This is a genomic window from Deltaproteobacteria bacterium (assembly GCA_019308905.1).
In the GTDB taxonomy this organism is placed as follows: domain Bacteria; phylum Desulfobacterota; class BSN033; order WVXP01; family WVXP01; genus JAFDHF01.
Genome location: JAFDHF010000023.1, coordinates 1 through 57,671, shown reverse-complemented (window position 1 = coordinate 57,671; position 57,671 = coordinate 1). Strand labels below are relative to the sequence as shown.

The following is a 57,671-nucleotide window of genomic DNA, read 5'->3' as shown; positions in this document are numbered from 1 at the left end:
CAAATCCATGCGGTCGATCGAAGCCAAATACAGGAAGATCCTCACCCGGCAGCAGCAGGAGATCCATCGGATCCAGCAGAAGGCCCAGGAGATCATCTTCTACTACCGGAAGATCAACCAGAGGGTTCGCCCGGATCACGAAAAACCCAAGTCATTTGAGAGGGAACACGAGCTGGGTGTCGATTTTGCACAGGAAGAACAGGGCAGGCAGATGGAGACCCTTACCACAAGGCTGCAGGCAGCGGCCAACTGATCCCTTTCATTCCTTCTCAGGAGGAAGATCCAAATGGAGAGGTCGAGACTTAGGTTATCATGGATTCTTCTTTTGTGCTTTCTCCTCTTGGTGACCGTGGGGGCCGGGAGTTCTAAAGCCTTTTTGAATTCCCACGAAGACGAAAAGGAACCCCGAGTGATTGTCGTTCTGGTCGATATGTCAGGCAGTACCAACAGTGCCAGGCGGACGGTCTACCGAGAGGCCTTTGAGAAGATCTTTCAGGACCTCAGGCAGGGGGACCGGATAATGGTCGGCACCATAACCGGCCGTTCCTTCATCGACTTCAAACCGGTGGTGGACAGTGAAATCCCGAAAAAATCGATTTGGGTCAACCGGATTCAGTTCGAACAGAAGCTGACCAACACCAGGGAAGAGATCCGGAGGGAGGTGGAGAAGCTGCTCTCCCGCAAGAGGGGCACCCCGCGGACAGAGATCCTCAATTCCCTGAATATAGCCGACACCATTTTCCATGACGAAAAGCGCAAGAAGATCCTGGTGATTTTGTCGGACATGATTCAGGACTCCAAGGAGTACAACTTTTCCACTGTCAAGGTCACGGATGACTACATCTACCGCGTGATTCGACGCCGGCAGGAGCTGAATCTCATTCCGGATCTCTCAGGGGTCAAGGTCTACGTGGCCGGAGCGAGTGCATCCGATTCAAAGAAGTTCCGGTCTGTAGAGAGATTCTGGGCCAGATATTTTGAAAAGGCGGGTGCCGATTTTTCCCACCATCGCTACGGCCACTCTCTCATCAGCTTTGAAGGGCGGTTCTGAGCATCCCTCTCCCCCCAGTGGGCCCTTTTGCGGATCATGAGTCCGAGGAACCAGCCACGCGGGGCCCCTCTACCGCTGCCCTGCCCTTCCCCACGAACACGACTCACGAACACGAAACACGAACACGAAACACGAACACGACCTTTCCCCCCGCTTCCGCAATGTCGCTCGGAGGCAAGGGTGTTCTCCAAAAGTCAGGAACTCCGGAAAGATTTTGCTTGACATGGGGTGGAGAAGCATGATACCAAGTCTGCTTGTTACCGTTTTCACAATCTCGGTCTACTCCGCTTTTCCCCCTTCCAAAGGCCGAGAGGGATCATCCATAGGTACCCCGGCCCCAACGGTGCCTTTTCGCTTTGGTTTTCCACACTCTCTTTGAAAGGAGGTGTTTGGTTTTCTCGCTGGACAGACCGTTTCTAGACAATCCAAGAGAAAGGAAGGTGAAAACAGACGATGAAAGTGACCCGCAGGACCTTTTTGAAGATCTCCGGTGCTGCAGCAGCAGGGATGGCGGCCGGGAGCCTGGGTTTTGATCTCTCACCTATTGAGGCTTATGCTGCCACCCTCCGCAAAGATCTGAAGGCGGCAAAGGAGAGTGCAACCATCTGCTGTTACTGTGCGGTTGGGTGCGGGGCTCTCGTCAACTCCGTCAATGGGAAGGTAATCAACATCGAAGGTGATCCAGACCATCCTATCAGTGAGGGTTCCCTCTGCAGCAAGGGATCTGCCCTTATCCAGTTGTCGGCGAACAATCCGAAGCGCCTGCAAAGGCCCATGTATCGGGCCCCTTATGCCACGGAGTGGCAAGAGGTATCCTGGGACTGGGCATTGGACGAGATCGCCAAGCGGATCAAGAAGAGCCGGGACGGGAGTTTCGTGGCGAAGAATGCCAAGGGACAGGTGGTCAATAGGACCAACGGCATCGCCTCGGTGGGCAGCGCGGCTATGGATAACGAGGAATGCTATATCTACCAGAAGTTCCTCCGTGCCCTGGGCCTGGTGTATATCGAACATCAGGCACGGATCTGACACTCCGCTACGGTAGCGGCTCTGGCAGAGTCGTTCGGTAGAGGAGCTATGACGAACCACTGGACCGATATTCAGAATGCGGATGTGATTCTCGTCATGGGCAGCAACGCCGCCGAGAATCACCCTGTCTCGTTCAAGTGGGTGACGAGGGCGGTGGAGAGGGGTGCCACCCTGATAAACGTGGACCCGCGATTCACCCGGACCTCCTCAAAGGCCCACCTCTACGCGCCTATCCGGTCCGGCTCGGATATCGCCTTCCTGGGCGGGATGATAAACTACATCGTCCAGAACAGGCTTTTCAATGAGAAGTACATGGAGCTCTATACGAATGCGACCTTTCTGGTCGACCCGGCTTTTAAGACGGCCGGCGAGCTCGACGGCCTCTTTTCCGGGTACGACCCAAAGAGACGGAGGTACGACAAGAAAAGTTGGGCCTTTCAGAGGGATGCCAGGGGTATCATCAAGAAGGATCCCACCATGCAGGATCCTCACTGCGTCTTTCAACTGCTGAAGAAGCAGTACTCCCGGTATACACCGGAGCTGGTCTCTGAGATTACGGGCACCCCCAAGGAGACGATGCTCAGAATCTGGGAGACCTATGCCTCTACGGGCAGGACCGGCAGGGCGGGGACCATCATGTACGCCATGGGCTGGACTCAGCATACTGTGGGCGTGCAGAACATTCGGGCCATGGCCATCATCCAGTTGATCCTGGGCAACATGGGTGTGGCTGGCGGCGGGGTGAACGCCCTGCGAGGGGAATCAAACGTGCAGGGATCCACGGACCACTGCCTGCTTTTCCACATTCTGCCGGGATACCTGAAGACTCCCCGGGCCTCGCTGCCCACCCTGAAGGCATACAACGAAAAATTCACCCCCAAGACGTCCGATCCCAAGAGCGCCAACTGGTGGGGCAACTACCCCAAATACTCGGTCAGCCTTCTGAAGGCCTTTTTCGGGGACAACGCGACCAGGGAGAACGACTTTGGTTACTCGTGGCTTCCCAAGCTGGATGACGGGGAGAACTACTCCTGGCTGATGCTTTTCGATGAGATGTACAAGGGGAAGTTCTCGGGTTTCTTCGCCTGGGGCCAGAATCCAGCCTGCAGCGGTGCCAATGCCCAGAAGAACAGGATCGCCATGGCCAAACTCGACTGGATGGTCACCGTAAACATCTTTCCCAGCGAGACCTCTGAGTTCTGGAGGGGACCGGGTATGCGGCCGAGAAACATCAAGACCGAGGTTTTCCGGCTCCCCTGTGCGGTCTCTTTCGAGAAAGAGGGAAGCATCACCAACAGCGGCCGCTGGATGCAGTGGCGTTACAGGGGTGGTGACTCTCCGGGCAAGGCCCTCCCGGACAGCGAGATCATCAACGAGCTTTTCCACCGGGTAAGGGGACTCTACCAGAAGGAAGGCGGTGTCTTTGCCGAGCCTATCCTCAATCTCTGGTGGGACTACGGCTACCCCAAAGTGGACGTGCACAAGGTGGCAAGAGAGGTGAACGGCTACTTTTTGGAAGACACGACCGTCAAGGGTAAGACCTTCCGCAAGGGAACCCTTGTTCCGAGCTTTGCATTTCTCAAGGCAGACGGCTCCACCTGTTCAGGTAACTGGCTCTACTGCAACAGCTATACGGAAAAGGGAAATATGGCAGCCCGCCGAGGGACAAGGGACGCTCCCAACCGTATCGGCCTCTATCCCGAGTGGTCTTGGGCATGGCCGGTCAACAGACGGGTTCTTTACAACCGGGCCTCCGTCGACGAGAACGGCCAACCATGGGACAAGGACCAGTGGGTCATCAAGTGGGAGAATGGCAGGTGGATCGGCGACGTGCCCGACGGCGGCTGGCCCCCACTGTCGAACAAGGCGAAGACAAGGTATGCCTTCATCATGAAACCCGAGGGCTATGCACGGATCTTCGGTCCGGGCCGGGCGGACGGGCCATTTCCAGAGCACTACGAGCCCTACGAGTGTCCCATCGAGAAGAACCCGCTGAGCGGCCAGAAGATCAATCCGACCATAAGAATAATTTCGCCCGCGACCAACACGCCCCTCGATGTCGCCTTTTCCTGCGACCCGAGATACCCCATCGTGGCGACGACCTATCGCATGACCGAGCACTGGCAGACGGGGGTCATGACACGCCATTGCCCATGGCTTCTCGAGGCACAGCCGCAGCAGTGGGTGGAGATAAGCAAAGAACTGGCCAAGCTCAAGGGCATCCGGAACGGGGACCTGTGCGTGGTTCGTTCCGCCCGGGGCGAGGTGGAAGCCGTGGCGATTGTCACGGTGCGGTTCAAGCCCTTCAATATCGCCGGGCAGGTGATCCACCAGATCGGTCTGCCCTGGTGTTTCGGCTGGCTGACGCCGCGCAACGGAGGTGACAGCACCAACCTCCTCACGCCGTCCATCGGAGACGCGAATACCATGATCCCTGAGACAAAGGCTTTCATGGTCAATATCGTTAGGAAGGGGGTGTAGTCTGATGGGAAAATACGCTGCTCTAGTGGACACGTCCAGGTGCACAGCCTGTCGAGGGTGTCAGATCGCCTGCAAGCAGTGGAATGAAAACCCGGCTGAAAAAACCAGGCAGGTCGGCACCTACCAGAACCCCCCGGACCTCTCCAACCTGACCTATACCATCATCCGATTCAAGGAACAGGCGGCGGGTGGAAAGGTGGCGTGGAATTTCTTCAAGGATCAGTGCCGCCACTGTCTCGAGCCTCCGTGCAAGGATGTTGCGGACAGCATGGTCCGTGGGGCGATTCTCCAGGATACCAGCGGGGCCGTGATTTACACGGAGAAAACGAAAGACTGCGATTTCGGTGAGATCCGGGAGGCCTGTCCCTACGACATACCACGGCAGGACCCGGCGACGGGTGTACTATACAAGTGTACGTTCTGCAACGACCGGATCGACAACGGCATGGTTCCGGTTTGCATCAAGGCCTGTCCCACGGGGGCCCTGCAGTTCGGACTCAGGAAGGAGATCCTGAAGAGGGCAGAGACGCGGCTGAGAGAGTTGAAAAAGAGCCACCCTGCGGCGCGGATCCTCGACCGTGATGAGGTTAGCTGGATCTACATTCTCCATCAGCCTGAGGCTGAATTCCAGATGAGCCGGAAGGAGCGAAGCCCCTCTGTCCGGTATGCCCTGAGGTCGCTTTTCAAACCTCTTGGGATCCTCGCCATGGGCGCCGCCGTTGTGGGCCAGGTCTCCAGAGATAGAGAATAGGAGAGGAACCCGAAAGGGAGCAGGAGCGCTCTGCTCTTGTCTTCCCCGGGTGGATCCTGTATCATGAGGCTTGTTTCGGGAGAAGCAAGCCTCTTTTGTTGTGACCGAATCGGCCCTTCAGCGGGGTGGAACTCCTTGTTTTGGAGTTCGAGGTGAATTCAGATATAATTATGAGGCGAATCCAGAGCACGGGTGAGAATCGGAATGCCAAGGGGATCTACAGAGGATCTAACGGCCTTGGACGAAAGGGTGAAAGCCCTGGTGGCCATGAGGCCGAGCCACGCTGAACTCTTGGAGTTTTGCGGGGCATTGTTGAAGGAACAGCTCAAGGCCAGGAAGAGGCTTCACGGAGAGGCTTTCTCGGCAGACATAGAAGGGGAGTTCCAGGAGGGGGAAACCCCTCCCCTCCTCTTTGGAAAGGAGATCCCCTTGGAGCTTGAGAGCGCAAAGGGGCTCTTCCGCTCTCTCCGCGGACTCGCAAAGAAGCAGAACCGAGTCCTCCGGAAATCCGTGGATGAGATCGACAAGGCCATGAGGACCAGGAGGATCGATTTGGGCAGGCTCTTGGGAGAGATGACGCTCAGCCAAACTCCATACACCGATGAGGTCTCGTCGTCCCTTGGGTTGAGCCGGGATGTGCTTGTCTTCCTGGCGCGAGCGAGTATCCAGCCCTTCATGGAAGAGCTGGCCCTCCACCTGGCGGCCGGGCAAGACCACCGGGATTGGAGGAAGGGAATCTGCCCCATCTGCGGGTCCCCTCCTATCATGTCGGAGCTTTCCGGCGAGGAGGGCAGGAGGATGTGGATCTGCTCTCTCTGCGGATACAGGTGGCGGGGGCTCCGTCTGGGGTGCCCCTTTTGCGGGAGGGAGGATCCTCAGGCCCACAGGTACCTCTTTGTTGAAGGGGATGACACGGTCAGAGTCGATGTCTGTGACGAGTGCGGCCGGTACATCAAGACTCTCGATTCGAGTAAGATGGACCGTAAGGTATTTCCGCTCTTGGAATACGTGGGAACCCTTCATCTCGATGTGCTGGCCCAAAAGGAGGGATATCAGAGAGGCTCGATGCCCTTTCTGGAGATCGGATAGTGATCCCATTGCCGTGGAAGGGCCGGCAGGAGGTGGATGCCCGAGAAAGACCGCCGAGAGCTCGTGGCATAGGTAGGTTACGGAGATGGTTAACCAGAGGGTGTGGTCTTCCAAGGAGAGGAACCTATGAAGCGGCTGCTTGTCTTGATCATCGCGGTTTTTCCCCTGTTCCTGTTTCTGACGGCGCACGCCCAGGCCCGCCGGGGATCAGTGGAGTTTGCCATCGTTTACAGCAGCGATATCATCGGGCAGGTTGAGCCCTGCCCTACTTGAGGCCATAAGAAGATCGGCGGCCTGGTCAGGCGCGCGACGGTGATCAAGAAGTGGAAGGGAGAACCGAAGACTCTCCTCATCTTGGATGGGGGAGGTCTCTTCTTTCCGCCCCTGGCAAGACCTCCATCAGAGGGCCGGAAGACCGTTTTGAACCTCAAGGCGAGGGCCGTGGTTGCAGCTTTCAACAACATCGGGTGCGACGCCGTCACCATCGGCGAGAACGACCTCCTCTTCGGTAAGAAAGAGCTTCTTGAAATCATGAAGGGGGCCGAGTTTCCTGCGGTGAGTTCGAATCTGGTCGATGCGAGGTCAGGGGCGGAGCTTTTCGAACCATACATCATAAAACGGGTCGACGGCTTGAGGGTGGGTATATTCGGACTCTTCCCCGAGATTCAAGGGGGGGAGGGAGATCGGTTCAGAGGACTCGCCGTTCTCGACCCTTTCAGGACTGCACGGCGGATGGTCTCGACCCTCACGGAGAAGACCGATTTTGTCATCCTATTGAGCCATCTGGGGTACACGAGGGATCTCGAACTGGCCAGGAAGGTTGGAGGTATCAATGTGATCGTGGGGGGACGCTCGGGCATCAATCTCAGCTATCCCCGAATAATCGGCAGGACGATGGTCCTTCATGTCGGCAAGAAAGGTCGGTATCTCGGCAGGGTGGACATCGCCCTTCGTGATCCCTCTCGTCCCTTTGTCAATGTTACGACGAGGGCTATGCTCAGGGACCGACTCCAGCACATCGAGACCCAGCTGAAAGCCCTGGCCAGACAGCCCCTCCAGAATCCTGCCGAGACAAGGAGGAGAAGGGAGGTCCTTGAAAGCCGGAGAGTGGAGACCGAAAGGATAATCGGCCTCTATCAGGGTTACAACGAGATAAGAAACCGGATCGTCCCCCTGGTCGACAGCGTTCCTGGAGATGCCGAGTGCGGAGAGATTTTGAAGCCCTATCTCGAGCAGATATCAGCGGCTGAGAAGGCATCCTCACCCAGAGCAGCCAGGTCCGAGGGGGCGGCAGGGAACAAATCTGAGTGAGAGGGGATCGGGCCTGCCCTCTTGCCGGTGGATTAGGGATTGTTTCTCGTGAGTTCAAAGCTCGACCTCGTTCTTCTCCATCCTCCCAGCCTTTACGATTTCAGGAAGATACCCGTCATGCCCGGCCCCATCAGCGACGTTGTCCCTTCCACCCCTATTTTCGAGTTCTATCCAATAGGGTTTGTCAGCCTTTCGGAATACCTGGAGAGGCACGGGTTTCGGGTCCGCATCGTCAATGTGGCGCTTAGAATGCTGAAGCGTCAGCATTTTGACGCCGAAAAGCTCATCACCTCCCTGAACCCGAGGCTCTTCGGGCTCGACCTTCACTGGATGGCCCACGTGCAGGGCGCCCTGGCCCTGGCGCAGGTGGCAAAGCACCATCACCCCCACGTTATCCCCAGATAGATTTTGTTGCCCGGGGCGATTCGACGGAGGAGCCCCTCCGCTGCCTGCTGGACGCTCTCAAGGGAGGGGGAGACCTGGCGGGGGTGCCCAATCTCTCCTGGAGGGACCGGAACGGCGAGGTCCGCGTCAATCCCCTGTCATATGTTCCCGACAATCTCGATAACATTACCATCGATTACCGTCACGTCATGAAAAAGGTGGTTCGCTATCTCGACCCCTTCGGGTATGAACCCTTTTTCAACTGGTTCACCTACCCCGTGACGGCGGTCTTCACCTGCCGCGGTTGTGTCCACGGGTGCAGGACATGTGGGGGGTCGGCGGATACATACAGGGCCGTGGCATGCCGCAAGGGGGTGGCCTATCGTTCCCCCCGGCTGCTGGCTCGGGATATCTTCGATAGTATGGACCATCTCAATGCTCCGGTCATGATAATCGGCGACATATTCCAGGCGGGCAGGGAATATGGGTTTGAGCTCCTCTCAGCACTGAAGCAGAGAAGGATAAAGAATCACATAGCCTTTGAGTTCTTCAGGCCTCCTTCCAGGGGAAAGCTCGAGAGGATTGCCGAGGTGGTTCCCAATTTCAACATCGAGATCTCCCCGGAATCACACGACGAAGAGATCCGGAGGCGTTTCGGGAGAAAGTACGACAATGGATCCCTGGAAAGGATGATCGAAGACGCCTTGGATCTCGGCTGCAGGCGTATAGATCTGTTCTTCATGACAGGACTTCCCGGCCAGACCTATGGGTCTGTTCTGGATACGGTTGAGTACTGCCGGAATCTCCTGGAACGGTTTGGAGCGGGGCACAGGCTCATCCCCTTCGTTTCGCCCATGGCGCCCTTTCTCGATCCGGGGAGCATGGTGTTTGAGAACCCCGAAAAGTTCGGATACAGGCTCTACTACAGGACTGCAGAGGAGCACAGGCAGGCTCTTATGTCTCCGAGTTGGAAGTACATGCTCAACTACGAGACGGAATGGATGACCAGGGACGAGATTGTTTACAGTACCTATGAGGCGGCTCTCAGATTGAACCGCATCAAGGCGCGTTACGGTCTTGTGGGCCAGGACAAGGCCCGCGTTATAGAAGAAAGAATCCAGCAGGCCGTTCAGCTGATGCACGAGATCGACCGGGTTGTGGAGAGGACAAAGCCCGAGGACCGGGAAGGAGAGCTCCGGAGACTCGCGGTCCGCTTCGGGTCTCTGGGTACGGCTACCCTTTGCGGGAAGGATGAGCTCCAGTGGCCTACCCGCTTCATTCGGATGAACTGGTTTAAGATTCTCAGGACCCTTCTGACACCGACCCGTCCAAACATCACGGAGCAGGAAGGAACGCGTGGAGGATAGACGAGCACTCCTGAGCCGAATCCCCAAGGTGGACGAGATTCTCGCCGATCCACGAGTGTCTGGGTGGGTTGCCGAATATTCTCGGGGCGTCGTTGTGCAGGCGGTCCGTTTTGCCCTGGAGAGCGTTCGGCAGAGGATTCTGACTTCTCCTGAACCTGGGTGGATTGGTGGGGCCAGGTTCTCCGTGGAGGAACTCATGCCCTATCTGAGAGAGGCCATGGAGCGGCAGGTGGCAAGACGGCTGAGCCGGGTGGTCAACGCAACAGGCGTGGTGATCCATACCAACCTGGGGAGGTCTCTTCTCTGTTCGGATGCCGTCGCCCACCTGGAGGAAGTCTCCCGTTGTTTTTCAAACCTCGAATACGATCTGGAAAAGGGAGAGCGTGGGTCTCGCTATGTTCATGTGGACGAGCTCCTGTGTAACCTCACCGGAGCCGAGGCCAGCCTGGTGGTGAACAACAATGCCGCCGCTGTCCTGCTGGTCCTCAACACGCTGGCCGAGGGGAAAGAGGTGATCGTCTCCCGGGGCCAACTGGTTGAAATCGGAGGGGCCTTCAGGATCCCTGACGTAATGCGTCGCAGCGGGGCCCGCCTGGTAGAGGTGGGGACAACGAACCGGACCCATATCGAGGACTACCATAGGGCCATCGGGCAGGAGACGGCTCTTCTTCTGAAGGTTCATACGAGTAATTTCAGGATCGTGGGGTTCACCTCCGAGGTCGCCGGAAGGGATCTGGTCGATCTGGGGAGGGAGCGGGGAATCCCCGTGATGGAGGACCTGGGCAGCGGCTGTTTCGTGGATCTCGCCCGGTACGGCCTCGGGGCAGAACCCATGGTTCAGGATTCTTTGGAAACAGGTATCGATGTCGTCACCTTCAGCGGCGATAAACTCCTGGGCGGTCCCCAGGCGGGCATCATCCTGGGAAGGAAAGAGGTCATCCGGCGGGTGCGGGCCAACCCTCTCAACCGTGCTCTTCGCATCGACAAGCTCACCCTGGCCGCCCTGGAGTCGACTCTCCGCCTCTACCTGGACAGGGAGAGGGCTCTCGCGGAGATCCCCACTCTGGCCATGCTGACCGTGTCTCCAAAGGAACTGAACCGGAAAGCCCGGAGCCTCCAGAGGAAGATCCGTTCGAGATTGGGAGGGGCCGTTGAAACCGCGGTCCGGAACGAGACCTCTCAGGTCGGGGGTGGAGCCTGTCCACTCGAAGAACTACCGACCCGGGTCGTCTCTGTTCGATCCGAGACGTTCTCATCCAGCCAGTTGGAAGAGAGGCTGAGGCGGCACCGGCCGCCGGTCATCGCCCGGATTCGACGGGATGAACTCCTCCTCGATCTCAGGACTATCCGAGAGGAAGAGTTTCCCGTCCTCGTGGACGCCCTGGTCGAGGCGGTGGGGCAAGGGGGCTGAAGGTTTCCATGGAGAGGTCCCTGGCTTTTCAGGTCTCCCAGGAGGAGATGGGCAGGCGGCTGGACCGATTTCTTCAACAGCAGGGTCTCTCTCTGTCACGATCCCGCATAAAACAGTTGATCGAGGCCGGGCTTGTCCTGGTCAATGACCGGCGTGTAAAGGCAGGGACCAGGGTCAAGCCTGGAGACCGAGTAGCCTGCATGTTGCCCGCTCCACGTCCCTTGGAGGCGAAACCCGAAGAGATCCCCCTGGACATTCTCTACGAAGACAGCGACATCGTCGTGGTTAACAAGGCCCCCGGCATGGTGGTCCACCCGGCCCCGAGGGTCTTTTCAGGGACGTTGGTCAATGCCCTGCTCTTTCACTGTGAGGATCTGTCGGGCATCAACGGGGTGCTCCGGCCGGGAATAGTCCACCGTCTCGACCGTCATACTTCGGGTGTGATCGTTGCGGCGAAAAACGATTCGGCCCATGAATCGCTGGCCCGGCAGTTCAAGGGCCGCCTGGTGGAGAAGCGTTACCTCGCGGTGGTCTGTGGGCATCCTTCCGAGCAGGAGGGGCTCATCACGGCTTCCCTGGGGAGGCATCCCAGCAAGAGAGGGATCTTTTCCATTCACACCCGGAAGCCGAGAGACGCTCTGACCAGGTGGAGGGTTGTCGAGGTCCTGAGGTACTTCACGGTCCTCGAGATTTTTCCCAGGACCGGCCGGACCCATCAGATCCGGGTCCATCTCTCTTCTACGGGCCATCCTATTCTGGGGGATCCTGTCTACTGCCGGAAGAGGTATCTGAGGCGGATCGAGGATCCAGAGATCAGAAAGATCGCAGAGGGGGTTCGCAGGCAGGCGCTCCATGCCTCCCGCCTCCGTATCTTCCATCCCCGGAGCGGAGAGCCCATGGAGTTCCATGCCCCTCTGGCCCGCGATATGGAAGAACTCATCGAAGCCCTGAGGGGTTAGGCGCCTCCTGGTGGGCTGCGCTCCCTCGAGGCTCGGGAGCCTGCCTCTTCTGTTGAAAGAGCACAGGGGATAGCTAGGACCCATGGCCAGAAGATGCGGTATCTCTTCCCTCCGGACCGGAGGGGGACTTGGTTTTTTCAGGGCGGCCCATTTCGAGGCCACGGGTCTGGTCGTTCATGCCTTTTCGACCCGGCAGGGCGGAGTCAGCCCGGCTCCCTTTGATTCCCTAAATCTCGGCATGAGCAGTGGAGAAAAAGAGGCAAATGTCAAGAAAAACCGGGAGATTCTCACCCGGGCATTCGGGTTTTCCTCTCGGGCCCTGGTTACGGCCCGCCAGATACACGGAGACGATATCCTGGTGATCGACTCTGCCTCTCCAGAAGGCTTTGCAGGAGCCCCCTGTGATGCCATGGTTACCGACAGGCCGGGTGTTGCCGTCGCCGTGCTGACCGCCGACTGCCTGCCCCTTCTTCTCCTTGATCCGGTCCATCGGACGGTTGCGGCGGTCCACCTGGGGTGGAAAGGGACGGCTCTCAACCTCTGCGGGAAGACCGTCGGTCTGCTCAGGGAAAGATTCGGCGCGCGCCCCGAGTGTCTTCTGGCTGCGGTGGGGCCCTCCATCGGCCCATGCTGTTATGAGGTAGACGAATCATTGCGGTCCTCCTTCACATTGGAGGAGCACCGCTGGGACCACTGGGCTAGGCCTTCGGGTTCGGGCCGGTGGAAGCTAGATCTCCAGAGGGCCAATATCGACCTCATGACGGACTCCGGCATTTTGGAGGGAAACATTGTATGGTTCGATATCTGTACGCGGTGCAGAGAGGACCTCTTCTTTTCGTATCGGAGGGACGGGGAGATGACAGGGAGGCAGATGGCCTTTATTATGTTGAAATAAGATGGTATATTAAGGTTTCCTCGGGCCGAGCCCGGGGGCAGTGGGAGGCGGTGATGTACGTTGTGGCGAATTTTCTCTTTGCCGTTGCCAAGATTCTCGACGTGGTTCTGAGCATCTACATGTGGATCATCATTGCCAGAGCCGTACTCTCCTGGGTGAGCCCTGATCCGAGGAATCCGATCGTCAGCACCCTCTCCAGGCTCACCGATCCGGTTCTGTGGCGGATCCGCAGATTCCTACCCGTCAGGGGTGTCGGAATCGATGTCTCCCCGATCATCGCGATTCTGGCCATCATATTCCTGCGTTATTTCCTGGTGGCCACTCTCTTCGATATTGCCAAGCACCTCTAGTCTTTCCGGAAAAAAGGCGGGCACTCTGGAAAAGCCTCCAGGCAGAAGGAGATGGTGAGCGGAGGACTATCTTTCAGCGGGTTTCCCTGTGGCAGACCCACCGGGCTCTTGACCGGCGAATAGACTCCTCGCCATGAAACGACCGAACTCGTAAGCCAGATGGAGACGCTTCTCACTCCGGTCCAGGGTTTGGGGAAACTCCTTCCAAAAATCCACTGTCTCTCCGATAGGATAGCGATCCTTGATCCCCTCGCGAAAGGGCCTCCACATGGCCGGATCCGGGTGGATGACCCTTATCCTAATAGAACGGCGCCGCATGAGGAAGGCGTAATGGTCGCCCAGGGCGTTCTTGAAGATCTCCTCCAGTGCTGCCCTTTTACGGGAGGGGAGGGTTTCGAACGACTCGCGAATCTGGAAAAGAGCGTCTCGGAGTTGGAAAATCCCAAACCCCTGCCTTTCGATCTGGGTTGAGAGGATGTGTTCCACCCGGACACCGATGTCAACGAGGCCTTTGAACTCCCGGGAGGTCGGTTCCGTTTCCAAGGGGGCAGTAGTGATTACGATGACCTCTGAGAGAGGAACCCGGTGAGATTCGGCCACTTCAAGGGCATCCTCAATAGGGGTCACCTGGTTTATCCCTCCGTCTATCCATTGGTTGGACCCATCGTAGGGGAAGCGGCCAGGGCTAAAGACGATAGGGATGGCGGTGCTGGCAAGGACGATTTCGGTGGTATAAGGGGCCAGAGTCTTATCGCCGGGATCCAGGGCGTAGTATTTCCCGGTTTGGAGAGAGACCACACCTATTCTCAGGTGGGTTCCCGTCTTGCTCAGGTTCTCCTGAAGCTCTCGAGCGTTCTCGTCGATTGTCTCGCGGAGTTTGGTATTGTCCTGGATGCCGTCTATCTCCCCCAGCCTGTGGTAGAGGATCCCCCCTGGGAGAACAGCGCCGAGGACCTTGGCGGCAAGGGTGAAACGATCCTGGATGATCTCGAGGCCTGTTTCGGCTTGGCGGATCCAGAGCGCCTTCAGCCTCTCGAAGTAGTCGGCCCCCTGGGCCACCATCATGGCGTTGAGAGCCCCAACGGAGACGCCGCAGACGATCCTGAACCACTCTTTCCTCTCGCTGACAAGATATTCCAGAGCCCCCACCTGAAAAATGCCCTTGGTTCCTCCCCCTGAAAGGACCAGGGCCTTCTCCCCAGCAGCCGGAACGGACAAGGATCTCTTCCGAGTCAGGGTGGAAACCAACCGTGCCCATCGGGATCCAACTCCCATAGGATCACTCTCCTCCTGCGTGGGGCCTCGTCATTCTCCTTTTCGACGGCAGAGTCACGATCCAGTATACCAGATGAGTGACTCCAGACAAAGGCCCGGAAAGGGGAAGGCAAGGCAAGATCAAGGTCAAGGGCGGGTGGAGGGGAGGTATCTCTCCTCGAGGCGGCCCGGAAATGGCTGTCTATTGAAGCCTCCCTATTTCGGGTGCTCTCCGAGCAACTTCCAGGACGAGTGCGACGGTGTGTTCCAGGTCGGTGAGGGCCAGCACGCTGCTCGGCGAATGTATATAACGGCACGGGACCGAGATGACACCTGTCAGGACGCCGCCCCTGCTCAGATGGATAGCCCCTGCGTCGGTGGCGCCGGACAGGGGGATTTTGTGTTGCCAGGGGATACCGAGTCGGACAGCGGCCTCTTCCATGAACCGCACGAGGGCGGGGTTCACTATGATCGACCTGTCGGCTACCGAGATGGCCGGACCGTGACAGAGCCGTGCCGGGCATTTATGGGCGGGTGTACCGGGTGTGTCGGCGGCTGTGGTTCCCTCAACGACCAGGGCGAGATCGGGTTGAATCGTGTAGCCGGCGGTCTTTGCTCCTCGTAGGCCGACCTCCTCGCCCACGGCGAAATTGGCGACCACTGTGAAATCCGGACGATTCTCCGAGAAATACTCCAGGCATCGGATCAGGACCGCACAGCCGACCCGGTCATCTAGCGCTTTTCCCATGACCCGGTTGCCCTCCAAGGCATGGAAGGGGTATGCCAGGGTCGCCGGGGTCCCCGGTCCGATTCCCATTGCCCTCACTGCTTCCTTCGATTCTGCTCCTACATCGATAAACAGGTCTTCGACCTTCCAGGGTTGTTTCTCCTCTTCCGGCCTTTGAAGGTGAGGCGGCAGGGCCCCGATCACACCGCGAAACCCCCGCTCCCCGGCCGGTCTGATCTCCACCTGTTGGCCCGGGAGAACCCTGGGATCCCATCCTCCGATCAGGGCGAACCGGAGAAACCCGCCTTCCTCCACATGGCTGACCATGAGCCCGATTTCATCCATGTGGGCATCCAGCATGAGCGTGAAGTCCCGGTCTGGATTGATCCAGGCGGTGAGGTTCCCCAGCACGTCGGTCTCGGTCCTGTCCGCAAGTGGCCTGACTGTTTGGGATATCCAATTACGGACCTCGTTTTCGAATCCCGACACGCCGAACCGGCTGCAGAGTTGTTCGAGGAGCTCAAGGTTGGTCACTCGCAGACCTCCCCCATCTACGGCCTTTCAATGCCCTGGGATTGCTCCCTCTTGCAGACCGAAGAACCCAGGACATCAACTCGAAGGGGCGTGGTGGAGAACCCCTGGAAACCGGTTGAGGATGTACTCAACCGATTCATCAGACCGCTTGACCCTGAGAAGGGCTTCTATCTCCAAGAGTTGATCCGGAGAAAGATTCTCTCCGTTCAGGTCGACTCCGTAGCGGTCCCTGATTTTCCGGAGGAGAATCGCCTTGGCCTGTTTCTGGTAGGAGAGGTAATCTGGATCAGATGGGCTCTTGAAAACCTTTCCCCCGTACTCGGCAGCGAGTCTCGAGACCTGCTGCGAACCCGCCCGGGGAGGGCAGGCGATCAGACCCAGCAACGAGACAAGGGCGATGAGAACAAGGGTTCTTTTCATAGCGGAACGCGCCTCCTGATTGGGGTTTTATCCTCTCTCATGATACCCGTCTTCCACGGATCTCTCCATGTATCCATCGTCCATTCGATGGGAGAACTTTACCTCACATGAGGGCGAGACACTGTTTGAGAAGTGATTGGAGCTTGCGGCCCCCTCCGGTTTCGAGTCTCAGGAGCTTCAACCCGTGTCTGTATCCCCGTGCCTCCCTCTCCTCGCTGTTCCAGATGACCACGGCGAGGAGCTTCAGACTCGAAAACCTGTGATCGTCCCTGTAATAGAGTTCGAGGATGATCTCATTGCCCTCGGGGATCCTCTCCTCAAGATGGATGCAGAGGCCGCCGGCTCCGGCGTTTTCCGCGATTCCCACCTGTGACGGTCCTCTCTTGCCCTGCTTCAGTGGCCAGCAGTCAAAGGGGATGTCGCCGAAATACCTTCTGTGCTTTCTCCTCTCACACACGCGGTGTTCGAAACCGGTGCCCTTCTGGTCGATCATGGTCGATACCTCTTGGGATTGGGAGATAGAAGCAACCCGCCTTCTACTATGCAAGCATATTTTGTGCCAGAGTCTCCTTTTTGTGCCAACTGGTGCAAAACGAGAAAAGGATTATATCGAAATCATGTCTCCACTGGATCCGTGATCCTGGCGGACGGAACAACACCCGGTGAGCCCGAAGATGTCCCCGGAAAACCGGACCGCAACCGAAAGCCCCTCAGGCACCGGGAACTCCTCGAGGCCCTACGCCTTTTGGGGGGATCGCCCGTTGGATATGATAGGCACATGGGTAATCCTCCACCTCTGGTGGGTCTGATCGGTTTTCGATCGCTTTTTCCCGGCTGAAGGTCAGAAATCACCCAAGAAAGCCCGGTCCGCAGATGACTCGAGGGGCCGGGCTGCATCAAGATCGGAGCCGGCCTATCGGGTCTGGACGTGGGACCGGAGAGGTCTCCTTTCCAAGCGCCCCTGGCTCTGGAATTATGACCACGACAGGGCAACCGGTTTGACGGGCTGAACGGTTTGATTCTATAATATGTATGAACATGGCATAGATAGGGAGGATCACATGTGGGAATATACCGACAAGGTGAAGGATCATTTTCTCAACCCAAGGAACGTGGGGGAGGTGGAGAACGCGGACGGAGTGGGAGAGGTCGGTTCATTGGCCTGCGGGGACGCTCTGCGCTTGACCTTCAAGCTTGATGAGAACAAGAGGATCAAAGAGGCGAAATTCAAGACCTTCGGGTGTGCGAGTGCCATTGCCTCGTCTTCTGCCCTGACAGAGATAGTCAAGGGCATGACTCTGGAGGAAGCGGAGAAGGTGACCAACCAGGATATCGCGGGTTACCTGGGCGGGCTTCCAGAGGAGAAGATGCACTGCTCGGTGATGGGCCGGGAGGCACTCGAGGCTGCCATTGCAAACTACCGCGGGGAGGAGCAGAAGAAACAGGAGTTCGAGATCGTCTGTAAGTGCTTCGGCATCACAGACAAGGAGATTGAGCGGGCAATCCGGGAGAACAACCTCACCACAAGGGAACAGGTGACTCACTACACAAAAGCCGGCGGCGGGTGCCAGGCTTGCCATCCCAAGATCGAGGCCATCCTGGAGAAGGTGTGGGGGAGGGAGAAGAAGCCTGCTGCACCGGTTCCTCCGCCAGGCAGGAAACTGACCAACCTCCAGAAAATAAGACTCGTGGAGGAAACGCTGCAGCGGGAGATCATCCCACCTATGAGGGCCGATGGGGGTGATCTGGAACTGGTAGATATCGATGGAAACACGGTCTATGTGGCCCTGCGGGGGACCTGTTCGTTCTGCCCGAGTTCCGAGTTCACCTTGAAGAAATACGTGGAGAGCAAGCTCCGCGAGTTTGTGGGTCCTGATATTGTGGTCAAGGAGGTCAAACCATGAGAACGGTCTATCTGGACAACAATGCGACCACCAGGGTAGCCCCTGAGGTTGTGGAGGCCATGCTTCCCTATTTCAGTGAACTCTATGGCAATCCTTCAAGCATGCATTTCTTCGGGGGACAGGTGGCCAGGAAGATCGCCGAGGCGAGGGAACGGGTTGCAGCGCTCCTGAATGCAGATCCCTCTGAGATTGTCTTTACCAGCTGCGGTACGGAGAGCGACAATGCGGCGATTCGGGGAACTCTGGAGTCCTACCCCGAGAAGAACCACGTGATAACCACCAGGGTGGAGCACCCGGCCGTTCTCAACGTGGGCCAGTATCTGAGAGCCAGGGGATACCGCGTGACAGAGCTCGGAGTGGACCGGATGGGCCGGCTCGATCTCGATGAACTCCGTGACGCCATCGACGAGCAGACCGCTCTGGTCACTATCCTCTATGCAAACAACGAAACAGGGGTGATTTTCCCCATCGAAGAGATCGGGGAGATCGTCAAGGCGAGAGGGATCCCCTTTCACACCGATGCTGTTCAGGCGGTCGGTAAGATTCCCCTCGACATGGCCAAGAGCCACATCGATCTCATGTCCCTGTCCGGCCACAAACTCCATGCCCCCAAAGGCATAGGGGTTCTCTATATCCGGAAGGGGACCAAGTTCTCCCCTTTCTTTATCGGAGGCCATCAGGAGGGAGGCAGACGGGGAGGAACAGAGAACGTCCCCTCCATAATCGGCCTGGGAAAGGCCGCGGAACTCGCCATCGAGCACATGGATGAGGAGAACGGCCGGGTCAGGGCCCTCCGTGATAGATTGGAGAAGGAACTGCTCGATAGGATTCCCAACACCCTGGTGAACGGTGATCGGGACAACAGGCTTCCCAATACGTGCAGCCTCAGCTTCGAGTATGTGGAAGGGGAGTCGATTCTCCTGCTGATGAGCGACCAGGGGATCTGTGCCTCTTCGGGTTCGGCCTGTACCTCCGGTTCCCTGGAGCCCTCCCATGTGTTGCGGGCCATGGGAGTGCCTTTTACGGCTGCCCATGGGTCGATCCGGTTCAGCCTCAGTATCTACAATACCGATGAGGACATCGACTGGGTGATCGAGAAACTCCCGGCTATTGTGGAGAGGCTGAGAGATATCTCCCCCTTCTGGAAGGATTACAAGGAGGGAAAGCCGATCTCCTCTCTGATGGCGGGTATCCATCCGGAACATACCAGACACAGGTAGAGGGTTTGGGAGACCTGGTCCGGGCCAGCCAAGACCGGCCTGGGGAGGTGTGTTCTCTCCAGAAGGGATCCCTCCCTCGCAGGAGGGCCCCGGCGGGTTGGGACGGGCCGGACGTGTCTCTGCTCAGCGTTTTTGCGCGGGGAGGAGGTAGCTCCCTGCAAGGAGGAGAACCAGGGAGATTACTACCCCCTGGAGGCCGGGTCTCAGGGGGAGTAGCCGATCCAAGCCTGGGCCGGCTAGGAACCCTGTCTTTCCAATAGCCACCCACCCACCCCCCCCGATAACGGCGGCGACAGCCCCTGCAGGTGTGAGGCGGAGCCTCCGGGCATAGAAGCCCAGTAAGGCGGGAACCACAAGGCCTGCCGTGTAGATGGAATAACCGAACAGAAGCAGGGCGATCACCCCCTTGAGTCTCAGGGCAAATCCCAGGGCCAGCAGGCCGAGGAGGATAACGGCGAGCCTTGAGATGAGGAGGAGACTCCGTTCTCCCAGGGGCTTGCCCCGGATCCCGGTGACGAGTTCGCCGGCTATGTCCACCGAGAGAATAGTGGCCGAGGTGAGCAGCACCGTGTCGGCCGAGGACATGAGGGCGCACAGGAGGGCTGCCATGACAAAGGCGTTGATCCCCGGGGGTAGCACCTCCCTGATGATGTAGGGAAAGGCCTGTTCACCCGAGAGAGAGGGATCCAGAACCCTGGCGGACATACCGATGAGGACGATGGAGAAGGCCATGGGTACCAGGATCAGGGCCGTGAATAGGACGCTCCGGCGGGCAGTCTTTCCGTCTCTGGCAGAGAAGAGGCGGGAGTAGATATCGGGTCCCACCAGATAAGCCGAGCCCACGAGGACCAGCCATTCGACCAGGTCTCCCCACGAAAAGGATCCGTTGACCGGGAAGGAGAGGAAGTCCTCGGAGAGGTGGTTTTTCATGGCTCCGAACCCTCCTATCTCCTGTAAGGAGAGGAACGTGCAGAGGGATATGCCTGCCACCATGACGGCCGCCTGTACGACATCCGTTCGGAGAATCGAGACCTGGCCCCCGAGAATGGTGTAGGTCATGAAGATTGCAGCCGAAACAGCCATCATGACCGTGAGATCGCCGGATATGATGGCATGGAGGACCCGTCCGGAAGCGACGATCTGGCCGCCTATGATCCCCACCCAGGCCCAGAGGATAACAACAGAGGCCACGAGTTTGACAGAGGCCCCGTAGTGTCTTTCCAGGAGTTCCGGCAGGGTGAAGAGACGGGAGTGACGTATCCTCCCTGCGAGGAAAAACGAGAGGAGGAGAAGTCCCGGAACGCCGACAAGCATCCACCAGGACCCCACGAGCCCCCAGGAGAATCCCTTGCCCGCCATGCCGATTGTGCTCGACCCTCCGATTACTGTGGCCACAAGTGATCCGGTGACGAGAAGGGAACTCCCCTTCCGATCGGCCACCAGGAAGGTTTCCAGTCCTCTGATCTTTCCGGCGCTCCTGAGCCCGATCCAGATCATCCCGATGAAATAGACGGTGAGAAACGGGAGTATCAAATCCCTCTCCTCGAGTGGCGGTCAACCGTATCCGGATCTATCACGGCAAGCAAGAAATGTCAACAGCATTTGGACAATAGGTTTACAATTTCGGGCAGTCTCCCTTCTCCTCCCTCCTCTAAACCCCTGGAAACCTCACCGGGGGCAGGATCGTGCTGGTCAAAAGGGCGTTGGATATCGAGGGAGCTTTGTGGTATTGAAAGAGAGATGCAGGAGTTTTTCCGCTTTGGGGTGAGAAGGTGAAGGCCATGGTTCTTGCTGCCGGGCTCGGAACACGGCTTCTTCCCTTGACCAGGGAGATAGCCAAGCCTGCTGTCCCCTTTTTCAACCGGCCCCTGATCCATCACTGCCTGGAGTGGCTCGAGCGGAACGGGATAGACGAAGTGGTCGTCAACCTCCACTACCGGCCCCGCTCGGTCATTTCAGCCATAGAAGAGGGGTCGTGGCCTTTGAAGATCCATCTCTCCTATGAGCCGGATCTCCTGGGAACCGCAGGTGGGCTCAAGAAGGCGGAAGAGCACTTTGGGGACGAAACATTCGTCATGATCAACAGCGACAGTCTCTTCGAAGGCGATCTGGCTGCCCCCCTATCCTTTCACAGGGAGAGGGGGGCGATGGCCACCATGGTTCTCCGCGAGAGATTACCGGAAGACCCTTATGGGACCGTGAGGATCGGCGAAGAGGGGCGAATCATCGCTATCAGGGGCGGGGGTGCCCCGGGAGAAGGCAAGGGGTACGTATTTACCGGGATTCACCTGTTTCAACCCGAGATCCTCGACTGGATCCCCCGTGGTTGCCTGTGCGAGATCAACCGGGATGTCTACCCCCGCCTCATCGGGGAGGGCCTGGGCATATGGGGATTTGTGACAGGGGCTTTCTGGGCCGAGGTGGGGAGCCGCAGGACTTACCTCACCGCCCACATGGAGGTCTTGAACCGGGAAGGGCCGGAACCGCGCAGCACAAGCCCTCTTTCGGATCATGTGGAGGAGGTCGCCCCTGTTTTGGCGGGCAGGGACTGTCGCGTGGGAGAGGGAGCGCGGGTGGGGCCGCGGGCGGTCGTGGGAGAGGACTGCCAGATCGGGGAAGGGGCGGTTGTTGAGGACTCTGTTCTCTGGAACGGGGTTCGGATCGGCCCTGGTGCGCGGGTGAGAGGGTCGATTGTGGGCCACAGGACCACTATCGAGGCAGGGACATCCGTTGAGGGCATGGCGGTCTCGGGCAGGGAGCGGGTGAGAATCGACTGAGAAAGCCGCCGGAGGAATACCGGGCAGGTCAAGGGGTGATGTTCTCCACATATCCGGATCGGCCGGGAGAGAGAACCCATATCACCGGGGCGAGGGATTGTGAGGTTTCCATGAGGGTCATTGCGAGGGATCTCCTGGGGTTTGTCCGGTCTTCGTTGCCTGGGGGTGTGGTCGACATCGCCATCGAAAAACTCGGAGGCGATGCTTCGGACCGCAACTACTACAGGCTGCACCTGGATCGAAACAGTCCGGAGCTTCCCGCAACCGTGGTCTTGATGGAGCTTGCAGCCCCTTTTGCCGGGGAGGAGCTGCCCTTTGTCAATGTCTTGCGTACACTGGAGAGGTCCGGCCTGGGTGTTCCGAGGCTCTACGGGCTTGAGCCAGGACAGGGGCTTGTCCTGCTCGAGGATCTGGGAGATGAGATTCTCCAGAGAAAGATCGAAGGGAAGAAGGCCGGGGAGATCGGACATCTCTACCAGGAAGCCCTCGACGGCGTTGTGAAGATGCAGTGGGATCTGCCGGCCGGGCAGGACTGTCCTGCCTTCAAGACGGCCTTTACCGTCGAGAGGTTCCTCTGGGAGCTAGATTTCTTCAGGGCCAACTACATCGAGGCCCTCCTGGGAAGATCCATCCACCCGGAGGACCTGAAGGCCATGGGCCGGCTCTTTCTCCTCCTCGCCACACTTCTCGATGGAGAGAGGAAGGTATTCACCCACCGTGACTACCACTCGAGGAATCTCATCTACCATGGGGATCGCCTGAAGATGCTCGATTTCCAGGACGCCCGGATGGGGCCGCCTCTCTATGATGTGGCCTCTCTCCTCAGGGACTCTTACGTGGTTCTTGAAGATCCTCTTGTCGAGTCTCTTCTGGATTACTATCTCTCCGAGACGGAGAGGAGGAGGGGGAAGAAGATCGATAGGTCCCGGGCCCGGTTTATCTTCGACATCGCCTCCCTTCAGCGGAATCTCAAGGCCATCGGCACCTTCGCCTATCAGGCCGTTGAAAGGAAGAATCCAGCCTATCTCAAATACATTCCTCCGACCCTGGCATACGTGGAGAGTAATCTGCAGCGACACGAGGAGCTGTCGTCTTACCGTGAGATCCTGGCCAGATACCTTCCCCGCGGGGGAGCCGGGCGCCGCGGTGAAAGGTGACCGGCCGAGCCGGGACCTCCGTGAAGATTTCCCCTTGTACAAAGCAGCCACGGCCGGCTGAGACAGAGCTTCTGTTACCGTGAGCTCCTCCTGGTGTAACCCTTGGGAGGAGTGAAGAGACGGTTGCCCAGTTTCCGTGTCGCTATGGCATTGACCTCCGTCGTCTCTGTTAGGGTCTTTCCCGATAGAATGCGGTACTCAACGGTAAGGATAGGGAAGCCCCATTGACTGACCTTCTCGTAGATCTCCTCCTTCTCTTCCATCTGGGCTTTTGAGAGGCCGCTCGGTGTGCCTGCCCCCTTTCTGATGGCTCTCAACATATCCCCCAGTTCTACATCCCGCGTCACCCAGCTCTCCTGGAAGAGGACGCCCCCGATCATGACTCTGATCCTGCGGGTTCTGAACCCGTTGATGACCTTCTCCTGCCCTGTGGGTTCGACTCGGACTTCTCGCCTCTGGTAGGATCCAGTCCCTTTCATTCTCTGAGAAACCCGTCTTTTCCATCTCGATAACGGATACTCCACATAGGATTTCGAGAGATGATCGAGAACCACGATCCGATTCTCGGCAAAATTCATGATGGTACTGAGCCTTCCGTCTTTCTGATCGATCCGGAGTCTTCCCTTGGAATAGTATAGAACAAGCCCCTGCTTCCTCCCCCAGATATCGATGGTATCCTGATCGATGAAGGTTCCGCCTCCCGCCGGAAAGGCCGGCAAGATAGAAAGGACGAGGGCAACCAGCCCCAAGGCGATGAGCCTGTCTCTTGTGGTATTCATTCTCTTCCCCCTGAAGAGTCACGGATCAGATCCACCAACTGTTTGAGGATCCTCGCCGTTGCTCCCCAGATCAGATGCCTGCCGAAGCGGTACGAATAAATCGTCTGCCGACCCGTCCCGGATCGGAGGGATCTGGTCTCGAAAGCCCCTTTCCGGAGAATCGATCGGAGGGGGACCTCGATCATCTCCTCGATTTCTTCCCCGTTTACCACGAAGGTGTACGGGTAGGGAAAGATCCCCACGTAGGGGCGGATGAGATACCGTGTCATTGTCTCCACGTCGTCGAGGCAACCGAGAATCTCCACATCGCTCCTTTTGAGCCCGATCTCTTCGAAGCTCTCCCTGAGAGCGGTCTCCTCCAGGGATCGGTCTGCCCGGTCGTAGACCCCGCCGGGGAAGGAGATCTCTCCCTTGTGGGCTTTCACCTTTTCGGTTCGTTTGGTCAGGAGGACATATGGCTCCCCGGCCTTCTTGAAAAGGGGAAGCAGGACAGCTGCAGGGATGAGCCGGTTCTTGGAGATCCGTTTTCTCTCCCTGGCCGCGAGGACGGCTCTGATTTTTTCTTCCAGGCTTTCAGGATTTGCCCTCATTCGACTCGCCATATGAGAGTCTCGAGAGTCCCCTTGTTCGGGTCTCTGTAGACCGTGACTCTGAGTTTCTTCTCCACCTCTCCCACGATTCCGATCGATTCGATCGTGAAATAGTGACTTTCTACCGCCAGGTTAGGTGGCAGGTTGGAGATACCGAAATTGTTGCTGAAATAGTCGCGAAACGCCTCGACCCTGGGGAAGGGGTCTCGGGCCCTGTCCTGCAGGGTCTCTTCCACCTGGAGGCTGTCGATGTCTTCGTGAAGGGCCATGATGACCGGGCCGGGAGCCGTGTTGATATTGATCTTGGCTCCCCGGCCGGGAACTGCAGAGAGCAACTCTTCTACTGTCCATTTTCTCGACCCCCCTGCCTCTGTTTCACCTTGAAAAGCATCAAAGGTCTTGTCCAGGGCTTCGACGCCTCCTCTGATCATCCGCAGCTCTGATATGGTGTCCATCTCCCCGTTCTTACAGGGGTAAGATGGTTCGAGACCTTCGTAGTACCGCGTTTCCCCTCCTCCGGGATCGGTTACCTCTTCATCCTCGTCGATCCAGTCTGCAATCGCGCTCTTGAAATCCGTGCCTATTCCCCCTTGGGCAAAGAGCCGGTCCAGGATGGAGGAGGTGGGATCCTGGTCGGCCAGGTTTGCATTGATTTTTCTGTCCTCGTCGACGACCTTGAGCAAGAGCCGGCCGCCACCGAAAAGGTCAGGTTCCATCACTTCGGCTGCAGCCACGGCTTCGCCGAGGTTGGCCCATAGCTCGCCGAGGTTGTCCTGCTGCACCGCCTCCTTTCCCTCGCTCACGTCCCGGCGATCCTCTTCATAGTCCCTTTGGAGCACGGCCATGGCAAGCTCCACCCCGGATTTGGCGATATAGTAAGCCTTCATGCCGTCCCTGTAAGTGGAGGCAATCCGGAGATTCACCTGGGTGGAGTAGGTGAGTTCCACCAGGAGGGTTACCAGGATCGTGACGATGACCAGGGTGATCACCAGAGCGACTCCCCGTTGTGACAAATGCAGGTCGCCCGGAATTCCGGCCGCAGGTTTCGTCGCCCTGGCTCGACCGCATCCCCCACCCGGTTGTGGATCCAAGGCCAAGTGCTCCAGCGGCCGCAGGATCCGTCCATCTGCTGCAACCTGCCTGCATTCCTGTAGGCCCATGGTCATGATGCCTCGATGGGGACTATCGCGTAGAAGGGATGAGGGGTTCCATCATCGGTTTCGAGGATGAGCCTTATCTCCACGGCCCGGGGGAGTCTCTCCTCTTCGGTGCTGTTCCACTCTTCCACCCAGTCCTTTCCATCAAAGTATCTGAGGTCCATTCCCCAGACCCCGTCTGCCAGGTGGAAGGTCCCTCTTGCCCCTGAGCCGAATTCTTCGGGGTCATCTTCCAAGGGGCCGAAGGCCGGATCCTGACGCCGGATCAGAACCTTCCCCTCCTCCTCTTCCCCTTTGACGAGTCTATAGGAGATCTTCAGAAAATCAGACTCCCTAACTCCCTCGACCCCCTTGATCCAGTCGAAGTTGGCCATGGTCGAAAAGGTCAGGGAATCCATGGGTGCTCCGTCCTCCTCGTAGTCCTTGCCCACGAGCCCCGTATAGCCGAGGCCGGTCCCATAGTAGGCCGACTGTATCTCTTCGGTCATGCGGTCGAGAACCACCCGGGCGGTGTGATAGATGTCCCTGGCAGGGTTGACCCGGTGGAGCGCCGAATAACTCGAAGAAAAGACCCCGTAGGCGGTGACGAGAAGGACAGCCAGGATGACCATGGCTACCACCATTTCAACGAGAGTGAAACCCTCTTCTCCTTTCATGGTCCTTTTCCCCGCCGGGCAAGATAGGTGACAACATCGAGACGTCTCTCCCTTCCCCCCTCCTCCCAGAGAATGGTGACTTTCACCTTTCTGGCGTTGTTAAAGGCGATTCCGGCGAGCCGGACCGCCTCGATGGACCTTTTCCAGCGAAAACCCGTGTAACTCGCCTTCAGTTCCTCGTCCTTCTCTCCTTCGCGGAATTCACCTTCCTCTTCGCCCAGATCCTCCGGGAACCCGGCAATCTCGATCTGGGCCATCATATTCCGGGCAAGCATGGCAGCAGTGGTCGTCCTCTGGGAAATGTTGATGGCGCGGATGTCGCGATTCTCCAACTCCACGAGGGCCACGAGGGCGATGGAGACGATTACCAGGGAGACGAGGACTTCCAGAAGGGTCAACCCTCGGTGGTTCCACTCTCTGTTAGGTGCTCGGCTCCACATACCTGTCATAGATTTTCACCCTCGCCGAAAGAGGAAAGATACGGATCGAAGCCTTGTGACCTCGCGAGTCTTGCAGATGCACGAGGGTCTCCTCCACCCAGCCCTTGGGGAAGAAGTGGGTACGAACCTCTCCCTCCCTGTAGGTCCCCCTGCCCACGATGAGGATGTCCTCGAATGAAACACCCCTCGGAAGCTTCACCCTCCGTGCGAGGACCGACTTGTCAATGACAAACTCCAGGTTTTCGTCCCGGTAGGTGACCCAGTACTGGTCGGCCTTGAGGTCGTAGTTGAGGCGGTAGATCCTCCCTGTCACCGTTGCCCGGTTGAACAGGTACCTGACCGTTCCTGACAGCCGACGGCAGCCCACATTGAGATTGTACTCCGTGAGGTGTCCCAGCTGGGGAACCGAGAAGGCGAGGAGTATTCCCATGATCAGGATGACCATGGTGAGTTCGACCAGGGTAAAGCCCCTGCGGGAAAGGCTCTTCTTCTTTCTTTCCCCCCTGTCCATGACTCCGTGTCACCCCGTCAATCCCCTCGACCCCTGAACGACGGCCCTCAAGGCACTGGTGTGCCGCCCAGATCAGTCGAGTTCCCAGTTGTTGATGTCCGCGTACTTGCCCTCTCCCCCTTCCTCTCCGTCGTTCCCGTACGAGCTCAGGTCGTATTCACCGTGGACGCCGGGACAGATGTACACATAGGGGTTTTTCCAAGGATCGAGGGGAACCCTTTTCAGGTATCCACCCTCCTTGTAATTGTTCGGGATCCTTCCGGTTGTGGGCTTCTCCACCAGGGCCTCGAGTCCCTGTTCCGTTGAGGGATAGAATCCATTGTCCATCTGGAAAAGGGCGAGGGCGGTCTCGATGCTCTTGATATCCATGATCGCCTTTGTCCTTCTGGCCTGTTCGGGCCGGCCCGATATCTTTGGGATGATGATGGCCGCCAGAATGCCCAGGATCACCACCACCACCATGATTTCGATCAGAGTGAAGCCACGCTGAATCCAAAGCCCTTTGATTCTCATTCCCTTCACCTCGCCTCCGGTGGTCTGCCTCACTGGCCGACCACTATCTGGTTCATTTCGAAAATCGGCAAGAGTACAGCCAGTACGATGAACAGGACGATCCCTCCCATTACCACGATGAGCAAAGGCTCCAAGATCGAGGTAAGACCCGATACGGTGGTCTCCACCTGATTGTCATAAGCCTCGGAGACCTTCAGCAGCATGTGCTCCAACTGTCCCGAGTCCTCGCCGATGGCTATCATATCCGTCACCATGGGAGGGAAGACTCCGCTCCGCGCAAGGGGCCCTGCTATGCTCTGGCCTTCCACGATGCTCTCCTGACTGTTCTCAATCGCCTCGGCGATGACCCTGTTCTTGACTATGTTCTTGACGATCTTCATTGCATTGACCAGGGGGATCCCGCTTGCGAGAAGAGTCCCCAGGGTTCGGCTGAAACGGGTGGTTGCGATGATCCGGGTGAGGCGGCCAAAGATCGGGACCCGGAGAACGAGGCGGTCGAAGAGCAGGCGTCCGCCTTCGGTCCTGAAATAGAATCCCCCGGCGAGCAGAGCCCCGGCCAGGCCGAGCGCCACCGCCCAGCCGTAGCTCTTGAGGAAGTTCGTGATATCGAGGAGCATGACGGTGGGCAGCGGGAGGGCCTGCCCCCAGTCCTCGAAGAGCTCAAGGATCTTGGGAACCACCTTCACCATCAAAAAGGTGACCGCGCCCGAGGCTAGGAAGACCATGAGAATGGGATAGATCAGGGCAGATAACACCCGATTTCTCAACTTGACCTGGTTTTCCGTGAAATCGGCCAACCTGAAAAGCACGATATCCAAGGCTCCGCTCGACTCTCCGGCCGCCACCATGTTTACATAGAGGTTTGAGAAGACCCGTGGAAACTCCCGGAGTGCATCGCTCAGGGAACTGCCCTCCTTTACCCGCTCCCGAACCTGACTGACTACCTTTTTCAGATTCGGGTTTTCGATCTGGTGGACCAGGGAGTTGAGGGATGGGACCAAGGCGAGGCCCGCACCGGTCAGGGTGGCCAGCTGCCGGGTCATGACGGCCACGTCTTGGATGCGGACTTTTCTCAACAGATGGGCCACCGAGAGATCCCGGCGGCCGCCCCGTCTCTCGGCCATGGTTTCCTGGATCTCGGTGGGGAAGACGCCGGATTTTTTCAGCTTGGCCCGGGCAAGTCTCGGTGTGTCCGCGTCGATTATGCCCCGGACGTTCTTACCCCTCGTGTCGATTCCATGGTACTCGAAAACAGGCAATGCCCGCCTCCTAATCTGACAGGATATCCTCCTGGGTCACCCTCACCATCTCTTCGGTTGTGGTAATCCCCTCGAGCACCTTCTGGAGGCCGTCCTGGCGGAGGGTGAGCATGCCCCGCTTCATGGCGGCCTTCTTGATTGTACCGGAGTCGCTCCGCCTCATGATAAGAGAGCGGATCTCGTCGCTGACCAACAGCAGTTCGAATATGCCCGTCCTTCCCGAGTATCCCGTGTCCATACACCGGGAACATCCCACCGCCCTGTAGAGTCTCTTCCCCCCCAGTTCCTCCTTTCTGATACCCAATCCTCTCAGTTCTTCATTAGAGGGGTCGTACGGTTCGCAGCAGTTCCGGCAGAGGGTTCGCACGAGTCTCTGGGCCATGATGGCAAGGAGTGAGGAAGAGACCAGGAAGGGCTCGATCCCCATGTCCACGAGACGGGTGATTGCTCCGGAAGAATCATTGGTATGCAGCGTGCTGAAGACCAGGTGCCCGGTCAGGGAGGCCTGAATGGCGATCTCCGCGGTCTCCAGGTCGCGAATCTCCCCGACCATGATCACGTCCGGATCCTGGCGCACGATGGATCGGAGGCCGTTTGCAAAGGTCAGGTTGATCTTGGGGTTGACCTGAATCTGGCCGATCCCCTTGATCTGGTACTCGATAGGATCTTCCACGGTGATGATGTTCTTGTCCGGCGAGTTGATCCGGGTGAGGGCCGCGTAAAGGGTGGTCGTCTTTCCGCTTCCCGTGGGTCCTGTAAGGAGAATTATGCCGTGGGGGCTGTGGATCAGTCGGCTGAAGACCTCGAGGTTGCCCCCTGAGAAACCGATATCTTCGAGCTTGAGGAGGGTGCTGGTTTTGTCCAGGAGCCGCATTACGATCCGCTCTCCGTGGGAAGCGGGTACCACGGAAACCCGAATGTCCACATCCCTGCCTGCGATCTTGATGCGGATTCTGCCGTCCTGGGGAAGCCGTTTCTCGGCTATGTTGAGACCGGCCATCACCTTGATTCGGGAGATGATTGTGGGCTGAATCCGTTTGGGCAGGTTCAAGACGTTGTAAAGGATACCGTCGATCCGGTATCTAACTATGAGATCCCTTTCAAAAGGTTCCACGTGGATGTCGCTGGCCTTCTGGTTGACTGCCTGGTAGAGCATGGAGTTGACCAGCCGGATGATAGGGGCCTCATCCGAGGCATCCAGGAGATCGGTGGGCTCCTCCAGCTCCTGGGAAAGGGAATCCAGGCTGAGTTCCTCATCGATGTCCTCGATGATCTGCTGGGCCGTGTCCGAATCCCTCTCGTAGATCCGGTTTATAGCATCGATGATGGTGGCCGAAGTGGCCAGGACGGGGACCACGTTGCAGCCCAGGAGGAGGCGGATATCGTCGAGGGGAAAAACGTTGAGAGGGTCGGTGAGGGCCACCTCCACAGACTCGCCGTTCCTCTTGATGGGCAGGATCTCGTACTTCTTGGCGAAATGAATGGGGATTTTCGAAGTCAACTCCCCATCGATGTCCACATCCTTCAGATGGGGGAAGAAGGGGATACCGAACTGCCTGCCGAGAGCCTTGAGGAGATCCCTTTCGTTTATGTAACCCAGGCGCAAAAGGATCTCTCCCAGGGAGGAGGGCTTTTCCCTCTGGATCTCTAAAGCCTCGTCGAGCTGCTCCTGAGTGATGGCGGAATGCCTGAGGAGAATCTCTCCAAGGAGCTGGTGTTTCAGGATCACCTTGTTGAAATCATAGGGCTCCTTGTCCGGCTGTTCCTCCACAAGTGGAGGCGGAGATTCACCGGCTTTCTCCTGATAACCTGGTGGAATTTGCTCCCCTGGAGAGCCTTGCGATGGAGGAATGTCGGCAGGAGGCACCTCGGAGGGCTCGCCTGGAGATCGGCCCTCGGGCATCTCTATCTCGGTCTTCAGGAGACGATCGAGAACCCTTCGGATTCTTTCGGCCCTGTTGCCCGTATCGGCTTCCCTATCCAATTGCCATGATCTCCTTGGCCAGGTTGAAGTAGTCCCGGCATCCAGGGGCGTGGCGATCGTACTCGTAGATGGACCGTCCCATCCGTGTCGCTTCGTTCAGGCGAGTGTTCTTGCGTACCACGGTCTTGAGAAGATCCTTGCCGAACAGCCTCTCAAGCCTTGCCCTCTGCAGATGGGCCTCACGGAGTTGTTTCTCGAAGAATGTGATCAGGAAGAATACCCTGAGCTCCAGGCCGAGGCTGTCGATCAAGACGTCGATGGTCTCGGTGACCTTCAGGAGACCGTGGATCGAGAGGAAAGAAGGAGTGACGGGGATGATCACGATCTGACTCGCCACCAGGGCGTTGAGGGTCAGTACGCCCAGGGAAGGAGGACAGTCGATCACCACGTAGGCGTAACGTCTCCCCAGTCCCTCGACCAGGTTCTTCAGACGGCGCTCCCTCTTTTCAAATCTCGCCAGCTCGAGTTCCGCGCTGGAAAGATCGATGTTGGAGGGAAGAATGTCGAGATTGGGCCTTAGAGAGACGATGGCTTCCTCCACCGGGCACCCCCCGTCGACGAGGACGTCGTAAACCGAACGATCCAGACCATCCGTGTCGAGCCCCAGCCCCAGTCCGCTGTGGCCCTGGGGATCGAGGTCGACCAGTAGGGTGCGGTGCCCGTATGCGGCAAGAAAGGCGGATAGATTTATGGCTGTGACCGTCTTGCCGACCCCTCCCTTCTGGTTGCAGATGGAGATGGTTCGGCTTTGGAGGTTGCCCCGAGCCCTGTCAACGGCTCCCAACCACTGTTTCAGTACATCGATCTTGTCCTTTGAAGCCGCTCCGTTCATAGAGGACTCAAACCCTTCGGCCCATCCGGGGATAGGGGTGTTCACGGGCGGACGCCCTCGTCCTTTATCATCTTTTCCGGCTCCACCTCCAATCCCTCGATTGTCAGGCCCATACCCCACTTCTTGACCACCGGGCTCTCTCCCATTCTCTTTTCCACCTTCTCCCTCTTCTCCTTGTAATACCGCTCGAGATCCGTACTGGTTCGAATAATATGGGGCGTGATAATAATAAGAAGATTCTTCTTGCTCGTAGTGGTCTTGGTGGAGCGGAACAGATACCCTACCAGAGGGATATCCCCAAGCCAGGGGACCTTGTTCACGGTATTGCTGATGTCATCGGCTATCAGTCCTCCTATGACGACCGTCTGGTTGTCCTTCACCACCACGGTCGTCTTGGCAGACCGCTTCAGGGTGGTAAGATCGACAGCCCCCTCCACGGTTCCGGCCGGCTGCACCCGGGAGATCTCCTGATAAATGTTGAGCTTGAGGAAGTCCCCCTCGCTGATCTGAGGGGTGATGCGAAGGATGATCCCCACGTCTTTCCTCTCGATCTCCTCCACGGGGAAGCCGCTGGCCGTGGATGTGGTTCTCACAAGGAAGGGGACGTTCTCGGCCACTACCATCTCGGCCTCCTCGTTGTCAGTGGTAAGCAGATGGGGAGTCGAAAGGATATTGGTATCCGTATCCTTTTGCAGAGCCCTGATCATGGCGCCCACGTTGAGGAAGGTCGTCCCTCCGAAGGTAATGGTCCCATTGGCCGCTCCCAAAGCGAGCCCCTGAAGGGAAAAGGGGTCTGTCAGCGGGCCGAAGAAATTGGTCCCGCCGAAAGCGGCGGTCTTCGCTTCGCTTACGTCCTTGGTCAGCTCGCTGGGAACGTGGCGGAACTCGACACCCAGCTCGTGAAGCCTGTCCATGCTGACCTCCATGATGAGGGCTTCCACAAAAACCTGCAGTCTCCGGATATCGAGTCTCTCTATCACCCCTTTCAGGAGTTCAAAATCCTGGGGCGATGCCGTAATGACCAGAGAATTCGTGGCCTTGTCCGGGGTGATTATGACCTCCCCGGCCAGTTCGATCCCTTTCTTGCCGGGGACGGCCACCTTCTTGCCGGCCGCGGTGATCTGTTTCAGGGTCTTTGCCAGCTCCTCGGCATCGGCGTTTTTGAGATAAACCACGTTTATTCTCCCCTTACCCTTTGGGGGAGGCACGTCCAACTTGGCAACCAGCTTCTTGACCTGCCGTGTGTCGTCACCGCTGGCGACCACGACGAGAGAGTTGGTTCTCTCATCCGCGATGATCTTCACGGACCGCTTCGCGCCCACCCCTGTGACGACCGGCTGCTTTGTCCGCTTTATGGGCCGCCGAGTCGTGGCCGTCTTGAGCTCGAAGATGGAGAGGAGCTCATTTGCCAGGTCCTTGGCGTTGGCAAATTGCAGGGGAAGAACCGTGATCTCCACCTGGAATCCCTCCACGTCGAGCTCCCTGAGTATGTTGAGGACCTTGCGCACGTTGGGGATTCTATCGGTGAGGATGATGTCGTTGGTATAGGCATAGGTGACCAGGCTGCTCTCCCTGGAGACTATGGGCTTGATGACCCGGGTCACCGAATCGGCGTCGATGTAGTTGAGATGGATGATCCTCGTGATGAACTGTTCACCCCGGAGGGGGCGCCTTACCCTGCCCGTCACCGTCTCGATGCCTTCGGCTTTTGCCTCCCTCGATGGAATGATCTTGATCGCCCTGCCTGCACGAACCGTTGTGTACCCGGCCACTTCCAGAATAGATTCGAACATCCGGTAGGTCTCTTCAATGGTTATCTTCGTGGGAGAAATCACCGTGACCCTCCCCTTGACCTTGCTGTCAACGATGAAGTTCTTCCCCGTAAGTTCGCTGATAAACTTGATGACCACCCGGAGGTCCGTATCCTGGAAATTGACCGTAATGAGTCCCTTACCGCGGGGCCGGTTGGCCGCCAGCCCTGCGGCTTGAGTCAGAAGGAAAACAAGACCCACCACCCCGAGGAAGATCCGGAACCCAAGGGTTCGGTGTGATTTCCCAGTTGTCATCCTCTCCACAACCCCCGTCTATTTTAGGTCGTAATTGAGAATCTGTTCTCTTCCTCCCCTGGAGATACCCACGGAGATCGTCCGGCCGCTCTCCAGCTCCCCGTAGATCTCGATGGCCTTCTGGGGACTATCGAGGAAGACCCCGTTGATCTCTCGGATAACGTCCCCGTTTCGGAGCCCGAGCCTGTCAAAGAGACTCCCCCTCTTGATGGAGAGAAGCTTGAAGCCGTCCGGTCTTCCCTCGGTGAAGTTGGGAATGATTCTGATCTGAGTCATGAGCTCACTCATATTGGCCTTGGCCGACTCTATGGCTTCACGGGAGACGGACCATCGATTGGCACCAACCCTACGGATCCCCTTCCCCAGGATCAGAGGTTTATGCTTTGGCGATGCAGCCTTTCTGGATCGCCTCTTTGACTCCTCCTTGTTGGCAAAGAGCTCGATTACCTCCTTTTTCCCTTCCCTGAGGACGACGACCCTATCCCTGTAAATCTGCATCACCTTGGCTTGGCCGAGAACCATATCCCCTATGTGGTAGAGATCCTCTTTCTGGGTCGATCTGTCTTCGATTATGGCAAAGGAGTCGCCGCCTTCGCGGACAGCGGTTCCCCTGAGTCTGACGTTGAGAGGGGTCCTTGCAAGACTCCTCACCTGGCTGATATCGAGCTGCGCCTTCTGAGAAGAGCCCTTCTTGGGCGGGGTCTTTTCCACCACGGCGTGGAAGATATTCTTATCGAGGATTACCGAATAGTAGGAGAGGGGTTTCCTCCGAGTCCTCCGGTCCTCCACCGACTGCCGTACAAGGGGTTCGGCCCGGTTGGGGTCCACCCTTATCCGGCTCTCCACCATCCTGGACAACACCGTGGCAAGGGCGAGGGCGAAGAGGCCGATGAGAAACAGGTGGACAATCCAGAAGTGTCTGTTCAAGATCCATTCCATGTCAGCACAACCTATCAGAATTACAGCCGATCGTCAACTTGGCTCCCTCTCACCCTCCCCCCCCACGGCCTCCGACTGATCGGCCTCCAAGAGGGAGGAAAATTCCTCGAGTCTCATAAACCTCAACAAGGGGTGGAGGGGAGATCTCTTGTATAGGCTCACCGTGGTCTGATGGATCCCGGCACGGTAAGAGGCACAACAGTCCTCAATGACGATCACCTTGAAGTCGTGGCAGATACCGTCCAGGGCCGTGGTGAGAACGCAGAAATGGGTGGCCACCCCGGCCACTGCTATGGTGTCGACCCCTTGGGCGCGAAGTGTTTTTTCGAGACCCGTCTGGAAAAAGGCCGAGAACCGGCGCTTCGGCAGGATCAGATCATCCCTACCGGGTGAAAGCTCGTCTATCACCTCCGCCCCGGCCGTGCCCTGGATGCAGTGGGGTTTCATCCTTCCTTGGAAGATAAAGTCGTCAGGTTGAAAGCTGTCGCAGGCGAAAACCACCCGATCTCCCCTCTCCCTGGCCATGCTCAGGAGCCTTCGGACAGAGGGGAGGATCGAGCGGATCCCGCGTGAGATAGCATGTTGGGGCCTCATATTGTCCTTCAGCATATCTACCACGATGATTGCAGGTTTCATGCGATTGTACCGTCTGTCTTGGTTTCGTCATCTCCGGCATGGGGCGAGAAGGACTTCGCGGGTTCCGGCCTAAAGAACCTCTCCGGTCCCTGTTGAACCGAGGTCGAACAGGATGGGCATACACATCGGTAAACATCTCGTCTTCTTGTACAACCACCTGAAGTCTACTGTCAGGTTGAAACCAAGTCAACCTGCCGGGAGGATACCTATTGCAAGAACCGTTCCGTTTGGCCCGGAAATGCAGACGCCTGTGGGAAGGGACGATACGCCCGTGAATCGCTCCCCCCGGTTCCATCTAGGCAGCCAGGAGAAAATGTGGTAGGGATACTCCCATGATAAGGCTTCAGGGTGTGACGCGCTTCCACGGCCACCAGGATGTTCTCAGGGAGTGCGACCTCCACATCGGACCCACCGACAGGATCGGACTCATCGGCCCGAACGGGGCCGGAAAGACCACACTACTCCGGTTGATTTTGGGGGAAGAGGAACCCAACAGCGGTGAGATCTCCAGGTCAAAAGACCTGAGAATCGGGTATCTCCCCCAGAGTCTCGTAGACCTCGAGGGGAGAACCGTCCTGTCCTTGACTCTGGACGCTGCCGGAGACCTGGCCCGGATCGAGAGGGAACTCGAGGAAACCACGAGGGCCCTCGAGAGAAGCGTCTCTCATGAGGAGACACTGCTTCTCACCGAGCGGCAGGGGCGCCTCCAGGAGGTCTTCGACCACTTGGGAGGATATGGGCTGGAAGCTCAGGCGGGAAGGATCCTTTCGGGGTTGGGGTTCAGTCAGGAGGATTTCTCAAGGCCCGTCGAGGAACTGAGCGGTGGATGGAAGATGCGGGCGGCCATGGCAAGGATTCTCCTGTCCGAGCCTGATCTGATACTTCTCGACGAACCGACCAACCATCTCGATCTCCAGTCTCTCATCTGGATGGAGGAGTATCTGAAACAGTGCAGGTCCGCCCTTGTGCTGGTCTCCCACGACAGGACCTTCCTCAACAACCTCGTCAACCGGATCGTTGAGATCGACGGGGGAAGACTCATCTCCTATGCGGGCAACTACGACTTCTATGAAAGGGAGAAGGGGAAACGCCTTAAGGTTCATCAGGCCGCCTACGAGAATCAACAGGATACGATCCGCCAGCTGGAGCGGTTCATTCAGAGGAATCGTGCCCGGAAGGATCGAGCCCGGCAGGTGCAGAGCAGGATAAGGCTCCTGGAAAGGATGGAACGGATCGATCCTCCCCGGAGCCAACCCGTTGTCGATTTCGATTTCCCCGAACCACCCAGGGCCCCGAAGACGCTCATCGAGTTGAAGGGCGTCTCCAAGGCCTATGATGGAAAGAGGGTCTACGACCGGATCGATCTCTCGATCCAGAGGGGGGACAGGATAGCCTTTGTCGGGCCTAACGGAGCGGGAAAGACGACCCTCATGAGGATCCTTAGTGGAGAGGTCGATTTTGACGGGGTGAGGCGGATTGCAGAGGGTGTGCGGCTAGGGGTCTTCTCCCAAGAGCAGACGGAGGGGTTCTCCATGGACCGGACCGTGCTCGAAGAACTCATGTCCGTGGCGGGCGATCAGCCCCAGGGCCGATTGAGAAGTCTCCTGGGAGCCTTCCTGTTCAGGGGCGACGATGTTTTCAAGAGGGTCTCGGTCCTCAGCGGGGGTGAGAAGAGCCGCCTGCTTCTCTGCAAGATCCTGATTCAACCCGTGAACCTGCTCCTTCTCGACGAACCCACCAACCATCTCGATATCGACTCCAGAAAAGTCCTGGAGACGGCTCTCCGGCGCTATTCAGGGACTCTCTGTCTCGTCAGCCACGATCGCCGGCTGATCAACGGCGTGGCCAACAAGATTCTCCTTGTTCGAGACCGAAAGGTTGAGCTGTATCCCGGGAATTTCGACGACTTCCAATCCATCTGGAGAGCCGGCCAGGGGACTGATCTCGAGAGGGGGCAACCGGCCTCTCCACCCGGGAAGGGAGCCGGCAGGAAAAAGACGCAGGACCAGAAGCGGGCGGAGGCGGAATGGCGGAATCGTGTTTTCAGGGAGACCAGCCCGCTCAGGGAACGACTCCTCGCGCTGGAGAAGAGGATCGAGGAAAAGACGAGGGAACTCGACCGGATCGCTTCCCATCTGGCCAGAGATGAGACCTACCAAAATCCCGGCCGCCTTCGGGAACTGACCGAAGCGTACAGGACCGCAAAGACCGAGGTCGCCGAATGGACCTGCCAATGGGAATCCGTGGCCCTTGAGTTGGAATCCTTGGAGAGGCGGCTGGAGGAGGAGAAACCCGGGAGGAACCACAGCGGCTGAGGCAAAAGGCTCGCTTCCTGCCGAGGCCTGTTCACTCCCTGCCTCGGCCTTTTTTCGGTTTCCTCCGTCCCTTGCCCTCGAGGACCTCCATGACGAAATTCAGGATGCGGTTCACCTGGAACGGTTTGCTGATCACCATATCGATCCCGCTGTTGCTCAGTTTCTCCCTGTCCACCCTCACCGCCCATCCGGTGACCAGAGCCACAGGAACCGAAGGGTCGCGCTCCTTGATGATCCTTGCCAGCTCCCACCCGGAGATCTCGGGCATGCTGAGATCGGTGAAGACCACGTCGTAGGCTCCCTCCTTGAAGAGGGAGATGCCCTGTTTGGCATTCTCTGCAAGGGTGACCTCGTGTCCTGCCATGGAGAGGGTCTCCTGGAGATTGGCGCGGATACGGCTGTCGTCCTCGATCACCAGGACCTTGGCCGTTCTTCCTGACCGTGGTGGTCTCTCTGCCTCACTCTCCTCAAGGGCTTCGGGGGAGACGTGGAGTTGGATGGTAAAAGTCGTTCCCTTGCCGGGTTCGCTCTTGACCTGGAGGGTCCCGCCGTGTCTGCGGATGATACCGTAGGAGACGCTCAGGCCCAGGCCGCTGCTGTTGGCCCCCTTGGTGGTGAAGAAGGGTTGGAATATCCGGTCCAGATCCTCCGGCGGAATCCCCGTCCCCGTATCCTGGATGTGGATCTTGTTGATCCTCCGGTCGGTCTCTGTTCGGATGATAAGGCTTCCACCATTGGGCATGGCGTCGATGGCATTGAGCACCAGGTTCGTAATCACCTCGCGTAGCTCCGAGGGATTGCCGGATACCGGAGGCAGGTGCCTTCTGTCTTCCTGAATCTCCACGCGAATCCCCTCCGCCTCTGCCTTGCTCTTCCATCTGGGGCGGGTGAGTTCTATCACATCGCGGATTACCTGGTTGAGATCTACCCTTACGTAATCCTCCTCTCCTCGGGCCTGAGTGTAGTCCTGGATTCTGCGGATGATCTCCGCCCCATCCAGGGCGGCCTGCTCGATAAGGGTGAGTCCCTCAAGGAGATATGATGTCGATTTTCTCCTCTCAGGTCCGGTATACTTGGAAAGGTGGAGCTTGAGCAGTTGCGCCCTTCCCAGCATAGCAGAGAGGAGGTTGTTGAAATCGTGGGCCACTCCCATAGCCATTTCGCCGAGGGCACGGAGTCTTTCGGCCTGGATGATCTGCCCCTTGAAAGGTTCCTGCCCGGCATAGTCGATGAGAAGAGCTATGGTCCCCCGATACTCTCCTCCATCTCGAATTGAGGAAGCCGAGACCAGGATTGGAACCATGCGGCCGTCGGTGCGGCGAAAGACCGTGTGGTAGGTGGAATGGGCACCCCCTTTTCTCTGTTCCCACTCCTGTTGGACATGGGAGTGTTCGTCAGGGACAACAAATTCGCTCCAATGCTTTCCCTTCAATGTCTCGGCAGTATCGTACCCCAGCGTCTGAGCCGCCCTTTGGTTGGCCCAGACACAGAACCCCCTTTCATCCTCGACCCAGATCCCGTCCTCTATCCCTGTGAGGATCTTCTCCTGGAGGTTTTTCTCCCAAAGGTTCGCCGCTGATTCGGCCTTCCCCTCTTTACGCCGGCCTCCGGTCCTCTGCCGCCCCGGCGTCCTGCCTTCCACCATTTTCATTCAAAGCCTCCAAAGGAAAGCCGCATTATTCCTATGGTTCTTACTATATAGGCATCCCTGGGCCATGTCAACTCGACCAGGCGGGGCACAGAGCCCGGGATCTTCACTTTGGCGGCCATAGAGCCGGAGTCCCTGGCGGGAACCCGGAAGGCCGTCCCATGGAGGCGCGGACGAGCAGAGGTCCCCGGCGGGCGAACCCCGGAAAAGTGACCGGGAGGGTCCAGGAGCGCGGGATAGGGGTGGGCCCATATCAAGTGGGGGAGCAGTTCCGAGGCGAACGATTTCTAATGACCTTTGACCTGCGAATGGAGAGATTCCAGGGGATTTCCGGTTGAAACCCGGCATGATTGTTTCTATAATGGCTGTGAAATGGAGGACGGTAAGATGGGGCGATTTCTGCAGATCCAACTCGTCTTGTTACTGATCCTGTGGACCGCCGGACTCTCCCACGGCACGGGCAGCCTCCGTGTGGAGTGCATCCCGAATGTGGCCAGGCAGGGGGGTGTCTGCCTTACGAGAGTCTGGACCGGGAGGGCGGTTGAGTCGGTTTACGGGATATTCGAGGGGGAGGAGTTTCCCATGTCCCGTGTGGTTCGACAGGGCTGTTTTGAAGGCCTCCTCGGAACCGACATGAGAGAGGCTCCCGGGCCCCATGAACTGGAGATCATCGCGCTGGATGAGAATCGGAATACCTTGAAGAGCTTCTTCCCCCTGAATGTCGAGCAGGTGACCTTCGGCGTCCAGAGGTTGAGCCTGCCCCGGTCCAAGGTGGATCTTTCGCCGGAAACCCTTAAGCGGGTGAGAAGGGAGGCGGAACGGGTGAAGTCGGTCCTGAAACGCTTTCGGGATGAGAGGCTCTGGTGGGGCGTCTTTGTCCGCCCTGTGGAAGGTCAGGTGACTTCTGGTTTCGGTCTCCGCCGGATCCTGAACGGAGAGGAGAGAAGCCCCCATACGGGTGTGGATCTCCGAGCCCCGGAGGGGACTCCCGTGCGGGCTACCAACAGGGGGCTGGCTGTCCTGGTAGACGAGCTCTTCTTTTCGGGGAGGATGGTGATTCTCGATCATGGGTGGGGAATGTTCTCCATGTACTCCCACCTCTCCAAGGCCCTGGTCCATGAGGGGGAGATGGTATCCAAGGGCCAGGTCATCGGCCTGGCAGGCTCTACGGGCAGGGTGACGGGACCTCATCTCGATTGGCGGGTAAGACTCAACGGGGCAAGGGTTGACCCCCTCTCCCTGGTGGGGCTGTCGGAATACCTGGGGGAGTAGATCGATCTATGGCTTCACGATGAGGGACGGCTCGGCCTTCCGCTGCTCGATATGCTGGGCCACAAGGGCATAGATCGACCTGATTATCAGATTTAGCAGAAACGGGTTGGGTTCAAAACCCGTGAGAATCGATCTCAAGTCGATGCTCGCGGCTAGAGCGGCGCGGGCCTTTTCCTCCTGGCCTTCTTTGAAGAGGACATAGGCCATCTCCTCGAGTCTGCGCCTGTAGATGAGCCTCCTCTCTTCCGGAAACAATTCGACCAGTGCCCTCTTGTACACGTCCTGCAGCCGCGCCTCTTTCTGAGCAGGGTTCAGCACGAGCCGGCTCTCTTCGGCCTCTTCGATCTGCCTGGCGTATTTCTCCACCTCTTCTCTCGGCAGAAACCACGAAGAAAACAGATCGATCTGAAACAGTTCTCCCGACTTTCTGAGCAATCCCGGGTTTGCCCGAATCTCCTCTTCGTCCAGGAGGAGGAAAACCGGTGGTGTCTCGGTACGCTCCAGGGTGCTGAGCTCTTTCTTTGATGCACCGTAGGACGGGGGCAGAGGCCTCCCATGGTTCTCGGCCAACCGGGCCGCCTCCTCCAGAAGGAATCGGCAGTACCCCGGATCCACCTCCACGATGGGGAGTTGTTCCGGCACCGTCAGGGTTTGGTAGAATTCCCTGAACCCCCTTCTGCTCGTCTCGACCTTGCTGAATTCGACGATTCCGAGAGTATCGCTCACGATTGCCTGGAGCAGATGGAGTCCTCGAGGCTGACGGGGAAGGGTCAACAGGATGATCCGGTTTCCCATGGAATCGACGGCGCTGACGAATCCCCTTGCCGGTTCTTGGAGAGGAGAGCGGAGAACCGGGGCATCCTTATCCGCCTTTCCCGCGGGTTGCAGGGGAACCCCACGCCGTTCTATCCGGTAGAGAGATCTCCTGATCCCCCTGACGAGCCTCTTGTCTTTAGCAGAGGCGAGAAGGGATTGGAGGATTCCCGCCGTTCTCTCAAGAGGCATCCCACCCAGGGCGGTTACAATCGCCATGTCCCTCTCGGGTGAGATACCGAGTTCGGATTTGACCATCTCTAGGGATGTCTCCAGGGGTTCACCGGAGGCATCGTCCTTGCCGAGCCTGTCGAGCAGACTCTCAACGGCGGAAGCCGTTTCAGGGTGGAGTGCCTCGCTCGTCCTCTTTCTTTTGCCTTTCTTTTTCATCGTCTTCATCATCGTCCTGCCGTCTCCAGGACGACCCTCCACATCGATCTACCACTTCTGGTTGTAAACCTCGTCGTCATAGACCTTTTCGAGTCTGAGCTTGTGTTTCGCCTCTTCCTGGGCGAGCATCTGGAAGAGCTTCTCCAGCTTCGGATCGTCCCTGAAGCGGCCGGCCGAAGCCAGATAGAAGTCGTGCGATCTCTCCTCGTTCTTTATTGCCATACGGATGGCGTCCTGATAGCCCATGTCGTCGTGATAGGGGATCTCTTCCAGAAATTCGCTGATCTTTAGGTCGGGGATATCTTCCAACCGGTACTGTTCCACCTTGTTCCAGTCGAGCTCTTCCAGCAGATGCCTGTGTTTTCTTTCTTCGCTTGCCATCTCCTGGAAGATCTTGCTTATTCCGGATTCCACCCGTTCGCTCGCCATCTGATAAAATGCCGCTGCATCCGCCTCCTTTCGGATGGCCTGTCGAATCACATCTTCAAAGGTCTTCTCCATAGAATCCTCCTTCAGTTGATATAGTCGTCCTTGCCCCCCTTTTTCCCGCCTACACCACGGATGTGCCCTCTCAGCCGGCGCAGCCTGTACCTGAGATAGACCGCGTATATCCCTTTGAAGATCCTCACATAATTGATGTAGACGTATCCGAAGAGCATCCCGCCCAGGTGGGCCACATGGGCGATGCCGCCCCCTGTACCGGCGATGGAGGAGTAAAGCTCGATCAGGCCGAAGAGGATGACAAAGTACTTGGCCCTCATGGGGAAGAGAAACCAGACATAGATCATCTGATTGGGGAAGATCATACCATAAGCCAAAAGGATCCCATAGATCGCCCCTGACGCTCCAATAACCGGACTCAACTGCCCCGGCTTGACAAGGGCGTAGCAGATACCCGCTCCGATGCCCGTAACGAAAAAGTACTTGAGGAAAGCCCTGGTTCCCCACTGCCTCTCCAGTTCACATCCGAACATCCAGAGGGCAAAGAGGTTGAAAAGGAGATGGAAGAGGCCGCCGTGGAGGAAGATGTACGTCCCGAGCTGCCAGAAAAAGTATTTCTTCCAGACCAGAACCGGGATCAATCCGAAAAAGACGAACATCGTCCGAGGCGCCACCGACTGGATCAGGAAGACCCCCACGCATGCAAGGAGGAGGTATTTGACTCCTGGCGTCAGAGGGCGCCCCCCTAAGGAGACCCGGGGCTGATAGTGGTAATAGCTCATGGTTCTTTTCTTCGGCTCCATGACTACCCGGTTTCCGAGGTCAACCGAGGGAGCCGACCTGTTCTCCTCTCACGGATCGGCGGAAGGACTCGCTTGCGGCGATGAGCCTGGTGAGATCAGTACCAGAGACCCTCTCCATCCTGGGGAAATCCTTCTCAGGCAGACTGCTCAGCCAATCCATCAAGCCGCCCTCAGTGGAAACCCGGGCCAAATTGCCGCTCTCCCAGGACTCTACCAGGTCCAGGGCACCGTCGCGCCCCTCCCTATTGAAGGCTTCAGCCAGGAAGGCGATGATCCTTGCATCCTTCGACATGCAGCAGATTTGAGCTGATCGGACAGCGTAACCATTCCCGTTGAACGATACGGCAAGCCCACCGCGGTCCTTCACCAGACGGAGAGCCTCGGTGTCTGTGATGCTGTCCCCCACATACATCACGTCCGCGAGGTCGTGTCCTGTCCCTTCCAGACTCCTGACAAGAGCCCTGGCCTTTTCCGCCCCCCCCACCGGGTTGACCTCGTTGAGAATCCGTCCGATTCTCATCCTCGGGATGGCCTGCCAGAATATCCGGTCGAGCTGCCTGAGGACCCGACGGTGCTCTGCCGCCAGGTCTCCGGATCCCCCTGCATGGCCGGGCCACTGGAGCATCTCCATCCCCGCCAGTTCTTCCGCCGTTTGCCTGAGCCAGGCTCCCTCCTCCGGGTCGAGAGGATACCTGTCGAAATCGACCTCTGTAGAGAAGGCCCGTTCCATGGGGAAGCCGACTACCTCGCACAGGGCCTCGATGTAAGGCTCATAGCTGGTGCTTATGATAAAAGAGGCCATTCGCTTGCCCACAAACCGGAGGGTCTCGGTCGCTCCAGGGACCAGGGAGATGTGGGACCGGCTGTAGTTCCGGACAGCCTCGTTGCTCGCACCGAAGGCGATGAGAAAGGGGAGGATCAGTTTCAGCGTATCACCTGCCTTGTACCCCGGCTTCTCAACCACGTCGGCGAGGAAGTCGTCGTATCTGCTGACGATTGCGAAAAACCTCTCTCCCCTGGGAATGAAGTGGGCCGACAACTCCTGGGCGTTGTCGTTCAGAGAGATAGGTCCCTCGCAATCGGTTACAAAATGACGGCCCATGGTGCTTTTCCAGTCCCTGCCCTACCCTGCCCTAGCCCTGTTTGCCGCGGCGACTCAGATAGTCCTCGACTTCGCTGTTGAGGCAGACCGAGCCCGTCTCCCTTCCCTTCTTGTCCAGGATCCTGCCTCCCCTGACAGTCACCCTTCCCTCGGCCAGGGCCCTCATGGTCATCAGGAGAAGGGGGATCTCCCTCATGGCTCCGTGCTTCCTAATCTCCCGAAACAGGGGGTTCATCTCCCCTTCCTCCTGGATGATCTCTCCGAGGGGCATGAAACCGAGTTTGGCACCCATTTCGACCCAGAGCCGATCGAATTCCGGGCCCTTGAGGGGGAAGGTGCAGTACGTGATGGGGGGGCCTTCGTCGAGAGCCTCCGTGACGAGATGGATCATCACACCGGTCCTGTCGGCTCCTCTGGCGATGAGTTCCCAGATGACTTCCTGCCAGGTTCCTTTCGGTCCTCCGGGCTCGGCCGGGTGGAGGTTTATCATTGGAAACCGCCGGCACATCTGGGGGCTGACGATCAGCATATAGCCTGCCAGGACGACCGTGGAGACCTCCATCCCCTTGAGGATCTCTCCGACCTTCTCATGGAAAGCCCGGCGCCATGCCTCCCGGTCCTCCCTTCTCAACCGGGGCTCGAACCGCCTCGAGGAGAAAGAGAATAGGGGGATTCCATGGTTCCCCACATCTTCGAGGAAGCGGTCGCTTTCCGGGCTTTCTCCGGGCTCTCGATCACAGAAGACGAACCGGATTCTGGCCGGAATGGTCCCTTCCCTGGTACCCTTCACCGCCTCGGCCAGGAGTTCCCTTGCCGCCTCATCCCTTCCTGTGGAGAACCACCCAAAATCGTACATACCCCTTCTCCGGGTCAGCCCGGCTCATGGAGCCGGAAGAGCTTCAGAGACAGACGACCCTTCCTACATCGAGGTTGGAGGATCGATCCCGAAAGACCGTGTCTCAGCTATCGGGGCCTTCGAAGAATCCGGGATCCTCCCTGCCTGGATACCGGGTTCTGCCATAACCGGTCAGGCTCTTGGCAGCGATGCGGGTGGCAAACGAGGCCGATTCCCTGAGAGGACGTCCCATGAGCAGGCCTGCCAGAAACCCGGCATCGAACACGTCGCCCGCTCCGGTATTGTCTCTTACGTCCACGGATTGGGCCGGCAATTCGAACTCCTCGTCGCGGGAGAGAAAGTAGACTCCTTTTTCTCCCCTCTTGCATACCACCATGGAAGGCCCCACTTCCAAGAGGCGGCGGCTGCCCTGGAAACGGTCGAGACCCGTCAACACATGGATCTCCCTTTCTGTAACGAAGAGGACGAAGGTCCTTTCCAGGAGGGGAAGCAGGTCTGTAAGACCCCTGCGGGCGTATACCTCACCCGGATCCAGGCTGATTCGAGCCGGAGGTTGGATCTGCTCGGCCAGAGCCCTCTGGGCGAGAAAGGGTTCTTCTGCCAGGAAGGATGTGAGATGAATGTAGCGGGCATCCCTTGCGTAGCCGAAGTCGATCTCATCAGCAGACAGGGTGTCATTGGCACCGGTCTTCAGGAGGATCGCCCTGTCTCGATTCCCATCGAGAATGGACAGGCACTTCCCACTGGCCCCGCCGACGAGGATTCCCCGGAGATCGACCCCCTCCATTTCGTCCCGCAGCCTCCTGCCCTCTCGATCCTCGCCAACTTTTCCGATAAACCCTGTTTTGAACCCCATTCTCGCCAGGGCGACAATGGTGTTTGCCGCAGATCCTCCCCCGCTCGCCGTTTTCATCACGCCTCTCTGTTTAACCCTCTCCAGCACCCTTGAAAAAATCTCCGGAGGAGCCCATAATTCTCTTCCAGGTTGAAGCTCGATCCCTTGGCCGGAGAGGTCCGACAGGGAATCTATCTGATAGATGAGATCCAGGTTGATCGCGCCGAATCCTATGACATCGAGCATGGGTCGGTCTTTCCCCGTTCGCCGGATCGGGCCTATATTATAACAGGCTGGGGTTCAAATAGAAATCCCTTTGGACAATTACCAGGAATTCTCGTTTCTGGAGATCGGAATCGGCGGGGAGAGAAGCCCTCTCCCTTTGAGCCGCCTCTCGGTGGTATGACTGGGAAAAAGCCGCCCAATATCCATGGAATCATCGGGATCTGCGTTTTGGCCGTAGCCCAGGTCATGGTGTTCAGGCGCGTGGACCCCTTTCTCTCGTGGTTCTACAGCCTTGCCTGGTGGTCTTACATCCTCATTGTGGACAGCGTGATCTATCGCTTGAAGGGCAACTCCCTGATTCTGAGCCGCACCCGGGAGTTCTTTCTCATGGTCTGCTGGTCCTTCACTCTCTGGCTCTTTTTTGAGATGGTGAATCTGGTGATGAAGGACTGGTACTATATCAATGTGCCGGGCAGTAGACTGGTGAGACTGCTGGGATACGCTTTCTCCTACGGGACGGTCCTCCCGGGGATTTTCGAAACCACGGAGCTTGTAGAGAGTCTCGGCCTTTTCAGGAACGCCTCGGTTCCGAGGTTCAGGATGACCCCTGGATGGTCTATTGCCATTCTGGCTACAGGAGGACTCTTTTTGGTGCTCCCTCTTCTCATTCCACGGTACACTTTTCCGCTGATATGGGGAAGCTTTGTTTTTCTTCTTGAGCCCATCAACTATCACTTTCGGGGCAAATCCCTCCTGGCCGATTGGGAGGCGGGAAGCCTGCGGAAGTTCTACCTCCTCCTCCTTTCAGGACTCATCTGCGGGTTTCTCTGGGAGTTCTGGAACTTCTGGGCCAGGACCAAGTGGGTCTACACGGTTCCGTTTTTCGACGAGCTCAAACTCTTCGAGATGCCTTTGCTGGGTTTTCTGGGCTTTCCTCCCTTTGCCGTTGAGTGCTACGTGATCTATAACTTCATCTCGCTTTTCCGCCACAAGAGAGGCTGGGAGCAGGATTCCTACATGGTGAACCGGGAAAAGAAAGTCTCCCGAGGGCTCAAGCTCGCCACGGCCTGTGGCATTTTCCTCTTCTATCTCCTTTCCACTCAAGCCATCGACCGGTATACGGTCCGCTCCACCCTTGCCACCGTCGAGGACTTTCCGGGTCTGACCAAAGAGGAGAGAGAGCAATTGGAAGGGGCGGGGATCCATACTGCCGACGAGCTTGTCCATCGCGCCTGCAGCCCCGATTACTATGGCCGAGGCTCTATGAGACTAGGGCTGTCTCCGGATCGCCTGGCGGAACTGGTCGGGAAGGCACGGCTCATAGAGCTGAAGGGGCTCGGCGTGGAGAACTTTCTCCTCCTGGAAAAGGTTGGTGTCGATTCAGTGGAGAGTCTTGCCCGCCAGGATCCTGACGAGCTCTATGAAATGCTCCTGAGGGCGGGAAGGCAGGAGTCGGCGGCCCGGAGTCCCTCCAGGGCCGAGGTCAAGATATGGATTCTGGCTGCTCGCAGCCGAAGCGGCCGCTGAGTAGAGGGAAAAAACGGCTCGAAGCGATCCTCTGGAGTTCGATCCGGCTTCTCCTTTGCGCGGACTGAGGGGAGAGACCGAGCACGCTGCCGGGGCCTCTTGGCTTAACCTTCAGGACGAGCCGGAGACGGTATCAGAAAAAGATTCGAGAGGTTCGATCTCGATCTCTTCCTGGAGGGATTCGACGAGCCGGTCCACCTCCTCCAGGAAGTCGGGTGGAATCATCCACTCCATGATCCCGCCCTTTGGATCTACCGTCCTGAGAACGGCCAGCCCCTCGTAGGACTCCACAACGGCTTTCACGTAAGCCATGTCTTTGGGCTTCACGGAGAAGTACTTCTGAACGGTATTCATGGAGCTCCCGTTTTCACTTCCCCAGGGAACGGGGCAGAGGGCCCGGCCCGTGCACTCTCTATGGCTGATCGTCAGGACCCGTAATAGGCCAGGGCTTCCGGCATCCACTCTTTGATCTGGGCAATCCGTTTTTCATCCGTAGGATGGGTGGAGAGAAAGGGGAGGGATTTCTTGCCCCCGCTTTTCTCCATCCGCTCCCAGAACCGGACGGCTTCCCTTGGGTCATAACCCGCTTTGGCCATGAGGATAAGCCCGATGTGGTCCGCCTCGGACTCTTCGAGCCTGCTGAAGGGGAGCAATACGCCCACCGTTGTTCCGACCCCGTATCCGATGTTCATGGCTCTGACGGTCTCCGGATCTTGATTTCCTATGGCCACATTCAGGGCCGCTGCCCCCAACTGGGCGAGGAGGTACTGGCTCATTCTCTCAGCACCGTGGCGGGCCAATACGTGGCCGATCTCGTGGCCGAGTACGGTGGCGAGTCCCGCCTCGTTCCGGGTATATTTGAGGATACCCGTGTAGACGGCGACCTTTCCCCCTGGCAGAGCAAAGGCGTTTGGGGTCTTGTCATCGGCAATCACATTGAATTCCCATTCATATCCTCTTGCAACGGGATAGTCCCTGCTGGCAACCCGGGCGATTCTTCTGCCCACCCTGTTGACCATGGCTACGATCTTCCTGTCCTGGGAGAGCTTTGACTCTTTCAGGATCTCTCGATAGGACTTCAGACCCAATGCCATCTCCTGGGATGGAGAAATCAGCACGAGATGGGATCTCCCCGTGACAGGGACCGTCTCGCAAGCGACGGCCAGTACGAGGAGCATAACCGTTGCCAGCCAGCAGAGGGCCGATCTGGAAAGAGCCTTTTTCATGGTACACCTCTTTGTCGGCGGTCGGGGCCGGGCCGCATGCGCCGAGGAGCGGAAGGGTCCCCGGGAAATTGGGTTCAAGAAACGCCACCTGCAGACCGAATAAGATCCATAGGGCCTTTCGTATTCGATGATACTACAATTTTTTCTCCAGAGAAACCGGTGCGGAGAGTGAGTGGGGGGGGGATTTTGCCGGATGAGGCTGTCGTGAAGTGGGGTGGAGGAGGCGGGCGGCCCTTCAATTGACCGACCCCATAAATTGTGCTAATTTTATTGATAGACCGGTTCAAGGCGGGCGATGAAAGGTATCTCTTTCCCTCTCTCTCTGATCACACTGGCATTTTTTCTCTTTTTCCCATCCTGTGCGCAAGTGCCCTCAGGCAGATCCAGGCAGGCAGACGAAACAGGCTCCCGCCCGGCAACCTCAGAAGAAGCCGAAGGGATCGACAGTGAGGCTTATTTTCACTATATGGCGGCCCAAATCAAGCAGAGCAAGGGGTTGCTGGATGAGGCGATCGAGGAGTACAGGAAAGCCATCGCCCTCGATCCACAGTCTATTCGGCTGAAGCTTGAGCTGTCGAGGCTGTACATAGGCAAGGGATGGATGGACAAGGCAGCCCAGCAGTGCGAGGAGGCCCTCGCCTTGGAACCCGACAATACGGATGTCCTCCTTACCTTGGGGGGGATCTACTCTGCCCAGAAGAAGACGGAACAGGCTATCCGCCAGTACGAGACGGTCCTGAGGGTCGATCCGAAAAATGCGCACGCTTTCCGTTACTTGAGCGACCTCTACTATTCGGCGAAAGAGTATACCAAGGCGATCGATCTGCTCAAGAGGTTTGTCGAGCTCGAGCCCGACTCGGTCCTTGGGTACTACTATCTGGGGCGTGTCTACGCCGAGATGGGCGAGTACGACCGGGCAGAGGAAAGCTATCTGAAGGTCTTGGAAATCGATCCCTCTTTTGTGTCCGGTCTCAACGATCTGGCCACCCTATACAGGATCACGAAGAGGCCTGAGAAGGCGATCGAGTATTTCAACAGGGCTCTGAAGGTGGATCCGAACAACCGGAGAGCCAGGGCGGGCCTCGGTCAGGTCTACATGAACGAAAAACGATTCGATGAGGCGATCCATCAGTTCCAGGAGATTCAGAAAGGGGACAGGGAAAACCTGAACATCCGGGTCATGCTGGGGGTAATCTACTTTGAGCAGAAGCGGTATGACGAGGCGATTGTCGAGTTTCGATTCGTGCTTGCCGCGACGCCGAACAACCACAGGATCCGCTACTACCTCGCGTCGGCCTATCTCGAAAAGGAGGCATTCAAGGAAGCTCTTGAGGAGTACTCCAAGATACCACCTGAGTCCAGCCTCTATGTAGATGCTCGAAAGAGCATGGCCTATGTTCTACAAAAGCAAGACGAGATGCCTCAGGCCGTAAAGACCGTCGAGGAGGCGATCAGAGAGAAACCCGTCGACACGGGACTTCGCCTCTACCTGGCCACCCTGTATGAGAGGACCGAAGAGTTTTCCAAGGCCATGGAGGTGCTGAAGGAAGCTCTCGCTTCTGATCCGGAGAATGTCGAGATCTTCTTCCAGATGGGTATCGTCTATGACAAGCAGGGGAACCTGGAGAAGACCATCGAAATGATGAGGTCCGTCATCCAGAAGGACCCCAACCATGCCGAGGCCCTCAACTACCTCGGATATACATATGCCGACAGGAAGATGAATCTGGACGAGGCTCTGGACTTGATTCGACGGGCTCTGAAGCTTAAGCCCGACAGCGGGTATATAGTGGACAGTCTCGGGTGGGTCTACTTTCAGAAAGGGGATTACCGGAGAGCCGTCAAGGAACTCGAAAGGGCGGTGAGCCTGACGCCGAACGATCCCATAATCAACGAACATCTGGGCGATGGGTATCTCAAGGTCAACGAAAAAACCAAGGCCCTGGAAGCGTACAGGCGAGCTTTGCAGCTCTCCCCCAAGGCGGACCAGTTGAAAAAGCTGAAGGAAAAGATCAAGGCCCTGGAGAAAGAACAGAAAGGATCTATTTGAAGGTTTCCCCGTGGCCAGTGGCGCTTGCCGGCGTCCTGCTTTTGCTCGCGAGTTGTTCTCTCCTCAAACGTCCATCTTTCCGGCCATCGGTTCCACCCCATCCTGGTCTGGAGGAAGTACGCCTGACAAATGGGAGAGTCCGGAGTCTTCGCGGAATTGCGAGGATGGAGATGAGCTTTCAGGGCAAGAGGATGAGCGCCACCCAGGCTATCGCTCTCGCAAAGCCGGGGTTCATGCGGTTGGAAACCTTGAATTTTCTGAACCAGCCCCTTCTCATAGCTGCTACAGACGGGGTAAGCTTCCAGGCCATGGTTCTGGCTGAGAACCGGTTCTATCGAGGGAGTGTCTCAAGAGGGTTGGCTCGCTTCATGGGGCTCAGGATGGAAAGTGAGGCCCTCGTCTCAATGTTTTTCGGGGAGATTCCGTACCGGGAGGCAGGGTCTATCGCTTACGCTCACGAGAGGGGACTCTTTCGGCTGAACTTTCCCCGCTCGCCTCAATGGGAGGCACAGACCTTCTGGATCCACCCCAAGACGCTCCGTGTAGTAGAGGTCTCCAAGATTGATCACATGGGCCAGGAGATTCGTATCTCCTTCAAGCGTTTCAGAAAGACCAGGTCCGTTGCCTTCCCGAGAGAGATCGAGATCGAAGCCTCCGGGTCGGGCAGCCTTATCAGGCTCGATTTTCGGAAGGTGACGATCAACGTTCCCCTGCCGGAGGAACTCTTCAGGCTCCCCGTCCCACCTGGGGCCGAGGTGGTGGAAATGGATGAACTCGGCTAGCCCCCCGGCCTCATTCCACGGGCCAAGAGAAGCCGTCCCCGACTTGCCTGTTCAATGCAGAGGGCTATCCCCCTGCAACGGGAGGAAATATACTCAGGGTGTCGCCCTCCTTGAGTCGATCGTCTTCCTTCCCATGGACGCCGTTGATGAGGATGACCTTGGGGTGATCCTTCGGGAGCCCGAGTCTTTCGATCACGTCGGCCACCCGCTCCGAGGGTTGGAGTTTCATGGTGCATGAGAACCTGTCGCTCCCTTCCGGGAGGTAGTCCCTAAAGTTGGCAAAGAGTTTGACTTCGATCTCCATGGTGCCTCCACGGATCTTACCAGTTGTCTGTTCCCCTGGAGGCCGGCACACACGGCCGGCCCTGCCTCCCAGAAACAGGGACGTTCCAGAGATTATATCCATAGTCCTCCTTGATAATCAAGAAACTGCAGACCGGGGTTTCGTGCATCTCCGGTCAATGGTTTCGGGCAAGTCCCCGGGCTGGCGTATGGAACGACGGGTTACCGCAGCGATTCGTCGAGAATCTCGGCTACATCCATGACCTTTATCTTATCCATGAGGCCCAGATTCTGAACCGAAGTGTGGAGCATGGTATGGCACCACGGACAGGCTGTGGCCAAGACGTCTGCGCCCATCTCCAGGGCTTGGCCGACGCGCATATCCGATAGCCTTCGTTCCTCCTCCACTTCTGCGAACATTCTTGCTCCTCCACCGCCGCAACACAGGCTCTCATCCCTTGTCATCCTCATCTCAACGAGTTCGACGCCCGGAACCATCTCCAGAAGCTCACGGGGCGGATCGAAGATCTGGTTGTGCTTGCCGAGATAGCAAGGATCATGGTAGGCGACGGTACGGTGGAATTCCTTCTTGAAAGTGGGTTTCTTCTCCTCGAAAAGACTGGCCAGGAATTGAGTGTAGTGTTGAGTCTCGAATTCCCCTTTGAGAGAAGGGTACTCGTTGGCAAAAACACTGAAACAGTGAGGTGAGGTGGTTATGATGGTCTTTACACCGGCTTCCCTGAACCGGTTGGTATTCTGCTCTGCCAGCTCCTGGAATAATGCCTCATCGCCCATGCGCCGGGCGGGTTCACCACAGCAGGTCTCGCTTTCCAAGACGCCGAAATCGATACCCGAGTATTGAAAAAGCCTGATGAGGCTTCTTCCCAGCATATGGAGGTCGGGCTCATAGGCTGTGGTACATCCCACATAATACAGAACGGCCGCCTTCTCTCGGGGGAGCCTTTTGACTTCCAGATCGCCGAGCCAATCGAGTCTCCCTTCGGGCCCTTCACCGTATGGGTTGCCACGGCCATAGATATCTTTCATGGGTTTTCGTTGTGCAGGCAGAGGTCCGATCATCATTTCCCGCAGTATTTTTCTCCCCGCTTCTATCGCATCCAGGACCGGAACCCCAGAGGATTTCGATTTGCAACGCAAGACGCAGGCGTTGCATGTGGTACACAGGTAGAGGAGATCCCTGAGTGTCTCTTTCTCCTCTGGCCCAAAAAGATTCCATTTTATCGCGTATGTGATGGATTGCATGATACCCGAGGGCGTCTGGGACATGAACCCCTTAGTGGACTCGAATACAGGGCAAACCGTGAAGCAACTGTTGCAACTCCTGCACCTACTCGCCGCATCGAGAACGACTTCCCTCAAACCCTCCATGAACCTCTCTCCACACAGACCTTCGGAATCCCGCTCAATTCCACCCCGCCCCATAGACAATACCTCCGAACTGGCAAATAGGCATCGGACATCTTCCAAGTACTTCTGTTATCTCATATCAATTATCCGTATCCCTCCAAGACCCCCGGATTCAGTATGTTGTTCGGATCGAAGACGTTCTTCAACCCTTTTATCAAATCGTAGCTCACCCTTCCATACCGCTGGATAAAGAAGGATGTCCTTTTTGAAAACTGCCCCCACTCGCCTCCACACGTCCCGTATTTCAGGTTCAGTTCCGCCTCCCTTTGAAACCTCTCCTTGATGGCCTTTCGCTTTTTCTCATTGTCCCATTGCCTCGGAATAAGAACGCCGGGATGCAGAGCCAAAGCGCCGATATGGCCAAACAGATACAGCTCCAACTGACCAAGTATCGGCAGACCCCGGTTGAAATGTTGGACCTCTTCCATGCATTCAGGAAGGTTTTTCAAAGTCGAAACAACCTCGGCCACAGACATCTGACTGCCGTCTTTTTGCATGAGAAACGACCCTATGACCTCTCCTGCCGACCATAGCTTATCCCACATATCCAGATCATCGACTTCAGATGCTTCAATGGGTCTTTCGGCCTGAAAGGACCTGAGAATCTGAAGGGTCTTATTCGACGCCTCTTCCTCCGTATTACCTATAGACACGAAAAAGACTACAGGGCCTTCGGGCGGTTTCATTTCCTTTATCTCGTAGCCTATTGTTGCGCTCTTTTGATCCATGAATTCCATGAACAGCGGCGGGGGACGCCTTTCTCTGTACATTCTCTGAACCCCTTTGGCCAGAGATCCCAGATTATCAAAAACCGCCACACCGTAAGCCTTCTGAACCGAAGGGAGAAGCCTCATCCTGATTTTCGTTATTATTCCAAGCAGGCCGTCTCCTCCCAGGAAGAACTTTGTCAGATCAGTTCCGGCGGGCCTCCTGAGTCCCATGGTGCCGGTCTCGATAATCTCTCCGTTGGGGAGAACCACCTCGAGTCCGTACACATAATCACCAGGCTTACCGATACTTGTGTCGATTATATGGGTACTGGTGTTGTTTGCTATCAATCCTCCCATTGTGGCGCTCAGACGGCTTCCGGGTGACATCGGCAGAAAGTAGTCCCTCTTCTCCAATTCTTCTTGAACTTGAGCGCAGATGCATCCGGAGCCACACTCGAAAAAGCCGTAGTCTTCCAGAAATTCCATCTTATTGAATCTATGCATATTGATGAAAATCCCATGCGTATACGGTCTGGCTGCTCCTGCAAGATGAGTTCCCGACCCCCTGAGAAAAAGCGGAATCTTACTGGTATTTGCATACTTGACTATTTCGCTGATTTCCTCTTTGCTTCCCGGCATAACGACAATGTAGGGAATCTGTTCTTTCTCGAGTTCGTATGGAAAAGGATCCAAGGCGGTTTTTATTCTGTCAAAGATCGCTGTGGACAGGTACTCCTTAGAGACGATTCTTTCCATATCTCCGTAGATAACATCAACTTTCGAAGCCGATCTCATGGGATTATCCTCCCCACTATTCTGTCGGCGGTAATGCCCGCGACTTGCTGTAAAGGCGGTTTTAGGGGTTGGGCCTTAGCCAGAATGGGATAAGCTCTGGCAGGCAACAAGAACGAACAAAGGAAGCCCAACCCCATGGAGAGGATACCACGACGAGAGGTTACGAGGAAGAGGACCGGTGAGGTGATCTGCCACGGAACGGCTGGACGTGAGGATCCCGAGAGTGTATCGATCAACCCGGGCATTCAGAGCCTGGCTGAGGAGGCAGTGGATGCTGCGGTATGGGACCTTTTCGGGCGAGACCACTACGAAAGAGGCGGTGCTCGGGGCCGGTGTAACGGCTACCGGAGGGGTCGTCTTTTGACGGCCGAGATGGAGGTTTTGTTCCGAGCCCCATTTCCTCAGTGCTTTTTTCTTGACACAAAAGGAGCCCCTCTGCTATAAAGGCCGTGTCTGGCAGGTCTTTTGGTATTTTTCGGGGAGGCCCGTGCTGAGAAGAGCTCTCTATTTTGTGGCTTTGGTTCTGATGCTGTTGGGTATCGGCGCCCGGGTGCATGGGTACGGCCGGGCCGTATTTGGGCCAGAGGAGCTCACGATAGGGCGGTTGCATCTTCATTTGTCCCGTCACGGGTTTGGTGTGGAGGATCCTGGGGATGCGATCCTCGGGGTCACCAAGAGCACTCCGGGCAAGGAGATTCAAAGGGGGTTTGTCCTTTTCAACAGAGGATTCATTCCTCTTCGGGGTTTCTTTGGCGGTGATGAGCTTGTCTTTAGGACCCCGGTCAGGCTGCAATCCGACAATCATCTCCTGGTTGTCCTTTTGGGAAGGCCCGGTGGTTCGGTCACAATCGAGGTCAGTGGTCAAGAGGGTCCTATCTCACCGCCGGAGGTCTTGTTCAGAGCAGAGCCAGAGACCATCATCCGTGGGGGCTCTGCGACCCTCACGTGGAGCACGGAGGAGGCCCAAAGCTGCACCATTGACCAGGGTGTTGGGAGTGTGGAGCTAAGTGGTTCCCGGGTTGTCGCACCCGAGGAGACCACCACCTACACCATCACTGCCACAGGTCCGGGGGGGAGGGCCACTGGCACCGCGACCGTCACGGTCCTCTATCCTCCGGCAGTGACGATCTCTGCCTCTCCAGAGGCGATTCTCTATGGGGAGTCAGCGACTCTCAGCTGGAGTTCGAGGGGTGCCGAGGGCTGCCTTATCGAGCCTGGGCTTGGTCCTGTGGGGCCGAGTGGGCGGGCAACGGTCTCGCCCAGGCGCACAACGACCTACACCATCACTGCGACAGGTCCGGGAGGCACGGCAAGGGATCAGGCATCTATCTTTGTGGCAGCAGATGTGGAGCCTCAGCCTGAGGGCTCATTTGGCAAGCAGTACCAGGACCTCATCCCACCAGATGCCACGGTTGGATCATATGAACCGGGGCGTTTCTCCCTGATTACGGGTCTGGTAAGAGACTCGGGTGGTGTTCCCATAGAGGCCGTCTCGGTTGGGATTCTTGACCACCCCGAATACGGAACAGCCCTCACGGACACCCGCGGCCGATTCTCGATCCCTGTTGAGGGCGGGGGAGTCCTCACTATCATCTATCAAAGGGAGGGCTATCTCACCCTTCACAGGAGGGTCTATGTTCCCTGCAGCGAGATTGCCGTTTCCGAGACTGTCGTGATGATCGGGGAGGACCCGGTCTCAACAGAGATCAGCCTTGACGGCAACCCGGACACGGTCTATATCCATGAGAGCTCAGAGGTGACAGACGAGTTTGGCAGGCGCTCCTGCAGCCTGGTCTTTACCGGGGACAACCGGGCCTATGAGACAGACACAGAGGGCCAGGTCCTTGGGGAACTCACGACGATCACTGTCAGGGCCACGGAATACCCAACCCCTGAGTCGATGCCTGCAAGGCTTCCCCCGAGCTCTGCTTTCACCTACTGTGTGGAGCTCTGTGTGGATGGGGCAGAGAGGGTCAGGTTCGAGGAGCCCATTGTCACCTGGGTCGACAACTTCCTCGGCTTTGATGTGGGATTCAGGGTTCCTGTTGGCTTTTACGATCGGGGCCGGGGGGTCTGGGTCCCCGGCGATGACCGGAATCGTTGATGCCCTTGACTCTGATGGAGACCGAAAGCCCGATGACCTTGACCGGGACGGCTCTTTTGGTGACGAGGTCACGGGTCTCGGTGATCAGGAGAGATACCCTCCTGGCTCGACCTTCTGGCGGCTGGAGGTGAGCCATTTTAGCCCGTGGGACTTCAACTGTCCTTATGGTCCTGTTGCCGGTGCGACTCTGCCAAACCCGAGGATAGAACCCAGAAGCGACGCAAAGCTACCAGACCTGAAAGACTGCAGGACCCAAAGCGCTTCCTATATCGAGGACAGAGGCCGGATCCTCCATGAAGAGGTGCCCATCCCCGGGACGGATCTAACCCTCCACTACGGGAGCAACCGGGTGGGAGGCTACAAGGAGGTAATCACCGTTGCTGCAAGCGGTGACACGGTTCCATCTGTTCTAAAGGGGATCATCGTCAGGGTCGAGGTTGCAGGCAGGGCATACGAACAGAGCCTGGAGCCTTTTCCCAATCAGGTGGCACAGATCCTCTGGGACGGCCTTGACTATCTGGGGAGACCTGTGGTTGGGATGACAAGGGCCCGCACGGGCGTTGGGTTTGTCTACGATGCGGTCTACTACAGGTCACAACAGGCATTTGACCGGTCATTCGGCCAGGCGGGAACC

Annotated in this window: 54 protein-coding genes (1 of these 54 running past the window's edge); 24 read left to right on the top strand and 30 right to left on the bottom strand. The window is 57.5% G+C overall.

Annotated elements, in window-relative coordinates; translation table 11 throughout:
* From JRJ26_09420 to JRJ26_09360, 13 genes are all read left to right on the top strand, one after another.
* Positions 1-253: the 3' end of a hypothetical protein gene (locus tag JRJ26_09420; GenBank protein ID MBW2057698.1), read on the top strand. 719 nt of this gene lie to the left of the window's left edge; the window shows 253 of its 972 coding nt (coding positions 720-972); its start codon lies beyond the left edge, outside the window; the stop codon is at positions 251-253.
* A 156-nt stretch (positions 254-409) separates the two neighbouring features.
* The gene (locus tag JRJ26_09415; GenBank protein ID MBW2057697.1) at positions 410-1,051 is read left to right on the top strand and encodes a VWA domain-containing protein; all 642 of its coding nucleotides are present in this window, start codon (positions 410-412) and stop codon (positions 1,049-1,051) included.
* A 453-nt stretch (positions 1,052-1,504) separates the two neighbouring features.
* Positions 1,505-4,561: a formate dehydrogenase-N subunit alpha gene (gene fdnG / locus JRJ26_09410; protein MBW2057696.1), complete on the top strand. Its 3,057-nt coding sequence runs from the start codon at positions 1,505-1,507 to the stop codon at positions 4,559-4,561.
* Positions 4,562-4,565: 4 nt separating this feature from the next.
* A complete protein-coding gene (locus JRJ26_09405; protein ID MBW2057695.1) occupies positions 4,566-5,312 on the top strand; it encodes a formate dehydrogenase in 747 nt (248 codons plus the stop codon).
* Positions 5,313-5,516: 204 nt separating this feature from the next.
* Positions 5,517-6,401 carry a formate dehydrogenase accessory protein FdhE gene (locus tag JRJ26_09400; protein ID MBW2057694.1) on the top strand — a complete coding sequence of 295 codons (885 nt, stop codon included), beginning with the start codon at positions 5,517-5,519 and terminating at the stop codon, positions 6,399-6,401.
* 126 nt (positions 6,402-6,527) lie between these two features.
* A complete protein-coding gene (locus JRJ26_09395; GenBank protein ID MBW2057693.1) occupies positions 6,528-6,674 on the top strand; it encodes a hypothetical protein in 147 nt (48 codons plus the stop codon).
* 39 nt (positions 6,675-6,713) lie between these two features.
* A complete protein-coding gene (locus JRJ26_09390; protein MBW2057692.1) occupies positions 6,714-7,712 on the top strand; it encodes a hypothetical protein in 999 nt (332 codons plus the stop codon).
* 48 nt (positions 7,713-7,760) lie between these two features.
* Positions 7,761-8,117: a hypothetical protein gene (locus tag JRJ26_09385; GenBank protein ID MBW2057691.1), complete on the top strand. Its 357-nt coding sequence runs from the start codon at positions 7,761-7,763 to the stop codon at positions 8,115-8,117.
* A gap of 83 nt (positions 8,118-8,200) precedes the next feature.
* The gene (locus tag JRJ26_09380; GenBank protein ID MBW2057690.1) at positions 8,201-9,463 is read left to right on the top strand and encodes a radical SAM protein; all 1,263 of its coding nucleotides are present in this window, start codon (positions 8,201-8,203) and stop codon (positions 9,461-9,463) included.
* Positions 9,453-10,874 (top strand): L-seryl-tRNA(Sec) selenium transferase, encoded by a 1,422-nt coding sequence (locus JRJ26_09375; GenBank protein MBW2057689.1) that lies wholly within the window; start codon positions 9,453-9,455, stop codon positions 10,872-10,874. Before JRJ26_09380 ends, JRJ26_09375 begins: the two co-directional genes overlap by 11 nt.
* Before the next feature lie 8 nt (positions 10,875-10,882).
* Entirely contained in the window at positions 10,883-11,833 is a 951-nt protein-coding gene (locus JRJ26_09370; protein MBW2057688.1) for an RluA family pseudouridine synthase, read from the top strand.
* An 82-nt stretch (positions 11,834-11,915) separates the two neighbouring features.
* Entirely contained in the window at positions 11,916-12,728 is an 813-nt protein-coding gene (gene pgeF, locus JRJ26_09365; GenBank protein ID MBW2057687.1) for a peptidoglycan editing factor PgeF, read from the top strand.
* Between the two features lie 53 nt (positions 12,729-12,781).
* Positions 12,782-13,078, top strand: a complete 297-nt coding sequence (locus JRJ26_09360) for a YggT family protein (protein MBW2057686.1) — start codon at positions 12,782-12,784, stop codon at positions 13,076-13,078.
* Positions 13,079-13,144: 66 nt separating this feature from the next.
* Here JRJ26_09360 and JRJ26_09355 read toward each other — a convergent pair whose 3' ends face one another.
* The 4 genes from JRJ26_09355 to JRJ26_09340 all read right to left on the bottom strand — a co-directional run bounded on the left by JRJ26_09355 (position 13,145) and on the right by JRJ26_09340 (position 16,506).
* Positions 13,145-14,353, bottom strand: coding sequence for a patatin-like phospholipase family protein (locus JRJ26_09355; GenBank protein MBW2057685.1), 1,209 nt, complete (start codon positions 14,351-14,353; stop codon positions 13,145-13,147).
* Positions 14,354-14,534: 181 nt separating this feature from the next.
* A complete protein-coding gene (locus JRJ26_09350; GenBank protein ID MBW2057684.1) occupies positions 14,535-15,593 on the bottom strand; it encodes a M42 family metallopeptidase in 1,059 nt (352 codons plus the stop codon).
* Positions 15,594-15,668: 75 nt separating this feature from the next.
* The gene (locus JRJ26_09345) at positions 15,669-16,013 is read right to left on the bottom strand and encodes a hypothetical protein (GenBank protein MBW2057683.1); all 345 of its coding nucleotides are present in this window, start codon (positions 16,011-16,013) and stop codon (positions 15,669-15,671) included.
* A gap of 103 nt (positions 16,014-16,116) precedes the next feature.
* A complete protein-coding gene (locus tag JRJ26_09340) occupies positions 16,117-16,506 on the bottom strand; it encodes a PilZ domain-containing protein (protein MBW2057682.1) in 390 nt (129 codons plus the stop codon).
* Positions 16,507-17,074: 568 nt separating this feature from the next.
* On the opposite strand from JRJ26_09340, the gene nifU reads away from it, so the two are divergent.
* A complete protein-coding gene (nifU, locus tag JRJ26_09335) occupies positions 17,075-17,917 on the top strand; it encodes a Fe-S cluster assembly protein NifU (GenBank protein MBW2057681.1) in 843 nt (280 codons plus the stop codon).
* Positions 17,914-19,137: a cysteine desulfurase NifS gene (gene nifS, locus JRJ26_09330; protein ID MBW2057680.1), complete on the top strand. Its 1,224-nt coding sequence runs from the start codon at positions 17,914-17,916 to the stop codon at positions 19,135-19,137. The genes nifU and nifS overlap by 4 nt, the downstream gene beginning before the upstream one ends.
* A gap of 123 nt (positions 19,138-19,260) precedes the next feature.
* On the opposite strand, the gene JRJ26_09325 is transcribed toward nifS, so the two are convergent.
* Complete coding sequence (locus JRJ26_09325) at positions 19,261-20,670, bottom strand: sodium:solute symporter family protein (GenBank protein MBW2057679.1); 1,410 nt, start codon at positions 20,668-20,670, stop codon at positions 19,261-19,263.
* 248 nt (positions 20,671-20,918) lie between these two features.
* Here JRJ26_09325 and JRJ26_09320 point away from each other — a divergent pair, with 248 nt between their 5' ends.
* Positions 20,919-21,914: an NDP-sugar synthase gene (locus JRJ26_09320; GenBank protein MBW2057678.1), complete on the top strand. Its 996-nt coding sequence runs from the start codon at positions 20,919-20,921 to the stop codon at positions 21,912-21,914.
* A 110-nt stretch (positions 21,915-22,024) separates the two neighbouring features.
* Positions 22,025-23,071 (top strand): phosphotransferase, encoded by a 1,047-nt coding sequence (locus JRJ26_09315; GenBank protein MBW2057677.1) that lies wholly within the window; start codon positions 22,025-22,027, stop codon positions 23,069-23,071.
* A 74-nt stretch (positions 23,072-23,145) separates the two neighbouring features.
* On the opposite strand, the gene JRJ26_09310 is transcribed toward JRJ26_09315, so the two are convergent.
* From JRJ26_09310 to JRJ26_09250, 13 genes are all read right to left on the bottom strand, one after another.
* Positions 23,146-23,850, bottom strand: coding sequence for a DUF4412 domain-containing protein (locus tag JRJ26_09310; GenBank protein ID MBW2057676.1), 705 nt, complete (start codon positions 23,848-23,850; stop codon positions 23,146-23,148).
* Positions 23,847-24,440 carry a CoA pyrophosphatase gene (locus JRJ26_09305; protein MBW2057675.1) on the bottom strand — a complete coding sequence of 198 codons (594 nt, stop codon included), beginning with the start codon at positions 24,438-24,440 and terminating at the stop codon, positions 23,847-23,849. The genes JRJ26_09310 and JRJ26_09305 overlap by 4 nt, the downstream gene beginning before the upstream one ends.
* Positions 24,437-25,606, bottom strand: coding sequence for a general secretion pathway protein GspK (locus JRJ26_09300; GenBank protein ID MBW2057674.1), 1,170 nt, complete (start codon positions 25,604-25,606; stop codon positions 24,437-24,439). Before JRJ26_09300 ends, JRJ26_09305 begins: the two co-directional genes overlap by 4 nt.
* Entirely contained in the window at positions 25,603-26,253 is a 651-nt protein-coding gene (locus tag JRJ26_09295) for a prepilin-type N-terminal cleavage/methylation domain-containing protein (protein ID MBW2057673.1), read from the bottom strand. The genes JRJ26_09300 and JRJ26_09295 overlap by 4 nt, the downstream gene beginning before the upstream one ends.
* Positions 26,250-26,651, bottom strand: a complete 402-nt coding sequence (locus JRJ26_09290) for a hypothetical protein (protein ID MBW2057672.1) — start codon at positions 26,649-26,651, stop codon at positions 26,250-26,252. Before JRJ26_09290 ends, JRJ26_09295 begins: the two co-directional genes overlap by 4 nt.
* Before the next feature lie 22 nt (positions 26,652-26,673).
* On the bottom strand, positions 26,674-27,204 hold the full coding sequence (locus tag JRJ26_09285; GenBank protein MBW2057671.1) for a prepilin-type N-terminal cleavage/methylation domain-containing protein: 531 nt from the start codon (positions 27,202-27,204) through the stop codon (positions 26,674-26,676).
* Between the two features lie 72 nt (positions 27,205-27,276).
* The gene (gene gspG, locus JRJ26_09280) at positions 27,277-27,717 is read right to left on the bottom strand and encodes a type II secretion system major pseudopilin GspG (GenBank protein ID MBW2057670.1); all 441 of its coding nucleotides are present in this window, start codon (positions 27,715-27,717) and stop codon (positions 27,277-27,279) included.
* A 29-nt stretch (positions 27,718-27,746) separates the two neighbouring features.
* Positions 27,747-28,976, bottom strand: a complete 1,230-nt coding sequence (gene gspF / locus JRJ26_09275) for a type II secretion system inner membrane protein GspF (GenBank protein MBW2057669.1) — start codon at positions 28,974-28,976, stop codon at positions 27,747-27,749.
* Between the two features lie 10 nt (positions 28,977-28,986).
* Complete coding sequence (gene gspE, locus JRJ26_09270; protein ID MBW2057668.1) at positions 28,987-30,879, bottom strand: type II secretion system ATPase GspE; 1,893 nt, start codon at positions 30,877-30,879, stop codon at positions 28,987-28,989.
* 73 nt (positions 30,880-30,952) lie between these two features.
* On the bottom strand, positions 30,953-31,837 hold the full coding sequence (locus JRJ26_09265) for a ParA family protein (GenBank protein ID MBW2057667.1): 885 nt from the start codon (positions 31,835-31,837) through the stop codon (positions 30,953-30,955).
* Positions 31,834-33,858 (bottom strand): type II secretion system secretin GspD, encoded by a 2,025-nt coding sequence (gene gspD / locus JRJ26_09260; GenBank protein ID MBW2057666.1) that lies wholly within the window; start codon positions 33,856-33,858, stop codon positions 31,834-31,836. The genes JRJ26_09265 and gspD overlap by 4 nt, the downstream gene beginning before the upstream one ends.
* Before the next feature lie 18 nt (positions 33,859-33,876).
* Positions 33,877-34,797, bottom strand: a complete 921-nt coding sequence (locus JRJ26_09255) for a hypothetical protein (protein ID MBW2057665.1) — start codon at positions 34,795-34,797, stop codon at positions 33,877-33,879.
* Positions 34,798-34,830: 33 nt separating this feature from the next.
* Complete coding sequence (locus tag JRJ26_09250) at positions 34,831-35,433, bottom strand: cysteine hydrolase (GenBank protein MBW2057664.1); 603 nt, start codon at positions 35,431-35,433, stop codon at positions 34,831-34,833.
* A gap of 332 nt (positions 35,434-35,765) precedes the next feature.
* On the opposite strand from JRJ26_09250, the gene JRJ26_09245 reads away from it, so the two are divergent.
* Positions 35,766-37,748: an ABC-F family ATP-binding cassette domain-containing protein gene (locus tag JRJ26_09245; GenBank protein ID MBW2057663.1), complete on the top strand. Its 1,983-nt coding sequence runs from the start codon at positions 35,766-35,768 to the stop codon at positions 37,746-37,748.
* A 31-nt stretch (positions 37,749-37,779) separates the two neighbouring features.
* Here JRJ26_09245 and JRJ26_09240 read toward each other — a convergent pair whose 3' ends face one another.
* Positions 37,780-39,399 (bottom strand): response regulator, encoded by a 1,620-nt coding sequence (locus tag JRJ26_09240; protein MBW2057662.1) that lies wholly within the window; start codon positions 39,397-39,399, stop codon positions 37,780-37,782.
* Positions 39,400-39,783: 384 nt separating this feature from the next.
* Between JRJ26_09240 and JRJ26_09235 the strand changes: the two genes are divergently transcribed.
* On the top strand, positions 39,784-40,668 hold the full coding sequence (locus JRJ26_09235) for a M23 family metallopeptidase (GenBank protein MBW2057661.1): 885 nt from the start codon (positions 39,784-39,786) through the stop codon (positions 40,666-40,668).
* A 6-nt stretch (positions 40,669-40,674) separates the two neighbouring features.
* On the opposite strand, the gene JRJ26_09230 is transcribed toward JRJ26_09235, so the two are convergent.
* The 6 genes from JRJ26_09230 to JRJ26_09205 form a co-directional block, all read right to left on the bottom strand.
* A complete protein-coding gene (locus JRJ26_09230) occupies positions 40,675-41,883 on the bottom strand; it encodes a hypothetical protein (GenBank protein MBW2057660.1) in 1,209 nt (402 codons plus the stop codon).
* A 36-nt stretch (positions 41,884-41,919) separates the two neighbouring features.
* A complete protein-coding gene (locus tag JRJ26_09225) occupies positions 41,920-42,372 on the bottom strand; it encodes a ferritin family protein (GenBank protein MBW2057659.1) in 453 nt (150 codons plus the stop codon).
* 11 nt (positions 42,373-42,383) lie between these two features.
* Entirely contained in the window at positions 42,384-43,115 is a 732-nt protein-coding gene (locus JRJ26_09220) for a rhomboid family intramembrane serine protease (GenBank protein ID MBW2057658.1), read from the bottom strand.
* A gap of 19 nt (positions 43,116-43,134) precedes the next feature.
* On the bottom strand, positions 43,135-44,217 hold the full coding sequence (locus JRJ26_09215; protein MBW2057657.1) for a hypothetical protein: 1,083 nt from the start codon (positions 44,215-44,217) through the stop codon (positions 43,135-43,137).
* Positions 44,218-44,248: 31 nt separating this feature from the next.
* Positions 44,249-45,073 carry a formyl transferase gene (locus JRJ26_09210; GenBank protein ID MBW2057656.1) on the bottom strand — a complete coding sequence of 275 codons (825 nt, stop codon included), beginning with the start codon at positions 45,071-45,073 and terminating at the stop codon, positions 44,249-44,251.
* Positions 45,074-45,176: 103 nt separating this feature from the next.
* Positions 45,177-46,154 (bottom strand): hypothetical protein, encoded by a 978-nt coding sequence (locus JRJ26_09205; GenBank protein MBW2057655.1) that lies wholly within the window; start codon positions 46,152-46,154, stop codon positions 45,177-45,179.
* 156 nt (positions 46,155-46,310) lie between these two features.
* Between JRJ26_09205 and JRJ26_09200 the strand changes: the two genes are divergently transcribed.
* Entirely contained in the window at positions 46,311-47,660 is a 1,350-nt protein-coding gene (locus JRJ26_09200; protein MBW2057654.1) for a DUF4332 domain-containing protein, read from the top strand.
* A 111-nt stretch (positions 47,661-47,771) separates the two neighbouring features.
* Here JRJ26_09200 and JRJ26_09195 read toward each other — a convergent pair whose 3' ends face one another.
* Positions 47,772-48,014, bottom strand: coding sequence for a DUF4911 domain-containing protein (locus JRJ26_09195; GenBank protein MBW2057653.1), 243 nt, complete (start codon positions 48,012-48,014; stop codon positions 47,772-47,774).
* 71 nt (positions 48,015-48,085) lie between these two features.
* On the bottom strand, positions 48,086-48,886 hold the full coding sequence (locus JRJ26_09190) for a M48 family metallopeptidase (protein ID MBW2057652.1): 801 nt from the start codon (positions 48,884-48,886) through the stop codon (positions 48,086-48,088).
* A gap of 466 nt (positions 48,887-49,352) precedes the next feature.
* On the opposite strand from JRJ26_09190, the gene JRJ26_09185 reads away from it, so the two are divergent.
* Together JRJ26_09185 and JRJ26_09180 are read left to right on the top strand one after the other, a co-directional pair.
* Complete coding sequence (locus JRJ26_09185; protein MBW2057651.1) at positions 49,353-50,936, top strand: tetratricopeptide repeat protein; 1,584 nt, start codon at positions 49,353-49,355, stop codon at positions 50,934-50,936.
* A 170-nt stretch (positions 50,937-51,106) separates the two neighbouring features.
* A complete protein-coding gene (locus JRJ26_09180; protein ID MBW2057650.1) occupies positions 51,107-51,718 on the top strand; it encodes a DUF4292 domain-containing protein in 612 nt (203 codons plus the stop codon).
* Positions 51,719-51,782: 64 nt separating this feature from the next.
* On the opposite strand, the gene JRJ26_09175 is transcribed toward JRJ26_09180, so the two are convergent.
* The 3 genes from JRJ26_09175 to JRJ26_09165 form a co-directional block, all read right to left on the bottom strand.
* Entirely contained in the window at positions 51,783-52,124 is a 342-nt protein-coding gene (locus JRJ26_09175; protein ID MBW2057649.1) for a MoaD/ThiS family protein, read from the bottom strand.
* A 98-nt stretch (positions 52,125-52,222) separates the two neighbouring features.
* A complete protein-coding gene (locus JRJ26_09170; GenBank protein MBW2057648.1) occupies positions 52,223-53,389 on the bottom strand; it encodes a (Fe-S)-binding protein in 1,167 nt (388 codons plus the stop codon).
* A 122-nt stretch (positions 53,390-53,511) separates the two neighbouring features.
* Positions 53,512-54,933, bottom strand: a complete 1,422-nt coding sequence (locus JRJ26_09165) for an FAD-binding oxidoreductase (GenBank protein ID MBW2057647.1) — start codon at positions 54,931-54,933, stop codon at positions 53,512-53,514.
* 487 nt (positions 54,934-55,420) lie between these two features.
* On the opposite strand from JRJ26_09165, the gene JRJ26_09160 reads away from it, so the two are divergent.
* The gene (locus JRJ26_09160) at positions 55,421-57,037 is read left to right on the top strand and encodes a carboxypeptidase regulatory-like domain-containing protein (GenBank protein ID MBW2057646.1); all 1,617 of its coding nucleotides are present in this window, start codon (positions 55,421-55,423) and stop codon (positions 57,035-57,037) included.
* The coding region (locus JRJ26_09155; GenBank protein ID MBW2057645.1) for a hypothetical protein at positions 57,021-57,671 on the top strand (651 nt) is incomplete at its 3' end. The genes JRJ26_09160 and JRJ26_09155, both read left to right, overlap by 17 nt.

Excerpts from the sequence above, each read along its gene's own strand:
- JRJ26_09310 (MBW2057676.1), bottom strand. The coding sequence starts at position 23,850 with ATGAATACCACAAGAGACAGGCTCATCGCCTTGGGGCTGGTTGCCCTC.
- JRJ26_09230 (MBW2057660.1), bottom strand. The coding sequence starts at position 41,883 with ATGATGAAGACGATGAAAAAGAAAGGCAAAAGAAAGAGGACGAGCGAG.
- JRJ26_09170 (MBW2057648.1), bottom strand. The coding sequence starts at position 53,389 with ATGGAGGGTTTGAGGGAAGTCGTTCTCGATGCGGCGAGTAGGTGCAGG.
- JRJ26_09220 (MBW2057658.1), bottom strand. The coding sequence starts at position 43,115 with ATGGAGCCGAAGAAAAGAACCATGAGCTATTACCACTATCAGCCCCGG.
- JRJ26_09200 (MBW2057654.1), top strand. The coding sequence starts at position 46,311 with ATGACTGGGAAAAAGCCGCCCAATATCCATGGAATCATCGGGATCTGC.
- JRJ26_09235 (MBW2057661.1), top strand. The coding sequence starts at position 39,784 with ATGGGGCGATTTCTGCAGATCCAACTCGTCTTGTTACTGATCCTGTGG.
- gspE (MBW2057668.1), bottom strand. The coding sequence starts at position 30,879 with ATGCCCGAGGGCCGATCTCCAGGCGAGCCCTCCGAGGTGCCTCCTGCC.
- JRJ26_09395 (MBW2057693.1), top strand. The coding sequence starts at position 6,528 with ATGAAGCGGCTGCTTGTCTTGATCATCGCGGTTTTTCCCCTGTTCCTG.
- JRJ26_09370 (MBW2057688.1), top strand. The coding sequence starts at position 10,883 with ATGGAGAGGTCCCTGGCTTTTCAGGTCTCCCAGGAGGAGATGGGCAGG.
- JRJ26_09225 (MBW2057659.1), bottom strand. The coding sequence starts at position 42,372 with ATGGAGAAGACCTTTGAAGATGTGATTCGACAGGCCATCCGAAAGGAG.
- gspG (MBW2057670.1), bottom strand. The coding sequence starts at position 27,717 with ATGAGAATCAAAGGGCTTTGGATTCAGCGTGGCTTCACTCTGATCGAA.
- gspD (MBW2057666.1), bottom strand. The coding sequence starts at position 33,858 with ATGACAACTGGGAAATCACACCGAACCCTTGGGTTCCGGATCTTCCTC.
- pgeF (MBW2057687.1), top strand. The coding sequence starts at position 11,916 with ATGGCCAGAAGATGCGGTATCTCTTCCCTCCGGACCGGAGGGGGACTT.
- JRJ26_09240 (MBW2057662.1), bottom strand. The coding sequence starts at position 39,399 with ATGAAAATGGTGGAAGGCAGGACGCCGGGGCGGCAGAGGACCGGAGGC.
- JRJ26_09400 (MBW2057694.1), top strand. The coding sequence starts at position 5,517 with ATGCCAAGGGGATCTACAGAGGATCTAACGGCCTTGGACGAAAGGGTG.
- JRJ26_09285 (MBW2057671.1), bottom strand. The coding sequence starts at position 27,204 with ATGGACAGGGGGGAAAGAAAGAAGAAGAGCCTTTCCCGCAGGGGCTTT.
- JRJ26_09250 (MBW2057664.1), bottom strand. The coding sequence starts at position 35,433 with ATGAAACCTGCAATCATCGTGGTAGATATGCTGAAGGACAATATGAGG.
- JRJ26_09300 (MBW2057674.1), bottom strand. The coding sequence starts at position 25,606 with ATGACCATGGGCCTACAGGAATGCAGGCAGGTTGCAGCAGATGGACGG.
- JRJ26_09210 (MBW2057656.1), bottom strand. The coding sequence starts at position 45,073 with ATGTACGATTTTGGGTGGTTCTCCACAGGAAGGGATGAGGCGGCAAGG.
- JRJ26_09195 (MBW2057653.1), bottom strand. The coding sequence starts at position 48,014 with ATGAATACCGTTCAGAAGTACTTCTCCGTGAAGCCCAAAGACATGGCT.
- JRJ26_09355 (MBW2057685.1), bottom strand. The coding sequence starts at position 14,353 with ATGGGAGTTGGATCCCGATGGGCACGGTTGGTTTCCACCCTGACTCGG.
- JRJ26_09315 (MBW2057677.1), top strand. The coding sequence starts at position 22,025 with ATGAGGGTCATTGCGAGGGATCTCCTGGGGTTTGTCCGGTCTTCGTTG.
- JRJ26_09190 (MBW2057652.1), bottom strand. The coding sequence starts at position 48,886 with ATGAAAAAGGCTCTTTCCAGATCGGCCCTCTGCTGGCTGGCAACGGTT.
- nifU (MBW2057681.1), top strand. The coding sequence starts at position 17,075 with ATGTGGGAATATACCGACAAGGTGAAGGATCATTTTCTCAACCCAAGG.
- JRJ26_09180 (MBW2057650.1), top strand. The coding sequence starts at position 51,107 with ATGAGCTTTCAGGGCAAGAGGATGAGCGCCACCCAGGCTATCGCTCTC.
- JRJ26_09205 (MBW2057655.1), bottom strand. The coding sequence starts at position 46,154 with ATGCTCGATGTCATAGGATTCGGCGCGATCAACCTGGATCTCATCTAT.
- JRJ26_09175 (MBW2057649.1), bottom strand. The coding sequence starts at position 52,124 with ATGGATATAATCTCTGGAACGTCCCTGTTTCTGGGAGGCAGGGCCGGC.
- JRJ26_09405 (MBW2057695.1), top strand. The coding sequence starts at position 4,566 with ATGGGAAAATACGCTGCTCTAGTGGACACGTCCAGGTGCACAGCCTGT.
- JRJ26_09215 (MBW2057657.1), bottom strand. The coding sequence starts at position 44,217 with ATGGGCCGTCATTTTGTAACCGATTGCGAGGGACCTATCTCTCTGAAC.
- JRJ26_09185 (MBW2057651.1), top strand. The coding sequence starts at position 49,353 with ATGGCGGCCCAAATCAAGCAGAGCAAGGGGTTGCTGGATGAGGCGATC.
- JRJ26_09340 (MBW2057682.1), bottom strand. The coding sequence starts at position 16,506 with ATGATCGACCAGAAGGGCACCGGTTTCGAACACCGCGTGTGTGAGAGG.
- JRJ26_09165 (MBW2057647.1), bottom strand. The coding sequence starts at position 54,933 with ATGAGATCGGCTTCGAAAGTTGATGTTATCTACGGAGATATGGAAAGA.
- nifS (MBW2057680.1), top strand. The coding sequence starts at position 17,914 with ATGAGAACGGTCTATCTGGACAACAATGCGACCACCAGGGTAGCCCCT.
- JRJ26_09295 (MBW2057673.1), bottom strand. The coding sequence starts at position 26,253 with ATGAAAGGAGAAGAGGGTTTCACTCTCGTTGAAATGGTGGTAGCCATG.
- JRJ26_09360 (MBW2057686.1), top strand. The coding sequence starts at position 12,782 with ATGTACGTTGTGGCGAATTTTCTCTTTGCCGTTGCCAAGATTCTCGAC.
- JRJ26_09305 (MBW2057675.1), bottom strand. The coding sequence starts at position 24,440 with ATGAGGGCAAATCCTGAAAGCCTGGAAGAAAAAATCAGAGCCGTCCTC.
- JRJ26_09320 (MBW2057678.1), top strand. The coding sequence starts at position 20,919 with ATGGTTCTTGCTGCCGGGCTCGGAACACGGCTTCTTCCCTTGACCAGG.
- JRJ26_09345 (MBW2057683.1), bottom strand. The coding sequence starts at position 16,013 with ATGAAAAGAACCCTTGTTCTCATCGCCCTTGTCTCGTTGCTGGGTCTG.
- JRJ26_09245 (MBW2057663.1), top strand. The coding sequence starts at position 35,766 with ATGATAAGGCTTCAGGGTGTGACGCGCTTCCACGGCCACCAGGATGTT.
- JRJ26_09255 (MBW2057665.1), bottom strand. The coding sequence starts at position 34,797 with ATGGAATGGATCTTGAACAGACACTTCTGGATTGTCCACCTGTTTCTC.